The following is a 57,671-nucleotide window of genomic DNA, read 5'->3' on the forward strand; positions in this document are numbered from 1 at the left end:
AAAACGCCGGCGCGAGGCCGGCGTCTTTTCGAACCCTGTTACCTGTACGGCGCTGTCACCCTTCCCACTGCCCGAGCGCCGCCAGGCCGTTGTCGCGCGCACGCGCGGCCACGATCTGCTGGGCCTTGGCGAAGTTGCCGGTCATGTCCTTGGCCCACAGGCCGAGCGCGGCCTGCTGCATGGCCCGGCCGTAGGAGAAGCTCAGCGGCCACGGGTTCGGACCCAGGCGGTTCATCGCGTCCAGGTGCGCGGTGGCGTCCTCGTCGCTCTGCCCACCGGACAGGAACACGATGCCCGGCAGGATCGCCGGCACGGTGCTCTTCAGGCACATCAGGGTCGACTCGGCCACTTCCTGGACGTCGGCCTGCTCCGGGCAGTCCTTGCCGGACACGACCATCGAAGCCTTGAGGATCGTGCCTTCCAGCAGCACGTTCTGCTCGTAGAGCGCGCCGAACAGCGAACGCAGCACCGCCTCGGTGACTTCGTAGGCGGTCTCGATGTCGTGGTCGCCGTCCATCAGCACTTCCGGCTCGACCATCGGCACCAGGCCCTGCTCCTGGCACAACGCGGCGTAGCGCGAAAGCGCGTGCGCATTGACCTCGATGCAGGTGCCGGTCGGGATGTCCTCGCCGATGGTGATCACGGCGCGCCACTTGGCGAAACGCGCACCCAGCCGGTAGTACTCCTCCAGCCGTGCACGCAGGCCGTCCAGGCCCTCGGTCACCAGCTCGCCGGGAAAGCCGGCCAGCGCGGTGGTGCCCTTGTCGACCTTGATGCCCGGCAGGATGCCCTGCTGGGCCATGTACTTGGCGAACGGCACGCCGGCCCTGGTCGACTGGCGCAGGGTCTCGTCGTACAGGATTGCGCCGGAAAGGTGCTCGGAGAGCTTGGGCGCGGTCAGCAGCAGCTCGCGGTAGGCGCGCCGGTTCTCTTCGGTGTTCTCGATGCCCACGCCGGCGAAGCGCTTGCCGATCGTCGTCGTGGACTCGTCGATCGCGATGATGCCCTTGCCCGGGGCGACCATCGCCTGGGCGGTTTCGGCAAGCTGTTCGATGCTCATGGGGTTCCTGCACGGGGGCTACTGGAAGGCCGCGATTATAGCCGCGGCGCCTGCCGTCCACTCCCGTGAAGGAATACGCCCCAAACCAGCGCGGCGCCCGATGGGCGCCGCGTGGCTCAACGCTGGTGCTGTGTCAGAGCTCGCCCAGGCCGCTGGCGCTGCCGTCCGCACTGACCTCGAGCAGGCGCAGCGTGTTGGTCGCGCCATGGGTTTCCATGTGCTCGCCACTGGTGAACACGACGCGGTCGCCCGCCTTCAGCTGGTTGGCCTCGACCAGCAGGCGGATGCTGCCGCGCGCGGCTTCGCGCGGGGTCAGGCCGCGGCTGTCGAAGTTGATCGGGAACACGTCGCGCATCATCGCCATCTTGCGGCGCGCGCCGTCGTGGCGGGTGATCGCGTAGATCGGCGCCGAGGCGCGGAAGCGCGACAGGTAGCGCGCGGTGCCGCCGGATTCGGTCATCGCCACGATCGCGCGCACGCCGATGTGCTGCGACAGGAACATGGTGCCCATCGCGATGGCCTGGTCGGCGCGCTCGAGGTTGCGCTGGGCCTTGCCGAAGTCGGTCTCGGTCTGGAACTGGCGTTCGGCGCCCAGGCAGATGCGGGCCATCGCCTCGACCGCGCGCACCGGGTAGGCGCCGGCGGCGGTCTCGGCCGACAGCATCACCGCGTCGGTGCCGTCGATGACCGCGTTGGCCACGTCCAGCACCTCGGCGCGGGTCGGGATCGGGCTCTCGACCATCGACTGCAGCATCTGCGTGGCGGTGATCACCACTTTGTTCTGCGCCAGCGACTCGCGGATGATCTTCTTCTGCAGGCCCGGCAGCTCGGCGTCGCCGATCTCCACGCCCAGGTCGCCGCGGGCGACCATGACCACGTCGGAGGCCTCGACGATCTCGACCAGGTTCTCGATCGCCTCGGTGCGCTCGACCTTGGACACCAGCGCCGCGTCGCAGCCGTGCGAACGGGCGATCGCGCGGGCATCGTTCATGTCCTGCGCATTGCGGCAGAACGAGACGGCGATGAAGTCCACGCCGATCTTGGCGACGATGCCGATCAGCTCCTTGTCGCGTTCGGTCAGCGCGCCCAGCGAGAGGCCGCCGCCCTGCTTGTTCAGGCCCTTGCGGTCCGACAGCACGCCGTCGTTGAGCACGGTGTTGACGATGCGCTCGCCCTGCACGTCCACGACCTGCAATTGCATCAGGCCATCGTCGAGCAGCAGCACGTCGCCGGCCGCCACGTCGCCCGGCAGCCCCAGGTAGCTGACGCCGACCTGGGTGTTGTCGCCGGGAGGCGCGTCCACGGAGGCGACCAGGTCGAAGCGGTCGCCCGCCTTCAGCGTGATCTTGCCGGCGGCGAAGCGCTCGATGCGGATCTTCGGGCCGGGCAGGTCGGCGAGGATGCCGACTTCCACGCCGACCCGTGCCGCCGCGGCGCGCACGTCGGCGGCACGCTTGGCCTGGCCCGACGGATCGCCGTGCGAGAAATTGAGGCGGACGACATTCACGCCGGCGCGGAACAGCGCCTCCAGCACGCCCGGCGCGTCGGTGGCCGGTCCGAGGGTGGCGAGGATCTTGGTGCGGCGCTGTTGGTCGGTCATTTCTCTTGTGTGAGGTCCCTAAAAGGCAGGGAAAACTACCACAACGACCCACCGAGCGGCAGCGCTGTCATCGGCGACGCGCCGTTCGTCCTGCGCGGCATCGTCGCCGACTGGACGCATACGCATGCGGACGGAAAACAAGTTGCATCGACAACCATGCGCGCGCACCTCAGTCACGGCGACACGCGGTGTCGCGCGCAGGTACGATGGACAGTCCCATCTGTCCCCAAGCCATTCCGCATCCGATGACCGCATCCGCCTCCGTTTCAGCTCCCTCCCGCCTGCAGCAGCTGCGCGAACTGTCGGTGGTCGTCGCCGACACCGGCGACTACGACGCCATCGTCCGCCTGCGTCCCGTCGACTGCACCACCAACCCGACCCTGGTGAAGAAGGCCCTGGGCCTGCCGGTCTATGCCGAGCTCATCGATCGCGAACTGGCCTGGGCACGCACCCAGCCGGCGGTCGACAAGGCCGTGATCGACGAGGTCGCCGACCGGCTGACCGTCGGCGTCGGCGCGATGCTGACCGGCCTGGTCCCGGGCCGCGTGTCCACCGAGGTCGATGCGGACCTGGCCCATGACACCGCCGCGACCGTGGCCAAGGCGCGCAAGTTCGTCGCCATGTACGCCGAGCGCGGCATCGGCCGGGAAAAGATCCTGATCAAGGTCGCCGCCACCTGGGAAGGCGTGGAAGCGGCGCGCCAGCTGCAGGCCGAGGGCATCGACTGCAACCTCACGCTGATCTTCAACCCGACCCAGGCCATCGCCTGCGCCGAGGCCGGCGCGTTCCTGATCTCGCCCTTCGTCGGCCGCATCCTCGACTGGTACAAGGCCCGCGGCCAGGTGCCGGCGAGCATCGACAAGGATCCGGGCGTGGTGTTCGTGCGCGGGGTCTACGCCGAGTTCAAGCGGCGCGGCGCGGCGACCGTGGTCATGGGCGCCTCGTTCCGCTCCGTCGAGCAGGTGCTGGCCCTGGCCGGCTGCGACCGCCTGACGATTTCGCCCGACTTGCTCGAACAGCTGGACGCCTCCACCGGCACGGTCGAGCGCAGGCTGGTCGCGGCGGCGCGCGAGGAACGGGTGATCACGCCGGTCAACCAGGCCCGCTTCGCCGCCGACCTGGCTGCCGACGCGATGGCCGACGAGAAGCTGGCCGAGGGCATCGCCGCCTTCGCCAAGGACCTGGACGCCCTGCGCAGCGATATCGCCCAGCGCCTGGCGTGACCCTCAACCGCGTGCTGCTGGCCTGCCTGCTGCTCGGGCTGGCCGGCTGGTGGTTTTCCACGCCGCGCCGCGCCGGCGACCTGCCCGCCGCGGTGCATGCGGGCAGCAGCCGGTGTCCGTTGCCGCCGTCGATCCGCCAGAGCGGGGCCCCGCTGCAGAGCGATGTCCCCGGCGGCATGGCGTCGTTCCCGATGGCCGCGTCGAAGCTGGTGCCGCTGGCAGGCTTCAGCCTCGACGGACGCGTGCTCTCGCGCCGCGACTATTCCAGCGGGCGTGAAGCCGACTGGTCGCCCACCGACCTGGCCCTGGGCTGGGACGGCATGGCGCGCGATGACGTGATCGACGGCCTCGACATCAGCCAGTCCGGACGCTGGTACCGCTACCGCTGGCAGAACGACCCGCCGCTGCCGCCGCCCGAGATCGCACGCAGCAGCGCGAACATGCACATGATCCCCTCATCGACCGAGGTCGCGCGCACGCTGGCTGGCATCAAGGCCGGGCAGCGCGTGCGGATCGACGGCTGGCTGGTCGAGGTCCAGGCCGACGACGGCTGGCGCTGGCGCAGCTCCACCAGCCGCACCGACACCGGCGGCGGCGCCTGCGAGGTGGTCTACGTGTGCGGGATCTCGGCTTTGTAGGAGCGGGCATGACCGCGACACCGGGGGCATCGGAATCACGGGGGCACCGTCGGGCCGAGGGCGTCGGCTTCGCGGACTGAAGTCCGCTCCTACAAGAAACAGCGACCCCGCCGCTGCAGCGATCAGATCGCGCAGGACACGCCGGTTCCACCCAGCCCGCAGTACCCGTTCGGGTTCTTCGACAGGTACTGCTGGTGGTAATCCTCGGCGTAGAAGAACGCCGGCGCCGGATACGCGATCTCGGTGGTGATCGGCGGGTAGCCCGATGCTTGCAGCGACTCCTGGTAGGCATCGCGGCTGGCCAGGGCCGCGTCGTACTGCGCCTGGGTGTGGCAGTAGAGGGCCGAGCGGTACTGGGTACCGACGTCGTTGCCCTGGCGCATGCCCTGGGTCGGATCGTGGCTCTCCCAGAAGGCTTTCAGCAGCGCGGCGAAATCCAGCTGGGCCGGGTCGTAGACCACGCGCACCGCTTCGGTGTGCCCGGTCTGGCCGGAGCACACCTCTTCGTAGGTCGGATTCGGCGTGCCGCCGCCGGCATAACCCACCGCGGTGGTATGCACGCCCGGCAGGTTCCAGAACTTGCGCTCGGCACCCCAGAAGCAGCCCAGGCCCACTTCGACCACCTCCATGCCCGGGAATTCGCCACGCAGCGGGCGGCCGTGGACACGATGGACGTTGTGCAGCGGCAACGGTTGCCCGCGGCCCGGCAGCAGGTCCGCCTCGCGCGGCAGGCGCTGCTTCCAGGCGCCTACGCCAAGCATCGATCCAAGGGTCATCGGACGCTCCGTCACGCCGGCAGGAGGCCGGGGTCGTCCAGTGAAATGGGGTCGGAACCGGTGCCGGGCAAGTCGTCGCCCAGCCCGGCGGCCTGCAGCGCCGCGCTGGCTTCGGGCATCGACGAGTCGGGCACGCAGACCCGAAGGACCCCGAACAGCGGCAGTTCGCCGGCACCACCGAGCAGGTTCTCGCCGAAGACGAAGGCCGGGATGCCGACGTCTTCCAGCACGTGCCGGGCCAGGTGGGCGTCGATCAGGTTGTGGGCGCGGTAGGCGACCTGCATGGAGGAATCCTCACGGGCCGGCGGACACCGCGTCCGCCATCGACCCGAGCATACGCCCGCCCCGGCGGCATCGGCCAAGCATCCGCGAACGCGCCGTCAGCCGTTCAGGCGGAACGCGTCGACCGCGCGCAGCCGCCTGCACCGGGGCGGCTCGGCTAAACTTGCGGTTTGCCTTCGCAGCCCCCGCCCCATGTCCGACGCCCCCAAGCCCATCGACGCCTCGCCCGCCGACGCCCCGCCGGAAAAAAGGGACTTCATCCGCCAGATCGTCCGCGAGGACCTGGCCAGCGGCAAGCACGCCGCGATCCGCACCCGCTTCCCGCCCGAGCCCAACGGCTACCTGCACATCGGCCATGCCAAGGCGATCTGCCTGGACTTCGGCGTGGCCGCCGAGTTCGGCGGGCGCTGCAACCTGCGCTTCGACGACACCAACCCGGCCAAGGAAGACCCCGAGTTCGTCGCCGCGATCCAGGACGACGTGCGCTGGCTGGGCTTCGACTGGGCCAGCCTGCGCCATGCCTCGGACTACTTCGGCGTCTATTACCTGGCCGCGCAGAAGCTCATCCGCGACGGCAAGGCCTTCGTCTGCGACCTGTCGGCCGAGGAAGTGCGCGCCTACCGCGGCTCGTTGACCGAGCCCGGCCGCAACTCGCCGTACCGCGAGCGCAGCATGGAGGAGAACCTGGACCTGTTCGCGCGCATGCGCGCCGGCGAATTCGCCGACGGCGCCCGCACCCTGCGCGCCAGGATCGACATGGCCAGCGGCAACATCAACCTGCGCGACCCGGCGCTGTACCGGATCAAGCACGTCGAGCACCAGAACACCGGCGCCGAATGGCCGATCTACCCGATGTACGACTTCGCCCACGCGCTGGGCGACGCGGTCGAGGGGATCACCCATTCGCTGTGCACGCTGGAGTTCGAGGACCACCGCCCGCTGTACGACTGGTGCGTGGACAACGTCGACCTGGCCGGCAACCCCGACCTGCTCGCGCCGCTGGAGAAGCACGGCCTGCCCAAGGAAGCCGGCAAGCCGCGCCAGATCGAATTCTCGCGGCTCAACATCAACTACACGGTGATGAGCAAGCGCAAGCTGACCCAGCTGGTCGGCGAGGGTCTGGTCGACGGCTGGGACGATCCGCGCATGTACACCCTGCAGGGCCTGCGCCGCCGCGGCTACACGCCGGCGTCGCTGCGCCTGCTGGTCGACCGGGTAGGCATCAGCAAGCAGAATTCGGTGATCGACTTCTCGGTGCTGGAAGGCTGCCTGCGCGACGACCTCGACGCGACCGCGCCGCGGCGCATGGCCGTGGTCGAGCCGCTGAAGCTGGTCCTGGCCAACCTGGCGGAAGGCCACGAAGAGTCGCTGACGTTCCCGAACCATCCCAAGGATGAAGCGCAGGGCGAGCGCCGGGTGCCGTTCTCGCGCGAACTGTGGATCGAGCGCGAGGACTTCGCCGAAGTGCCGCCGAAGGGCTGGAAGCGGCTCGTGCCGGGCGGCGAAGCGCGCCTGCGCGGCGCGGGCATCGTGCGCATCGACGAGGTGGTCAAGGACGACGCCGGCACCGTGATTGAACTGCGCGGCTGGCTGGATCCGGAATCGCGCCCGGGCATGGAAGGCGCCAACCGCAAGGTCAAGGGCACGATCCACTGGGTCAGCGCGCAGCACGCGGTGGCCGCGGAAATCCGCCTGTACGACCGCCTGTTTTCGGTGGAGAAGCCCGACGACGAGTCCGAAGGCAAGACCTACCGCGACCATCTCAATCCGGAATCGAAAAAGACCGTGCAGGGCTGGATCGAACCAGCTGCCGCGCAGGCCGCGCCGGAGCAGTCGTTCCAGTTCGAGCGCACCGGCTATTTCGTCGCCGATCGCCGCGACCACACCCCGGAAAAGCCGGTATTCAACCGCAGCGTGACCCTGCGCGACACCTGGTCGGCGGGTTGAGTACGAACGCCATGCTGTACGCACAGGTCCACCTCACCCTGCCCGCCTGGGTCCATGACGCGTTCGACCAGGCCGCGACCTTCGCCTCCGACGAGGACAAGGTCGCGCTGGCGATCGAACTGTCGCGGCGCAATGTCGAAGCGCGCAGCGGCGGCCCGTTCGGCGCAGTGGTGTTCGGCCCGGACCACCGGGTGATCGCCGCCGGCGTGAACCGGGTGATGCCGCACACCACCTCGCTGGCGCACGCCGAGAACATGGCCTACATGCTCGCCCAGCAGCGCCTGCAGACCCCGCGCCTGAACGACGTGCTGTCGCCGGTGACGCTGGCCACGTCGTCACAGCCATGCTGCCAGTGCTACGGCGCCACGATCTGGGCCGGCATCGACCGCCTGCTGATCGGCGCGCGCTCGGAAGACGTGATGGAGCTGACCGAATTCGACGAAGGCCCGCTGCCGGCGGACTGGATCGGCGAGCTCGAGCGCCGCGGCATCGCCGTCACCCGCGACCTGCTGCGCGGCGACGCGCGTGCGGTGCTGCGCGCCTACGGCGAGGGCGGCGGCGAGCGCTACTGAGCGCCGCTGCCCCCACCATGCACGGACTGCTCGGCTACTGTCGCCAGGGCTTCGAGCCGGAACTCGCGGCCGAGTTCGGCGAACGCGCCGCCTTCGCCGGTATCGCCGGTTACGCACGCGCCAGTCGCGACGACGGGCATGTGCTGTTCGTCACCGGTGACGAAGCCGACGCACAGGCCCTGGCCCGCAACGTGCCCTTCAGCGACCTGGTGTTCGCCCGCCAGAAGCTGCGCCTGTTCGCCGAGCTGCGCGGGCTGGATCCGAAGGACCGGCTGACGCCGTTGCTGGCCGCGCTGCCCGCCGGCCTGCGCGCCGGCGACCTCTGGGTCGAGCATCCGGATTCGGATGCGGGCAAGCCACTGTCGGGCCTGGCCCGCAGCTTCGGCAACGCGCTACGCCCGGCGTTGCGCAAGGCGGGCGTGCTTTCGGCGAAGGAAGATCCACGCCTGCCGCGCCTGCACGTGTGCTTCCTCGCCGGCGACCACGCGCTGCTGGCGCTGGCCGACCCGCGCGACAGCGCGCCGTGGCCGCTGGGCATCCCGCGACTGAAGCTGCTGCCCGACGCGCCCTCGCGGTCGGCGCTGAAACTTGAAGAAGCCTTCCTCGCCCTGCTCGACGCGGGCGAGCGCGAGCGCCTGCTGCGCCCCGGCATGACCGCCGCCGACCTCGGTGCCGCCCCGGGCGGCTGGACCTGGGTGCTGACCCGCCAGCACCTGCGGGTCACCTCGGTCGACAACGGCCCGTTGCGCCAGCACGTGCTCGACACCGGCCTGGTCGAGCACCTGCGCGCCGACGGCTTCCACTGGCAGCCCGCGCGGCCGCTGGACTGGATGGTCTGCGACATGGTCGAACAGCCCAGCAAGGTCGCCGCGCGCATGGCGCAGTGGTTCCGCGAAGGCTGGTGCCGCCACGCGGTGTTCAACCTCAAACTGCCGATGAAGAAGCGCTGGCAGGAAACCCGGCTGTGCCTGGACCTGTTCGAAGAGCAGGCCGGAAAGCCGGTCACCGTGCGCGCCAGGCAGCTCTACCACGACCGCGAAGAGATCACGGTTTTCGCCACGACGGGCGGCTGAGAACGGGCGCGACTCTCAGCCCTGCGGACATCCGCAGCGGCTGCGCGCACTCAAGGCAGGAACGGGAAGACCAGTTTCAGCAGGCTCTTGAGGCCACCCTCGGCGCTGCTGGACACCGCCTTCGCGCCGAGGCTGTTCAGCGCGGCGCGCGCATCCTCCCAGCGCAGTTTCGTGACGTCCTTCTTCAACAGGTCGGCCAACTCCTCCGAGCCTGGCGCGAGCTTGCGCAACTCCTTCACCACCACCTCGGTATCCGGCTGCAGGAAGCCGCTGCGCTCGGCCAGTGCGACCAGGGTGTCGAAACGCACTGCCAGCACTTCGCGGTTGCGCTCGTACACGGGCAAGGCACCGGCGTCGAGGACGGCCTGCTCGAACTGCAGCCGGTCGTCCGGGTGCTCCACGCGCACGGCCAGGAACCCATCCTTGCGACTGCGTTCGCTGACGTGGCGGCTGCCGGCGCGCAGGTTGGCCTCGGTGAGCACGTTGCCGAGGATGCGACGCAACGCCGCGTCCGACGGTTCGGCGACGAGCTGACGCCAGCGCGCGTAACCGTCGCTGCGCAGCGCGCGCAGCTTGGCCGGGGTGATCCGCAGCAAGGCGGCCGCCGAATGGTTGCTGGCGTTGCGATCGATCGCGCCGTCGCGTTCGAGCAGCACGTAGACCAGAAGCTCAAGGTCGCGCTTGCTCAGCGCGCCGAAACCCTGCAACTGGGTCTGGCGGAGGAACTCGGTGGCGAACGTCGCCGGCTCTTTCAGTTCGAGTTGCTGCATCGGTCGTGCCTCCTCCGGTAGACCAGTATCGGCGATCGGTGTCGCAGGGGCTGGGACGCCCCCCCGGAAGGGTGGCCTTCAGCCCTTGTACCGGCACCACGGCGGCCTGGACGGAAAGGGTGCGCTACCGGCCGGACTCCCGTCCCGGCCGTTCGCTGCGGAATGTCTCGATGGCGCCGCGGTCCTGCAGGGTCACGTATACATCGCGACCGTCGGCGCCACCGAAGGCGACATTGGTCGGCTTGGCACCGCGCAGCTTCACTTCGCGCAGCACCTGCCCCGCCGGTGAAACGACCGCCACCACGCCGGCGCCGTAGCGGGCGATATACAGGTTGCCATCGGCATCGCTGCGCATGCCGTCCATGCCATGGTCGGGGAATGCGATCAGCAGGCGCTTGCCCGACAGGCCGCCGCTGGCATCGATGTCGTACACCCAGACATTGCGCTGCACGCTTTCGTTCACGTACAGATGCCGGCCGTCGGGGCTGACCTCGATGCCGTTGGTCGTGCCCATGCCGGTCTCCAGCCGCTGCGCGATGCCGTCGCGACCGACGCGCCACAACTGGCCGGCATTGTTCTTCCAGTCCGGATCGCTGGCGTAGAGCGTGCCATCCGGGGCCAAGGCGATATCGTTGGGCTGGTGCGCACCCTCCAGGTGCGCGAAAACGCGAACCCCGCGCGTATCCAGGTCGATGGCCAGCACGTTGTGGCCGGTGTAGTCGGCCACGTACATCGTTCCATCGGCGCCGAAGCGGATGCCGTTGCCGGTGCTTCCCTCGGGAAGCCGCACGAACAGCGCGGCCTCGCCCTGGCCATCGGCGCGCGTCACCACCCGGCCGATGGTGCCGTCGCGGCCGAAGCCCACCGCATACAGCGCGCCATCCGGGCCGACCGCTGGCCCTTCGATTCCGCTACCGAACACGCCATCGCCGACCAGGTCGCGCGTCTGTACGCGCGCGCTGTCCCCGGGCTGCGCCGTGGAAGCCGCCGCGAAGCCCGGCGCCAGCAGGAACAGGCACAGGGCGATGCGCGAGGGACGGCGGGACCTGCGGGGTTGGCGTGTGATGGCGGCGTCCTCCATGGCGATGCGCGCGCCAGTGTGCCAGAGCCGACAGGCGTATTCCGCGACGACATGGAGGGCATGCGAACCTTGGGGCTGGCGCCACGGGCCGTCGCCACCTATCGTCCGAGGCGCACCGTCCGATCCGGACCTCACGGCAGGCGACCCTGGAGGCAACATGCCGCAGCTTGGAATCACCCGACGCCACCTGCTGGCGGCGATGGCCGGTGCAGGACTGGCCGGCACGCTGCCGCTGCGGGCGCAATCGCAGGCTCGTTCGGCGGGCGACGCCATGAACCCGGCGCGGCGCAAGGACTCCATCGGCGTCGCGCTGGTGGGCCTGGGCGGCTATGCCACGCACCAGCTCGCACCCGGGCTCCAGCTGGCGCAGCACTGCCACCTGGCCGGAATCGTCACCGGCTCGCCGCAGAAGATCCCGGCCTGGCAGGCCAGGCACGGCATTCCGGACCGCAATGTCTACAGCTACGACGACTTCGACCGGATCGCCGACAACCCGGACATCCAGGCCGTCTACATCGCCACGCCCAACGACCTGCACATGCCGCTGACCCTGCGCGCAGCCAGTGCCGGCAAGCACGTCTGGTGCGAGAAGCCGATGGCGATGGACGCGGCCGAAGCACAGGCGATGGTCGATGCATGCCGGGCCAACAAGGTGCAGCTGACCATCGGCTACCGCCTGCAGCATGAGCCCAACACCCGGCGGCTCATGGCGATGGCGCGCGAGAAGCCTTACGGCAAGATCCTCAAGGTGCGCGCCGACGCCGGCTTCAATGCCTACGACGACGTCGACCCTGCGAACAAACCCTGGCGCCTGCTTCCGCAGCATGGCGGCGGCGCGATGTACGACATGGGCGTGTATTCGCTCAACGCCGCGCGCTATACCTCCGGCCAGGAGCCGGTCGCGGTGACCGCGCGGCAGGAGATCCGGCGCCCGGCCCTGTTCGAAGGCGTGGATGAAACGATGCACTTCACCCTGGAGTTCCCGGACGGCACCGTCGCCGAGTGCGCGACCAGTTTCGGCCAGGACATGAACATCCTTCGCGCCGACTGCGAACGCGGCTGGTACGAACTGTCGCCGTTCCAGACCTATGACGGGCTGAAGGGACGCACCAGCGACGGCAAGGTCTTCGCCGACGCAGTGCCGCACCAGCAGGCCAGACAGATGGACGACGACGCACTGGCGATCCTGCAGGGCACCGCACCGCTGGTCCCGGGCGAGGAAGGCGTGCGCGACATGCGCGTGGTCGACGCGGTGTACGCCTCGGCCCGGGACGGCGGCCGGCGCATCGTCCTGTAGGCAGGCACGCAGGGTGGGCGGCGCGACGGTTCAACGCCGCTTCACCCGGTGGTGTCTAGCGTTGCCGGCCGGCCTCCCTGCCTCGACCGACCGACCGATGAAACACTTCTCCGCCTTCGCCTTCCTGCTGGCCACGACCGCGCTCGCCGGCACTTCCGCGCTGGCCGCAACAAAAGGTCCCCCGGCCAGCACTTCGCCCCTGCTGCCGCCCGTGGCCACCCCGGTAGACCAGCCCCTGCAGCACCAGACCGGCATGGTCGTGATCGAGGGCGCGCATGGCGAGCGCACGATCATCCGTTCGCTCGAGCCACGCAGCCTGGTCGGTGGTGACCGGCTCGACTTCGGCGTGCTAGATGCCGACGGTGATGGCCGGGTCGATCGGCGCGAGGCCGGCATCGACCGCAGCCTGCGATCGGAGTTCGACAACGTCGACGTCGATCGCGATGGCACGCTGGATCGCGAAGAACTGGCCGGCTGGATCCTCTGACCGGGCCATCGGGACCGGCAGTGGGATTTCGGGGTCCGCAAGGATCGGGTGGAACCGGACGCTAGAGTCCGGCGGCGTGCCGCCAGAACGCGCGTTGCAGCGGCGGCAGCTTTCCGGCCAGTCCGAGCAGCGGGCCACGCGCCAGCGTCGCGGCCGGATGGGTGTTGGAGAACAGGCGGTTGATCCCCTCGAAGGCGTAGGCCGACACGGTGTTGTCGCTGCGGCGGGTACGCGCCCAGCGCTGAAGGCGGTGCGCCGCGGTCCAGTCACTGCGGTGCAGGCGCGCGGCTTCGACCTCGTCGCGCAATGCGGCCACGTCGCGCAGGCCCAGGTTCACGCCCTGCCCGGCCAGCGGATGGACCACGTGCGCGGCATCGCCCAGCACCAGCACGCGCCCGGCGACCTGTTGCCGCACCAGTTGCCGCCGCAGCGGAAACGCCGCGCGGGCCGAAACAGGCCGCGCCTGTCCCAGGCGTGCGGCCGAGGCGTCAGTCAGTTCCCGCGCGAACGCGTCCTCGTCCAGCGCCAGCACGCGCGCGGCCTCGGCATCGGGCAGGGTCCACACAATCGAGCTGCGCCCCTGCGCGAACGGCAGCAAGGCCAATGGACCGCCGGGCAGGAAGCGCTGCCAGGCGGTGTCCTCGTGCGGTCGTTCCGTCTCGATGAAGGCGACCACGCCGCGCTGCCGGTAATCGTGCGCGTCGACTTCCAGCCCGGCCAGGCGACGCAGGTCCGAGGCCGCGCCGTCGGCCGCCACCGCGACGCGCGCATCCAGCCGCGTTCCGTCGTCCAGCTTCAGTCGCACCCCGCCGGCATCCTGCTCCAGCGCCTGCACCCGCGCCGGGCAATGCAGGCGCACGCCCGCGGCGGCCAGTGCCGCCCACAGACGATCGACCAGCAGGTCGTTCTCGACAATCCAGCCCAGCTCGCTGCGCGCGGCGATCCCGGCAGCGTCGAAATCCAGTTCACCGCCGCCGGCGGCGTCCCAGACCCGCATCCTTCGGTACGGCTGCGCGCGCGCGGCCAGCACCTGCGGCCACACGCCCAGTGCCTGCAGCAGGCCGGCGTTGTCCGGTGCCAGCGCGTACACGCGCAGGTCCGGTTCATCGGCCCGCCAGCGCGGTGCGGGCCGGGGCTCGACCAGCGCCACTTCGAGTCCGGCGCTGGCCATGGCCAGCGCGCAGGCCGCGCCGACCACGCCACCGCCGGCCACCGCGACGTCCAGGCGCGCGCGGCTTTTCATGTGGCCCGTCACCGGCACAGCTCCGGCACGTCGCCACGGAAACCCATCGCGCCGCCGACCAGCCACGACTGCAGCCAGCCGCTGCGATCGGCAGCCAGCAATCCCAGGCTGCGCAAAGGCCGGAGCAGGGGCGATGGATTGGCGGTCATCCGGGCAAGACCATCGGAGAACGCCAGCGTGCGCTCGCGGTCCTCCTGCCGGCGCTGCGCATAGCGCGCCAGCAACGTGGCATCGCCCGGATCGCCGGCATGGGCGCGCAGCCCTTCGGCCAGGGTCAGCGCATCGCGCAGGCCGAGATTGAAGCCCTGTGCGCCGACCGGGTGGATCGTCTGCGCGGCGTTGCCCAGCAGCACCGCGCGCGGCGCGACCAGGGCTTCGGCCACCATCGAGGCGATCGGGTACGCGCTGCGCTCGCCGACGCCGGTGAAGCGGCCGGCACGCCATCCGAAAACCTGTTGCAACCGCGCCAGCCAGCCGGCGTCGTCCAGCGCGGACACGGCCGCCGCCTGGACGGCCGGCACGCCATGGACCACGCCCCACGCCCGATCGCCCCGTGGAAGCAACGCGGTCGGCCCGCTGTCGGTGAAACGCTCCCAGGCGGTGCCATCGGGCACGCGTTCGCCGCGCATCCGCGCCACGAACAGGGTCTGGCCGTAGTCGTGGCTGCGCGAGGCGATGGCCAGCGCGTCACGCAGCGCGCTGCGCGTCCCGTCGGCGGCCACCAGCAGGCGGGCTTGCAGCTGGATGTCGCCGTCGGCAGTGGCCAGGCGCACTCCGCGCGTCCCACCGTCGTCGCCTTCGAGGCCTACGAAGCGTGCAGGACGATAACGGGTCAGCCGCGGCAGCTGCGCCAGCCGCGCCTCGAGCGCTTCGCCGAAATCGCGCGCCACCACCACCTGGCCGAACGCATCGCGACCGTAGTCGCCGGCCTCCAGGCGGACGCTGCCGAAGTCGCCGGCGCGGCTGACGTGGATGCGGCGGATCGGCCCGGTCGGCGCACGCAGTTCGCGCATCACGCCCAGCGCGGCGAGCGCATTGACCGAAGCCGCCGCCAGGCTGAGGTTGCGCTGGTCGAATACCGCCGGGAGCTCGCCGGACGGAGACGCCTCGACCAGGGCCACGTCCAGCGGCAGGCTCTCCAGGGCGATCGCCAGGCTGGCGCCGACCAGGCCGCCGCCAACGATGAGCACATCGTGGGTTCGTCGCATCATGCGGACATGATACGCGGCCGTGCAGGCGGTCCTTTGCCGCTTCGCGGCGGGCACCGTCGTGCTTCGGCTAGAATGCGGCTTGAACCCAGCCACCCGTGCGCCATGAACGCCAATACGCCCCGCCTGTTCATCCTGTTCGTCCTGGCCCTGCTCATGGGCGCCTCGCGCGCGCATGTGTTCGACCACTTCTCGCCGCCGGACGCGAGCTGGGCGGTGTTCTTCATCGCCGGCTTCCACCTGCGCGGCTGGGGTCGCTGGGCATTTCCTTCGCTGATCGCGCTGGCGGTGGGTGTGGACTGGTGGGTGATCAACGGCCAGGGCATCGACTTCTGGAACCACTACTGCGTGTCGGCCGGCTACTGGTTCCTGGTGCCAGCCTATGGCGCGATGTGGGCCGGTGGCGCCTGGCTGCGCCGCCGCTACAGCGGCGCCAGCTGGGATGCGCTGGGCCGCTTGGCCGCCGCACTGGTGCTGTCGGTGCTGGCCTGCCACCTGCTGGCCCAGGGCAGCTTCTACTGGCTGAGCGATTCGGTCACCGATCCGACCTTCGCAGGCTGGTGGAAGAACTACACCGACTGGCTGGCCCCTTACCTGGTGACCGCCGGCGTGTACGTCGCCATCGCCGCCGGGCTGCAGGTCGCCGGCGAACGCATCGCGCCGCTGCTGGGCGCGCGCGACCGCACCGCGCACTGAACTGCCAGGTCCGGGATGGGCAACCGCCTCTCGAAGATCTATACCCGCACCGGTGACGATGGCAGCACCGGGCTGGGCGATGGCAGCCGCACCGGCAAGGATTCGCTGCGGGTCACCGCCTACGGCACCGTCGACGAAGCCAATTCGGCCATCGGCGTGGTCCTGGCCGCCCCGCACGTCGCCGACGACATCCGCGACCTGCTGACCGCCGTCCAGCATCAGCTGTTCGACCTCGGCGGCGAGCTGTGCATCCCCGGCCATGCCGCCATCAGCGGCAACGACGTCGATGCGCTGGAGCGCCACCTCGACCGCTACAACGCCGACCTGCCCGCGCTGAAGGACTTCATCCTGCCGGCCGGCGGCGAAGCGGCCGCGCGCTGCCACCTGGCACGCACCATCGTGCGCCGCGCCGAACGCGAGACCGTGGCCCTGGGCCGGGTCGAGCCGGTTCGCGGTGAAGCCGTGCGCTACCTCAACCGCCTGTCGGACCTGCTGTTCGTGCTGTGCCGGGTGCTGGCCCGCGCGGACGGCCAGGGCGAGGTCATCTGGCGTCACGAACGCCGCACCGCGCCCTAGGCGACCCCGACGGGTCCGTGCCCCGGTGGCACGGTGGCAGGACGGCAGCCAACGGCGCGGCGGCCTGCGCAATCCGGCTCCATCGGCCTTTCCCACCAAATGCGGATGGCAGCCTTCGCGCCACCGCGCTACGGTGCCCCGCATGCTCGCTTACCCCCATCCCGCCTGCCTCGAGCACGACACCGGCCCGGAACATCCGGAACGGGCTGCCCGGCTGCGGGCGGTGCTCGATGCGCTGCGCCGCGCCTATCCGGACCTGGCCTGGCTCGAAGCCCCCGCGGCGCGGCGCGGCGACCTGCTGCGCGTGCACGCCGCCGCCCTCGTGGATGAGGTGCTGGTACCGGTTCCCGCGGGCCTGCGCAGGCTGGACCCGGATACCGTGGTGGGTCCTGGCTCCGGACGCGCGGCGCTGCACGCAGCCGGCGCCGGCATCGCGGCGGTCGATGCGGTCATGTCCGGGGATGACGAGACCGCGTTCTGCGCAGTCCGTCCGCCCGGCCACCACGCCACCGGCGATGCGGTGATGGGCTTCTGCCTGTTTAACAACGTCGCCGTGGCCGCCGCCCATGCGCGCGACCGGCACGGGCTGGAGCGGATCGCGATCGTCGATTTCGACGTGCACCACGGCAACGGCACCCAGGCGATCTTCCAGCGCGACCCGGCCGTGGCCTATTTCAGCAGCCACCAGTCCGGGTTGTTCCCGCATACCGGCAGCGTGCACGAGCGCGGGATGGGCAACGTCCACAACGTGCTGCTGCCGCCTGGCAGCGGCGGCTTCCGCTTCCGCAACACCTGGCTGGACACCCTGCTGCCCGGGCTGGACGCGTTCCGCCCGCAGCTGGTGCTGGTCTCGGCCGGCTTCGATGCGCACCTGGCCGACCCGCTGGCCGACCTGATGCTGGACGCGGACGACTTCGCCTGGATCACCGCCGAGCTGCGCACGATCGCCCGGCGCCACGGCGCAGGGCGGGTCGTCTCCCTGCTCGAGGGCGGTTACAACCTGGACGCCCTCGCCGAGTGCACGGTCGCCCACGTCGGCGCGCTGCGCGACTGACCCCACCCACCGCGACGGGGGGATGAACCCCGCCTGCGGCCCGGGCCGGGCTTTCATTGCCCGCATGCACCTCCATCCGGCAAGCTACCAGCGATTTTCGGCCTGGAAGCCCCCTGCCTGTGCGAGCCCCCCTGCGCCTGCTCCCGCTGTCGCTGAGCATTGCCGTCTGCCTTCCCGGCACGGCGATCGCCGACGACAAGCCGCTGAACTGGGCGCTATGCCCAGCCGGTGATGTCATCCCGCCGTTCAACGAAGCTCCCCCGTCCGCGCAACCGGGCGATCCCGCGCGTGACCAGCAACCCACCGTCATCGAGGGCGACCAGCAGAGCGGCACGCGGACCACGCCCCAGATCCAGGGCAACGTGGCGCTGACCCGGGGCGACCAGTTCCTGGGCACCGACGAAATCCGGATGGACACCGAAACCGGCGACTACATGGCGCGGGGCAACGTCCGCTACCAGGATTCGGGCATCCGCATCGTCGCCGACCGCGCCGAGGGCAACCAGAACACCGACATCCACACCATCAGCGACATCCAGTACCAGCTGGTGGACCGGCGCGGCAACGGTGGCGCCGACTCGATCCGGCTGACCGGCCCACTGGGCCGGATGCAGCGCTCGACCTACAGCACATGCGATCCCTCGCAGCAGCTGTGGGAGCTGCGCGCCCAGCAGATCGACGTGGACAGCGACGAGGGCTTCGGCGTGGCCCGCAACGCAGTGCTGCGGCTGGGCAATATCCCGTTCCTGTACGTACCGTGGTTCAAGTTCCCGATCGACGACCGCCGCCAGACCGGCCTGCTCTACCCCGCGGTGAGCATGTCCAGCCGCAACGGCTTCGACTACCGGCAGCCGATCTACCTCAACCTGGCGCCGAACTACGACATGACCCTGATGCCGCGCTGGATGAGCAAGCGCGGCCTGATGCTGGACAGCGAATTCCGCTATCTCTACGAAGGCGGCCGCGGCGTGGTCAACGCCGCCTACATGCCCAACGACGACCTGCGTGACCGTGATCGCGGCCGCTTCCTGTTCAGCGGCTACCACAACATCGACGAACATTGGCAGGCGCGCGCGAACCTGGGCTGGGTGTCGGACACGCGCTACGTCGAGGATTTCGCCAACCGCCTGGCCGGCATTTCCGCGTCGTACCTGCAGAGCACGGCTGGCATCTACGGGGTCGGCGCGTACTGGACCGCCGGCGCGATGGCCGAGCATTTCCAGCTCACCGATTACACCCTCACCGACGACAACCTGCCCTACAGCCGCCTGCCACGCGTCTACGTGAACTGGGAACGGCCGCTGGGCCAGTGGCTCGACGCCGGCGTCTGGGCCGAGGCGGTGCACTTCCAGCACAGCGAGCGCCCGGGCGGCAGCCGCTTCGACGTCAAGCCGTACATTGCCGCACGCATCGGTGGCCCGGCCTGGTACGTCAATCCGACCCTGGCCTGGCGCTACACCAGTTACCAGCTCGATGATGACCTCGCGCAGACCTTGGGTGGGGATACCTCGCCGGCCCGCAGCATGCCGATCACCACCCTCGATGCCGGCATGTATTTCGACCGCGACACCACCGTCGGCGACACCGACTACCTGCACACGCTCGAGCCGCGGCTGTTCTACCTCAACGCACCGTACCGCGAGCAGGACGGGCTGCCGCTGTTCGACACCCGCCCCTTCACCTTCAGCTGGGGCCAGCTCTTCCGCGACAACCGCTATTCCGGGGCCGACCGCCAGACCGACGCCAACCAGCTGACCGTGGCCCTGAGCACGCGCCTGATCCGCCAGGCCGACGGCCGCGAGAAGCTGTCGGCCAGCATCGGCCAGATCCGCTATTTCGAGGATTCCCGCGTGGTGGCACCGGGCGAGCTGCCGGTGGAGGAAGGCAAGTCGGCGTGGGTGGCCGACGGCAACTATGCGATCAACGACCGCTGGAACCTGGGTGCCTCTTACCAGTGGGACCCCAAGTTCCGCCGTGAGGACCTGGCCAGCGTCCGCGCCCGCTACCTGTGGCCGGGCGATGGCGTGGTCAATGTCGGCTACCGCTACCGCCGGGACCTGCTGGAACAGGCCGATTTCAATTTCCTGTACCCGATCAACCCCGTCTGGAGCGTGGTCGGGCGCTACTATTACTCGATCGACGACGACAAGCTGCTCGAAGCCGTCGCCGGCGTGCAGTGGGACAGCTGCTGCCTGGCGGTGCGGGCGCTGGCCCGCCGCTACGTGCGCAACCGCGAGGGCGAGCTGGACAATTCCATTCAGTTCGAATTCGTGCTCAAGGGCCTAGGGTCAGCGGGCCAGGACACGGAGCGGACTTTGCGCCGTGCTATTCTCGGCTATTACCGCGACGACCTCTATCTGGTCCCGCCCAGCAACACCACGCCGGATCCCGACGCCTACGATCCGAACATCATTCCGTGAGTCCATGAGCCGACGTCTTTCCGCAATCCTCCTGGCGGTCGCCGCCCTCTGCCCCCTCACGTTCGTCGCCCAGGCGCAGCAGACGCAGCCGATCGAGCGCATTGCCGCGATCGTCGACGAGAACGTCGTCCTGCAAAGCGAGCTTGAACTCGCGATGCGGAACATCGTCGCCCAGTACGCCGGCCGCGAGGACCAGCTGCCGCCGCGCGCGGTGCTGGAACGCCAGGTGCTCGAGCGCCTGGTGCTGACCCGCCTGCAGGTCGAGCGCGCCAAGGGCAACGGCATCCGCATCAGCGACCAGGAACTCAACCAGGCGGTGGCGGCCATCGCCCAGCAGAACAACGTGACCGTCGACGGCCTGCGTCAGCGGATCGCGGAGGACGGCCTGTCCTTCGACGAATTCCGCCGCTCGCTGGCCGACGAGATCATGGTCCAGCGGTTGCGCCAGAGCTTCGCCCAGAGCCGCATCAACGTCAGCGAGAGCGAGGTCGACGCGGCCATCGCCCAGCAGGCCACCGGCGGGCGCCAGTACCACCTCGCGCACATCCTGGTCGGCCTGCCCGAAGGCGCGACGGCCGAGCAGATCGCCACCGGCCAGCGCAAGGTAGAGGGCGTCAAGAGCGTGATCGACCGCGGCGAACTGACCTTCAACGCGGCCGCGGTCCGCTATTCCGACAGCCCCAACGCGCTGGAAGGCGGCGACCTGGGCTGGCGCAGCCTCGATGAAATCCCGAGCGCGTTCTCCCGGACCATCAGCGAGATGTCGCCGGGCCAGGTCCTCGGCCCGGTGCGTGGACCGAGCGGCTTCCAGCTCCTGCAGCTGGTCGATGTCCGCGACGCCGCCGCCGGCGGTGCCACCCAGACGGTCAGCGAGTACCACGTGCGCCACATCCTGGTCCGGGTCAACGACCGCCAGGACGACGCCACCGCCAAGGCCCGGATCGACACGCTGCGCGCGCGCATCGGCGGCGGGGCCGACTTCCAGGAAGTCGCGCGCGAATCGTCGGAAGACACCAACACCCGCGGCCAGGGCGGCGACCTGGGCTGGTTCCCGGCCGACGCGTTCGGCCCGGATTTCGGCAGCCAGGTGACCGCGCTCTCGGACGGCGGCATTTCCCAGCCGTTCCGTACCGATGCCGGCTGGCACGTGATCCAGCGGGTGGCCGGGCGGCAGACCGACGTGACCGACACCAACCGTCGCGCCCAAGTCCGCGAGACCATCGGCCGTCGCAAGCTGGAAGAAGAATTCAACCGCTACCTGCAGGAACTGCGCGGCGAAGCCTACGTGGTGTTGCGCACCGGCGAACAGGCCGCGCCGGCCGCGCCCGCCGCCCCTGCTGCTGCGCCGGCAACGCCGCCCACCGGCGGCTGACGTGACGCTACCCCGGCTCGCGCTGGTTCCGGGCGAACCGGCCGGGGTAGGACCGGAACTGTGCGTGCGCCTGGCCCAGCGGCCGCGCACCGACTGCACGCTGGTCACCCTGGCCGATCCGGCCACGCTGCAGGCCGCCGCCACCGCGCTGGCCCTGCCCTTGAACCTGCTGCACGAGGACGAGCCGGCACGCCGGCCGGGCGACCTGCCGCTGCGCATGTTCCCCAATGCCAGCACGGTGGCGTTCGGCGCTCCTGATCCGCGCAACGCCGGGGTCGTGGTCGGCGCGCTGCTCGATGCCGCCGCCGGCTGTTTGCGCGGCGACTTCGCCGGCATGGTCACCGGCCCGGTGCAGAAGTCCACGATCAACGAGGGCGGCATCGCCTACACCGGCACCACCGAACTGCTCGCCGGCCACGCCGGGCGCCAGGTGGTGATGATGCTGGCCAACGACATCGTCCGTGTCGCCCTGGCCACGACCCACCTGCCCTTGCGGGAAGTCGCCGACGCGATCGACGCCGGCCTGCTGCGCCACGTGCTGACCACTACGCACGAAGCGCTGCGCTCGGACTTCGGCATCGCCGCCCCGGTGATCGCGGTGCTGGGCCTGAATCCGCACGCGGGCGAAAACGGCCACCTCGGCCACGAAGAGATCGATACGATCATCCCGCTGCTGGACGCGCTGCGGGGCGAAGGGTTGGCGCTGGTCGGGCCGCTGCCGGCCGATACCGCCTTCCTGCCGAACAAGCTCACCGGCTTCGACGCGGTGGTGGCCATGTACCACGACCAGGGCCTGCCGGTGCTGAAGTACAGCGGCTTCGAGCGCGCGGTGAACCTGACGCTGGGCCTGCCCTACCCGCGCGTGGCCGTGGACCACGGCACCGCGCTGGACCTCGCCGGCCGCGGCCTGGCCGATCCGTCCAGCCTGGAAGCGGCCGTGGCAACCTGCGCCCGCATCGCCAGCCAACGCCGGTCGCGCGCGCTGTAACGGCGGCGCCTGCGGCGCGGCCGCGCCAGGTTCAGAACAGCTCGCCTGCCTCGCGTGCCGGTGCCTTGAGGCCGAGATGGCGATAGGCCTTGGACGTGGCCATGCGCCCGCGCGCGGTGCGCACCAGGAAGCCCTGCTGGATCAGGTACGGCTCGATCACGTCTTCCAGCGTACCGCGCTCTTCCGACAACGACGCGGCCAGCGACTCCACGCCCACCGGCCCGCCATCGAAATGCTCGACGATCGTGCGCAGCAGGCGCCGGTCGAGTTCGTCGAAGCCTTCCGGGTCGACCTTGAGCATCGCCATGGCGGCCTTCGCCACGGCTTCGTCGACATGTCCGGCCGCCTTGACCTGCGCGTAGTCGCGCACACGCCGCAGCAGCCTGTTGGCGATGCGCGGCGTGCCGCGCGCGCGGCGCGCGATCTCACCGGCGCCCTCGGCCTCGCAGTCGATGCCCAGGATCCGCGCCGAGCGGCGCACGATCCGGGTCAGCTCCTCGGGCGAATAGAACTCCAGGCGCTGCACGATGCCGAAGCGATCGCGCAGCGGTGCGGTCAGCAGTCCGGCGCGCGTGGTGGCGCCGATCAGGGTGAACGGCGGCAGGTCCAGCTTGATCGAGCGCGCCGCAGGACCCTCGCCGATCATGATGTCGATCTGGAAATCCTCCATCGCCGGATAGAGGACCTCCTCCACCACGGGCGACAGGCGATGGATCTCGTCGATGAAGAGCACGTCGTGCGGCTGCAGGTTGGTCAGCAGCGCGGCCAGGTCCCCGGCCTTCTCGATCACCGGTCCCGAGGTCACCCGCAGGTTCACGCCCAGCTCGTTGGCGATGACATGGCTCAGCGTGGTCTTGCCCAGCCCGGGCGGACCGAAGATCAGCACGTGGTCCAGCGCTTCGCCGCGCCCGCGCGCGGCCTCGATGTAGATGCCCAGCTGCTCGCGGACCGGCTGCTGGCCGAGGTATTCGTCCAGCCGCTTGGGCCGGATCGAGGCCTCCAGGGCCTCGTCCTCGCGGGTGGCGCCGGCGGTGAGGATGCGCGGATCGTTCATGCGTGCATGTTCGCATGCCACGCGGCCACGGCGCAGGGGCCGCGGCGTGGTGGGGTCAGATCTCCACCTGCGAGCCCAGCTCGACCAGGCGGTTGCCGGGAATGCGGAAGAAGCCGGTGGCCGGCGCGGCGTTGCGGTGCATGACCGCGAACACCTTGTCGCGCCAGATCGGCATGCCGCGGTGGCGGCCGGCCACGATCGTCTCGCGGCTGGCGAAGTAGGTGGTGTCCATCGGGTCGAAGGACATGCCGCCCACGTCGCAGGCGCGCATAAGCGCCAGCGGCACGTCCGGCGTCTCCATGAAGCCGAAGCGCACGATCAACCGGTAGAAGTCGTCGCCGATCTGGTCCATTTTCAGGCGCTTTTCGGCCGGGGCGTGCGGCACGTTCAGCGTCTCCACGGTCAGGAACACGTTGCGCTCGTGCAGCACCTTGTTGTGCTTGAGGTTGTGCAGTAGTGCGTGCGGGATGACCGTGGTGTCGGTGGTCAGGAACACCGCCGTACCCGGCACCCGTGCCGGCGGCGCCAGCATCAGCCCCGGCAGGAAAGTGTCGACCCGGATGCCGTCCTTGCGCAGCTCCTCGCGCATCAGCTCGCGGCCGCGCCGCCAGGTGCGCATCAGGGTGAACAGGCCGATGCCCAGCACCACCGGGAACCAGGCGCCCTGCAGCAGCTTGGCGCCATTGGCGATCACGAAGCCGACCTCGATCACGAAGAACACCACGCACAGCGGCAGCACCCAGTTGCGCCAGCGCGGCCACAGCGCGCGCGCCACCAGGGCCAGCAGCAGGGTGTCGATCAGCATCGTCGCCGAGACCGAGATGCCGTAGGCCACGGCCAGGTTGGTCGAGCTGCGGAACGCCAGCACCAGGCCGATGACCATCACCATCAGCAGCCAGTTGATCCCGGGGATGTAGATCTGGCCGATGGTGTCGTGCGAGGTGTGCTTGATCCGCATGCGCGGGATGTAGCCCAGCTGCATGGCCTGGCGCGAGACCGAGAATGCGCCGGTGATCACCGCCTGCGAGGCGATCACCGCCGCCAGCGTCGCCAGCACGATCATCGGGTACAGCGCCCACCCGGGTACGGCCTCGTAGAACGGGTTGCGCACAAGTTCGGGATGCTCGAGCACCAGGGCGCCCTGCCCCAGGTAGTTGAGCACCAGGCAGGGCAGGACGAAGAAGTACCAGGCATGGCGGATCGGCGGCGCGCCGAAATGGCCCATGTCCGCGTACAGCGCCTCGCCACCGGTCACCGCCAGCACGACCGCGCCGAGGATGAATATCCCGTGCCAGCCGTGGTCGATGAAGAAGCGCGCGCCCCAATACGGATTGAAGGCCTTGAGCACCTCCGGCGCCTCGACGATGTTCCAGATGCCGATCGCCGCCAGCGAAATGAACCACAGGCAGGTGATCGGGCCGAACACCTTGCCGACCTTCTCGGTGCCGAAGCGCTGGGCCATGAATACCAGCATCAGCACCACGACTGTCAGCGGCACGATGAAGTGGTGCAGCCCCGGCGCGGCGATCTCCAGTCCCTCGACCGCGCCGAGCACCGAGATCGCGGGGGTGATCACCCCGTCGCCGAAGAACAGCGATGCGCCGAAGATGCCGAGGATGCCGACGACATAGGCCGAGCGCGAGCCGTTCTTGAGCGTTCGCTGGGCCAGCGCCATCAGCGCCATGATCCCACCCTCGCCCTCGTTGTCGGCGCGCATGATGATGGTCACGTACTTCAGCGTGACCACCACCATCAGCGACCAGAACGCCAGCGACAGCACGCCGAGCACCGTGTCGTGGTCGCTGTTGAGTCCGTAGTGCGGCGAGAACGCCTCTTTCAGGGTGTACAGCGGGCTGGTGCCGATGTCGCCGAAGACGACGCCGATGGCGCCGACGACCAGCGCGAGGTGGCTGGCACCGACGCCATGCGGGGCGCCGTGCTGGCCCGAAGCAGGCGTGGGGGTATGCGCTGCGGTCATGGCGGCCCTAGGTTAGCGCGGTTGGCATCGGGTTGGTGGCGCGGGTCAGCGCAACGCCGACTGCAGGGCCTTGCGGATGATCGCCGCTGCCTCGTCGCCCGGTGCGGCGGCCTCGCGGGCCATGCGCGCGGCCTCGACCGGCTTGTAGCCGAGCTGTTGCAGTGCGGTGACCGCATCGGCCAGCGGGTCGACGCCCGCCGCCTGCAGGCCGGCCGACGCGCCGCCACCGAAGTCGGCCGCACGGTCGCGCAGTTCGACCACCATGCGCTCGGCGGTCTTCTTGCCGATGCCCGGGATCCGGGTCAGCGCGGTGACGTCCCCGCCCTGCACCAGCCGCGCGAACTCGTCCACGCTCACGCCCGACAGCACCGCCAGCGCGATCTTCGCACCGATGCCGCTGACCTTCTGCACGTCCCGGAACAGGCGCCGCTCGCCCTCGCGCAGGAAGCCGTACAGCGACACGCTGTCTTCCTTCTGCGCGTAGTGGGTGAACAGCGCAACCTCGCGACCCACGTCGGGCAGGTCGTAGAAGGTGCTCATCGGCGCTTCCAGCTCGTAACCGACGCCATTGACGTCGACCACCAGCCACGGCGGTTGCTTCATCGCGAGGATGCCGCGCAGGCGTCCGATCATGCCGCCGCTCCGTGGATCGTGGGAAATGTCATCGGCGGCTCCAGGCCAGGCGTGCGTCGACGCCCAGGCGCTGCGTGGTGGCGCGCACGTGGGCATGGGTCAGGGCGATGGCCAGGGCATCGGCGGCATCGGCCTGCAGCTTGCCGGACAGGCCCAGCATCGCCGCGACCATGTGCTGCACCTGCGCCTTGTCCGCCGCGCCGGTGCCGACCGTGGCCAGTTTCACTTCACGCGCGCCGTATTCGCTGACCGGCAGGTCGCGCAGCACCACCGCGCAGATCGCCGCGCCACGGGCCTGGCCGAGCTTGAGCGCCGAATCGGCGCTGCGGCCGACGAACACGCGCTCGATGGCAACTTCCTGTGGCCGGTATTCGTCGATCAGACGCGACAGGCCGTCCAGCAGGCGGCGCAGGCGCAGGGCGAAATCGCCCTCGCCGAGCAGCACCAGCGGCTGGTGGTGGACGTGGCGGATCTTGCCGGCCGCTTCGACGTCGATGATGCCCACGCCGGTGCGTTGCGAGCCCGGATCGATGCCCAGGATGCGGACCGTGGCCTGCACCGCGGGAGGCTGCATCGCGTTCACGCGTCCGCCTCCGGGAGGTGCTTCCGGGCCGCCGCCACCACCGCTTCGCCCCCGTGCGGGTGCATGTTCAGCCGGCGTCGCCCAGGTCGGCGTTGGAGTAGACGTTCTGCACGTCGTCCAGGTCCTCGAGCATGCCCAGCAGCTTGGTCACCTGCTGGGCAGTCTCGCCGGATACGGCGATGTCGTTGTCGCCGCGGAAGGTGACTTCGGCGTAGCCAGGCGCCAGGCCCGCCGCTTCCATCGCCAGCTTCACCGCGTCGAACTGCTCGGCCGAGGTGAGTACGTCGATCGCGCCGTCCTCCGGGTACACCACCACGTCGTCGGCTCCGGCTTCGATCGCCGCTTCGGTGACCTTGTCCTCGTCGATCCCACCGGCATAGCTGAGCACGCCCAGTCGCTTGAACATGAAGGCGACCGAACCCTCGGTGCCCATGTTGCCGCCACACTTGGAGAAGGCGTGGCGCACGTCGGCCACGGTGCGCACGCGGTTGTCGGTCAGGCAGTCCACGATCACCGCGACACCGCCGGGCGCGTAGCCCTCGTAGCGGATCTCCTCGTACTCGACGCCTTCCAGCTCGCCGGTGGCCTTCTTGATCGCACGCTCGATCACGTCCTTGGACATGTTCGCGGCCAGGGCCTTGTCCATCGCCGCGCGCAGGCGCGGATTGTTGGCCGGCTCGCCGCCGCCGGCGCGGGCCGCAACGCCGATTTCGCGGATGAGCTTGGTGAACATCTTGCCGCGCTTGGCGTCGGTGGCGTTCTTGCGGGCTTCGATCGACGGGCCTCTGCCCATGGTGCGTTCCGGTGCGTGCGGTTGCGAGGCGGCGATTTTACACCGGGCGCCGCGCCTGCATGCGTGCCGCCACGGCGGCGTCCGGCCCGAAGCGACCCTGCCGGAGAAAATGAACCGCCTGGCTGGCCGCGGCCTCCGAGAACAGCAGGCCGCTGTGGCTGGCGTCGACCAGGCAATGGTCGGCCAGGCCGGCAAGCCGCGTCTCGGCCACCGCCACGGTGCCGTCACTGGGGCCGTCGAAACGGGCGAACCATCGACCGAACCCGATCGCGCGCGTGCCGGCCACGACGCCCACCTCGGCAGGCCCTTCCCAAGGCATGCAGCCCCGTCGCAACAGCGCCGCGGCACGGCCCAGCGCCCAGCCCGTGGCCAGGTGCGTGCGCAGGCCGCGCGCCGCGCCACTGCCGCACAGCGGCGAACCGAGGCAGACCACGCGGGCGACATCGGGAAAGCCGTCCCGGCGCAGCGCTTCCAGGGTCATCAGCCCGCCCAGGCTGTGGGCCACCACGGCATCGGCCTGACGCAGGCGCGCAGACAGCGCCGGCAGCACGATGCGTGGCCCGGCCATCGCCCCGGGATATGCGAACACCGAGGTGGCGAAGCCCTCGCGACGCAGCCGGCGCGCCATCCAGCCCATCGACAGGCCCGGCATCCACAATCCGTGGAGCAGCAGCACGCGGAGCGGAGCGCCATCCATGGATCAGACGGCGTCCGGCGGGGCGTCCGCTGGCCGGCGCAGGATGAATTCCAGGTCGCGCACCTGGCCCACCGGGAATTCGTAGGTGCCGACCTGCGAGAACCCGTGCCGCGCGTAGAAGCGCTGCGCGCCGAAGTTCTCCGACCACACGCCCACCCACAGCGTGCGTGGACCGTCGCGCAGCAGCCAGCGCTCGGCGGTGTCGAACAGCTGCCCGCCCCAGCCGCCGTTCTGGTGCGAGGCCAGCACGTAGAGCCGCTTCAGCTCGCCATCGCCGGGGCTCGCGTCGGCATGCGGCAGACCACACGGACCGGCCGCGGCATGGCCGACGGCGAGCCCGTCGTCTTCCAGCAGCCAGACCGCGTAATCGGTGTGCGAGAGGATCACCGCCTGCTTGTCCGCCGCGTAGGCATCGCGCAGGAAGGACTCCAGGTCCTGCGCCGGATACAGGTGTCCGAACGTCTCGGTGAACGTGCGCGCCGCCAGGTCGGACAGCAGCGCCGCGTCGCCCACCGTCGCTCGCCGGATCGTCATCGCCATGCAGCAGTCCCTTCGTCGTCGATCGGAGGTGAGCTCCCCTTGAGTCAAGGGGAGCGCGGCGGCAGCCGCAGGGGATGTGGAAACATGCAGGCGGGGCCCAAGATTCCGCCCCGGGCGGAATCTTGGGAGCTTCAACGCTCCTGCGGTGAAGCGGCCCGCACCATCACGTGCACCTCGGCCAGCTGCGCGTCCGGGATCGGCGACGGCGCGCCGGTCATGAGGCACTGCGCGCCGGTGGTCTTCGGGAACGGGATCACGTCGCGGATCGACTCGGTGCCGGCCATCAACGCGGCGATGCGGTCGATGCCGAAGGCGATGCCACCGTGCGGCGGGGCGCCGTAGTTGAGTGCGTCGAGCAGGAAGCCGAACTTGGCCGCGGCCTCCTCGGCGCCGATGCCGAGCAGCTCGAACACCGCGCTCTGCATCTCCGGCCGGTGGATGCGGATCGAACCGCCGCCGATCTCGTTGCCATTGAGGACCATGTCGTAGCCGCGCGAGACCGCCGTCTTCGCATGCGCGCGAAGTTCCGCGATGTCGTCCACCGCCGGTGCGGTGAACGGATGGTGCAGGGCCACGTAGCGCTGCGCCTCCTCGTCCCACTCGAACATCGGGAAATCGGTGACCCACAGCGGCGCCCAGCCGTCGGCGACCAGGCCGAAGTCCTTGCCGGCCTTCAGGCGCACCGCGCCCATGAAGTCGGACACCTTGTTGTAGGCACCGGCACCGAAGAACACGATGTCGCCGTTGCCGGCGCCAACGTGCCGGACAAGGGCGGCGAACGCGGCCTCGCCGAAGAACTTCTGGATCGGCGAGCTGACCGCGCCGGCCTCGTCGATCTTGATGTAGGCCAGGCCCTTGCTGCCGTACTTGGCGGCGTGCGCGGCGTACTCGTCGATCTGCTTGCGCGACAGCGAGGCGCCGCCGGGGATGCGCAGCGCGGCGACGCGGCCGTCCGGATCGTTGGCCGGACCGGTGAACACCGCGAACTGGCTGTCCTTCACCAGTTCGGCCACGTCGACCAGTTCCAGCGCGATGCGCAGGTCGGGCTTGTCAGAACCGTAGCGACGCATCGCCTCGGCCCAGGTCATGCGCGGGAACTGCGCGGCCAGGTCGACGTCGACGACTTCCTTGAAGATCGCGCGGATCATGCCTTCGACGTAGTCCTGCACGTCGCGCTCGCGGACGAAGGCGAACTCCATGTCCAGCTGGGTGAATTCCAGCTGGCGGTCGGCGCGCAGGGCCTCGTCGCGGAAGCAGCGCGCGATCTGGTAGTAGCGGTCGAAGCCGGCCACCATCAGGATCTGCTTGAACAGCTGCGGGCTCTGCGGCAGGGCGTAGAACTCGCCCGGGTGCATGCGCGCCGGCACCAGGAAGTCGCGCGCGCCTTCCGGCGTGGCCTTGGTCAGGATCGGGGTCTCGATGTCCTGGAAACCGTCCGCATCCAGGTGCCGGCGCAGCGCCTGCACCAGCTTGATGCGGGTGCGCTGCATGCGCTGCATTTCCGGGCGGCGCAAGTCGAGGTAGCGGTACCGGAGGCGGGTTTCCTCGCCCGGGTTCTCGTGCGCGTGGAACGGCAGCGGCGCGGCCTTGTTGAGGATGGTGATCCGGGTGGCGATCACCTCGACCTTGCCGGTGCGGATCTTGTCGTTGACCGCATGCCGCGCGCGGACCACGCCCTCCACCTGCAGCACGTCCTCGTAGCCCAGCGACGCGGCCACCGCGAACACCTCCGCGTTGTCCGGTTCCACCGTGACCTGGACGATGCCCTCATGGTCGCGCAGGTCGATGAAGCAGACGCCGCCGAGGTTGCGGGCCACGTCGGTCCAGCCGGCGAGGGTGAGGGTCTGGCCGATCAGGGTCTCGTCGACCAGGCCGCAGAAATGGGTACGCATGGGAACTCCACAGGGGGGCCGGACGCCATCGGCGCCGGGGAACGCGACATTTTGAGGCCCACGCCCGGCCCGGGCAAACCTGTCCGGCAGGGACCGTCCCTGCACTCCCGTCGCTCCGGCTCCGGTGGGCCGGCATTAAGCCGGAGCGGGGTAAATCCGGAGTCGAACCCGCCGCGGTCTCAAGGCGACTTCCAAGGAGGAGAAAGTCATGATCCGTTCCCTGTCCGCCGCATCCCTGGTACTGGCCGTGGCCTTTGCCGCCGCCGTGGCGCCCGCCCCCGCCGTCGCCCAGGCCGCGGCCCGCGCCTACGCGCCGGAGAACCTGCGCCAGTTGTCTTTCTCCGACCGGGTCCGGGTGATCGAGCGCGAATACGCCGACCAGTCCCGCGGCCGCCAGATCCCCGACGACCAGCTGGAGTTCTACCTGGACCAGGTCGATTCCGGCTGGGGCTTCAGCCGGATCCAGCAGGACATCGCCACTTCCCTGCGCGGCGGCAGCAGCAGCTCCGGCCTTCGACCGGGCTGGAACGGCTCGAACTGGAGCGGACAGACCCTGATCTGCTCCAGCACCGACCGCCGCCGGCGCGAGTGCCGCACGCCGTTCAACGGCCGCCCGGTGCTGGTCGAGAACATTTCCGGCACGCGCTGCGTGGAGGGCGTCAACTTCGGCGGCGGCAACGGCGTGATGTGGGTCGAGCAGGGCTGCCGCGGCCGTTTCGCCGAGAGACGCGGTGGCGGCCATGGCGGCACCGGCCAGACCATCCGGTGCGAGAGCCAGAACAACCGCGAGCGGACCTGCCCGACCAACTTCCGCGGCAATGCGGTGCTGGTCAGGCAACTGTCGGGCGCCGCCTGCGTCGAGGGCCGGACCTGGGGCCAGCGCGGTAATTCGATCTGGGTCAGCAACGGCTGCCGCGGCGAGTTCGCCCAGGGCCGCGGCGGTGGCGGCGCCAACCCCGGCTACTCGGTCACCTGCAACAGCGAGAACAACCGGCGCCGCACCTGCTCATGGGACCGGCGCCAGGGCCGGCCGGTGGTGATCCAGCAGATTTCCAGCACGCGCTGCCAGGAAGGCCGCAACTGGGGCTGGGACGGCGGCAATACGATCTGGGTCGACGGCGGCTGCCGCGCGCGCTTCGGCGCGCGCTGACCGCCATCGTTTCAGCTGTCCGCGCCCCAGGGCGCGGGCGGCAGCGCGACCGGCGCCGACAGGTCGAATTCCACCTGGAACAGGCGCCCGTCGGGCCGCGCCAGTTCGTAGAGGAAGCGCCGGCCCGGCTCGATTTCCATCGCCCAGGTATTGACCACCGAAGCCTTCAGGCCCTCGCGCTCGAACATCGCCACCGAACCGGCATCCACCGGGAAGGCCTGGCGCGTGGCGCTGCCCGCGTCGGCGGTGTCGCCGCCGTACATCGTGACCGGATCGGGGCTGCCATCGGCATGGCGATGGTCGTGCTTCAGGCGCAGGCCGTCGCCGGTGCGGGTCAGCACCCAGGTACGGGAGTGGTCGTCGCCGACGTGGAAGGGAATGCGCAGCCCGCGGGCGGGTTCATCGCAGCCGCGCACGTGCATCACCAGCGCCTTGCCCTCGAAAGGATCGGGCGTGGCCGAGGCCGGTGCGTTGGCGACGATGCGCCCGGCGTATGCCTGGCCGCAGTGGCGGGCAATGGCGGCAAGGAAGGCATCGGCCGGCGCCTGCGCGACGTCCGTGGCCGTGCTTGCGGCAGGCGCGGAATCGGCTGCCGGGCCACCGTGCGAACACGCGGCCAACAGGAGGAGCAGTGGAAGGAACGTATGGTTTTTCATCGCCCCACCCTATCCGCCATGCTCGGACGCAGGCAAGCCGGCCGTCATCGGTGCGGTTCGTCGGGCGCCGTGCAGGCCCACGAAACCGGGCATGACCGCGGGGAAAATCGTCCCTGCGGGCGGGCGCAGGAACGGGCCCGCGTGGTCAGCTGCCGCTGGAAGGCGTGGCCGGCTTGGCCGCGGGCGTCGCAGCGGGCTTGCTGTCGGCTTTCGGCGCTTCGGCGACGGCCGGCTTGGATTCGGCCTTGGTCGCACCTTCGCCACCATCGACCAGGTTGCGCTTCCGGTCGCCGTCCTTCTTGAAGTCCGTCTCGTACCAGCCGCCGCCGGCCAGGCGGAACGACGGCGCGGTCAGCTGGCGGCGGATGGCGCCCGCGGCGCCGCAGGACGGGCAGGTATCCGGGTCGGCGTCGGAAAGCTTCTGCAGTCGATCGAAGCTGTGGCCGCAGGCGTCGCACTGGAAGGCATAGATCGGCATGGCGTAGGGGTCTTGGGAGGCAAAGGGCCCGGCAGGCCGGGCATCGGGAATTTTAGGGCATCGACCCGGCTTTCAAGGCCAACAGGCAGCTGTGCTGCCAGGTTCCGGTAGAGCGGGCTTGCCCCGGCGGCTTCCCGCCGCACAGGCAGGCTGTGGCGAAAGCAGCGAGGCGAGGCCCGCCGCGCGCTTACGTCAAGGCGCGCGCCTCAGGCGCTTTCCAGCAGTTCCAGCCAGGCCTGCTCGGCGGCAGCCAGCTGCCCGGCCATGTTTTCGCGTTCGCGGCCGAGCAGGGCCAGGCGCTCGGCATCGGCCAGGTGCGCCGGATCGCCCAGCTGCCGGTCCAGTTCGGCGACTTCGGCTTCCAGTTCGCCCACGCGCTTCTCGGCCGCCGCCAGCTTGACCGGGTTGACCGGCTTCTTCGCCGCGGCCGGCTTCGCAGGAACGACCGGGACCTGCACCGGCGTGGGCGCCGCGTCGGCCATGCGCTGCTTGGTGCCCTGTGCGTTGGGGCGGCTGCGCAGCCAGGCCGCGTACTCGTCCAGGTCGCCGTCGAACGGTTCGACCACGCCGTCGGCCACCCGCCAGAAGGTGTCGCAGACCAGGCCGATCAGGTGGCGGTCGTGGCTCACCATCACGATCGCGCCGTCGAAGTCGCTCAGCGCCTCGGCCAGCGCCTCGCGCATTTCCAGGTCAAGGTGGTTGGTCGGTTCGTCCAGCAGCAGCACGTTGGGCTGCTGCCACGCGATCAGCGCCAGCGCCAGGCGCGCGCGTTCGCCGCCGGAGAAGCCGTCGACCACCTCGAAGGCGCGGTCGCCCGGGAAATTCCATTTGCCGAGGAAGTCGCGGAACAGCTGGGTCGACGCATCCGGCGACAGCTCGCGGAAGTGGTCGATCGGCGACTGTCCTTCGTGCAGCGACTCGACCGTGTGCTGGGCGAAGTAGCCGATGCGCAGGTCCGGGTGCGCGCTTCGTTCGCCCGCCACGACCGCCAGGTCGCCGACCAGGCTGCGCACCAGGGTGGTCTTGCCGGCGCCGTTGGGGCCGAGCAGGCCGATGCGGTCGCCCGCCTCCAGGCCGAAACCGACCTCGTGCAGGATCACCGAATCGGGGCCGTAGCCGGCTTCGACGTGGTTGAGCCGGATCAGCGAATGCGGCAGCCGCTGCGGGGGCGCGAACTCGATCCGGAACTCGCGCTCGGCGCGCACCGCCTCGGTGCCGGTGAGCTTGGCCAGCCGCTTCATCCGCGACTGCGCCTGGCGGGCCTTGGAGGCCTGCGCCTTGAAGCGGTCGATGAAGCTCTGCAGGTGCGCGCGCTCGGCCTGTTCCTTGTCGTGCGCGATCTGCTGCTGGCGCAACTGCTCGGCGCGCTGCCGCTCGAAGTCGGTATAGCCGCCGACGTAGAGCTTCGCGCCGCCGCCGTGCAGGTGCAGCGTGTGGGTGGCGACGTTGTCGAGGAACTCGCGGTCGTGCGAGATCAGCAGCAGCGTGCCGGGATACTTGAGCAGCCACTGCTCCAGCCAGAACACCGCGTCCAGGTCGAGGTGGTTGGTCGGTTCGTCGAGCAGCAGCAGGTCCGACGGCATCATCAGCGCGCGGGCCAGGTTCAGGCGCACGCGCCAACCGCCGGAGAACGAGGACACCGGCCGATGGTGCGTGTCGGCCGGGAAGCCCAGGCCGTGCAGCAGGCGGCCGGCGCGCGCTTCGGCGTCGTAGCCGTTCAGTTCGGCCAGCTTCTGGTGCGCGGCGGCGACCGCCTCCCAGTCTTCGCGTGCGTTGGCATCGGCCTCGTCGCGCAGCACCTTGGCGATCACTTCGTCGCCGCCGAGCACGAAATCGAGCGCCGGGTCGGGCAGCGACGGGGTTTCCTGCGCCACCGAGGCGATCCGCACCTTGCCGGGCAGGTCGACATCACCCTTGTCGGCTTCGAGTTCGCCTCGGATGGCCGCGAACAGGCTGGACTTGCCGGTGCCGTTGCGGCCGACCACGCCCACCCGGTAACCGGCGTGCAGGGCCAGGTCGACGTTGGACAACAGCAGCCGCTCGCCGCGGCGCAGGGCGAAATTACGCAGGGAAATCATGGGGGACGCCACAGAAGGAACGGGAATCAGCAGATGCCGACGCATGCTGCGCGCCCATTCTACTGTTAACGAATACTTGACATCGCACCGCGCAGGATCCGTAACGGAAATTTGACAACTGCCGGTCCGCTGGTTTATTCCGGAATTGCTGCGCCGCAACACCGCCCTTCGGCCTGAGGCCGCACCCGCCCCTCCAGGAGTCGATACATGATCGCCAAGCACCGCCTGCTCGCCGTCGCCGTCTCAGCTGCGCTGGCCGCCCCGGCCGCCTGGGCCCAGACCGCCCCGCCCACGCCCACCGCCAAGGTCCTCGACACGGTCATCGTCACCGGCACCCGGGTGACCGACCGGACGGTCGCCGAATCCTCGTCGCCGATCGACATCATCAGCAGCGAGGCGCTGCAGGCCACCGGCTCGACCGAGTTGGCGACCGCCCTGGCACGCGCCATTCCTTCGCTCAATTTCCCGCGCGCGGCAATCAACGACGGCACCGACGCGATGCGCCCCGCGCAGCTGCGCGGCCTGGCCCCCGACCACACCCTGGTCCTGGTCAACGGCAAGCGCTACCACCCCGGCGCACTGGTCAACGTCAACGGCAGCCAGGGACGCAGTTCCTCGCCGGTGGACCTGAACTCCATCCCGGTGGCCGCGATCGAACGGGTCGAGGTGCTGCGCGACGGCGCCTCGGCCCAGTACGGATCCGACGCCATCGCCGGCGTGGTCAACATCGTGCTCAAGGGATCGGACAGCGGCGGCAGCCTGAGCGCCGGCTACGGCCAGTTCAGCGCCGGCGACGGCGGCCAGTACCAGGTGATGGGCGATGCCGGCCTGAGCCTGGGCGGAGCCGGCAAATTGCACCTGTCAGCGCAGACCGGCCACCAGGACCAGACTGATCGCGCGCGGCCCTACACCGGCGTCCCCAGCGCGACCAGTCCGCCACTGGGCGAGGTCGTACAGCGCCTGGGTGATCCGGAAATCGACAACCACTCGGTTGCCTACAACGGCGAGATCCCGGTCGAGGACTACCTGAGCTTCTATTCCTTCGGCCTCTATACCAAGCGCGAAACACTCTCGAACGGTTTCTTCCGTCCGGCCGGCGACACCCGCAACATCCCGTCGATCTACCCCGATGGTTTCCTGCCGCAGATCTTCAACACTTCCGACGACATCAGCTTCACCGGCGGCCTGCGCGCCACCACCGCCGGCGAGACCGACGTCGACTTCAGCTACACGTACGGTTCCAACTCGCTGGACTTCGACATCCGCAACACGCTCAACCGCAGCCTGGGCCCGACCTCGCCGACGCAGTTCTACGCCGGTTCGCTGGAGCTCAAGCAGCACGTGCTGAACCTGGATTTCAACAAGCTGCTCGACTGGGGCGGTGCCTACCCGGTCACGTTGTCCTACGGCGCGGAATGGCGCGGCGAGGAGTTCACCATTGGCTCGGGCGAAGTGAACTCGTACGTCAACGGCGGCGTGCTGCTGCCCAATGGCACGCCCGCTCCATCGGGCGCCCAGGTGTTCCCCGGTTTCCGTCCGTCGGACAGTGGCAGCTTCGATCGCCACTCGCTTTCATATTTCGTAGGGCTGGAAGGCGACCTCACCGAAAAACTGAGCCTGGGCATCGCCGCGCGCTACGAGGACTACAGCGACTTCGGCAGCGAGACGACCGGCAAGCTCAGCGGCCGCTACGCCTTCAGTGACGCAGTCGCGCTGCGCGCCACCGCTTCGACCGGCTTCCATGCGCCCTCGCTGCAGCAGCAGTACTACCAGACCACGTCGACCAATTTCATCGGGGGACTGCCGTTCGACCTGGTCACCTTCCGGGTGACCAATCCCGCCGGCATCGCGCTGGGCGCCGAACCGCTCAAGGCCGAGACCTCCGAGAACTTCACCCTGGGCCTGGTCCTGACCCCGGTCGAAGACCTGTACGTGACCGTCGATGCGTACCACATCAAGGTCAAGGACCGGATCACCCTGTCGGAGAACCTGACCAGCACCGCGGTGCGTACCTGGCTCAATACCAATGGTTTCCCGGACGTGGCGGGCGGGCGCTACTTCACCAACGCGCTCGACACGACCACCCAGGGCGTGGACGTGGTGGGCACCTACACCTGGCAACTGGCCGCGAGCAAGCTCGACTTCACCATGGGCTACAACTACACCAAGACCGAAATCGACCGGGTCGCGCCCAACCCTCCGGCGTTGACCGCGATCGACCCGACCGCGCTGCGCTTCGGACGCGTCGAGCTGGGCCGCTTCGAAGTCGGTTACCCGCGCGACAAGTTCCTGCTCAGCGGCGCGTGGGAGAACGACAGCTGGCGCCTGAGCGCGACCACCTCGCGCTATGGCGAGTTCACCGTCCGCAACGCCAACGCGGCGCTGGACCAGACCTTCGATCCGAAGTGGCTGCTGGACCTGGCGGCGACCTTCAAGGTGGACCGCTGGGAGTTCTCGCTGGGCGGCGACAACGTGCTCAACGAGTACCCGGACGAGAACATCTACGCGACCTCGACGTCCGGCCAGCTGCCCTACCCGACGCAGAACCCGTTCGGCTTCAACGGCGCCTACGTCTACCTGCGCGCGAACTATCGCTGGTGATGCCGTTCCGCGCCCGGCATGCACCGGACCTGCCCCGGGCATGCCGGCGCGGCGTTTGCCCCGGGGCGCCTGCGTCGGTGACACTGGCAGGCCCCCTCCCGCCACCCGTGACCGATGCCCCATGACACCAGCCTGATCGACATCGTGGCGGTCGGCCTCGGCCTGGCGTTCGTGCTGGGTGCGATCGCCAACAAGCTGCGGCTGTCGCCACTGGTGGGCTACCTGCTCGCAGGCGTGGCGGTGGGTCCGTTCACGCCCGGCTTCGTCGCCGACCAGGAAATCGCCAACCAGCTATCCGAAATCGGCGTGATGCTGCTGATGTTCGGCGTCGGCCTGCATTTCTCGCTCGACGACCTGCTGGAAGTGAAGTGGATCGCCGTGCCCGGCGCCATGGCGCAGATCGCGTTTGCCACGCTGCTGGGCATGGGCCTGGCCTGGGCGATGGGCTGGCCGCTGATCCAGGGCCTCGTGTTCGGCCTGGCCCTGTCGGTGGCCAGCACGGTGGTGCTGTTGCGGGCGATGGAAGAACGGCGCCTGCTGGACACCAAGCGCGGCCGCATCGCGGTGGGCTGGCTGATCGTCGAGGACCTGGTGATGGTCCTGGCGCTGGTCCTGCTGCCCGCCCTGGGCGGGATGCTGGGCGAAGGCGGCACGCGCCCGGAGGAGGCCAGCCTCGGCGTGATCCTCGCCGCGCTGGGCTGGACCCTGCTCAAGGTCAGCCTGTTCGTGGCGGTGATGCTGGTCGTGGGGCGCCGGGTGATTCCCTGGACGCTGGAAAAAGTGGCCGGCACCGGCTCGCGCGAGCTGTTCACCCTGGCGGTGCTGGCGATCGCGCTGGGCGTGGCGTTCGGCTCGGCGGCCCTGTTCGGGGTGTCGTTCGCGCTGGGCGCGTTCTTCGCCGGCATGCTGCTCAACGAATCGGAACTGAGCCACAAGGCGGCCAACGACTCGCTGCCGTTGCGCGACGCGTTCGCGGTGCTGTTCTTCGTCTCGGTCGGCATGCTGTTCGATCCGCGGATCCTGGTCGAGCATCCCTGGCAGGTGCTGGCGACGCTGGCGATCATCGTCCTGGGCAAGTCGGTGGCCGCGTACTGGATCGTGCGCGCTTTCCGCCACCCGCCCTCCACGGCGATGACCATTTCGGTGAGCCTGGCGCAGATCGGCGAGTTCTCCTTCATCCTGGCCGGGCTCGGCGTATCGCTGCGGATCCTGCCCCCGGAAGGACGCGACCTGGTGCTGGCCGGCGCGCTGCTGTCGATCATCGCCAACCCGTTGCTGTTCGCCTGGCTCGACCGCCGCCAGGCGCGCCAGGAAGCGATGCAGGCGCCCGCCGAACCCGAGCCCCCCCCCGGACCGGCGCTGGTGCCCGGCAACCACGCCATCGTCGTCGGCTACGGGCGGGTCGGCAGCGAACTGGCCGGGGTGCTGCGCGATCGCGGCGTCAACGTGCTGGTGATCGATACCGACAAGGACCATATCGAGCGGGCGCACGCGGCCGGCTTCCCGGGCATCCGCGGCAATGCTGCGTCCGACCGGGTGCTGGCCGAGGCCCACCCGCAGACCGCGAGCATCGCGATCCTGGCGATTCCGCAGCCTCTGGAGGCGGGCGAAGCGATCGCCAAGCTGCGCGCGCTCAGCCCGGCGCTGCCGGTGCTTGCCCGCGCGCACAGCGATGCCGAGGTGCGCCACCTGCTCTCGCACGGCGCCGACGGCGCGGTGATGGCCGAGCGCGAGCTGGCCTATTCGCTGGCCGAAATGGTGATGTCGACGCCGACCTTCCGCTACGCCAATCGCGAGGCGGCAGTACCGCCGGTCTGAGCCGCCTTCACGGCGCGCTGCGCCGCGACCGGCTTGACTGCCAGGATGGACCTGAAAAGCGGTTATCCCTTCTGGGCGATACGCGGCGGACTGTCCGCGCCCCTGCCGGCGCTGGCCGCCGACCTCGACTGCGACGTCGCCGTGGTCGGTGGCGGCATCACCGGCGCGCTCATCGCCGACGAACTGGCCGCGCACGGCCACGCGGTCGCCGTGCTCGAAAAGCGCGACGTCGGCTGGGGCAGCACCTCGGCCAGCACCGCGCTGCTGCAGTACGAAATCGACACCCACCTGGTCGACCTGGCGAAGCGCTACGGCGAAGCCGACGCCGCGCTGGCCTACCGGGCCTGCGTCACGGCGATCGACTGGCTGCGCGAACGCGCCGCCGATCTCGACGGCGTCGCCTTCAACCATTGCCGCAGCCTCTACTACGCCAGCCGCCGCCGCCACGTGCGCGACCTGCGCGAAGAATTCGCCGCGCGCGAGCGCCATGGCATCGAGGTCGAATGGTGGGAGGCCGATGACGTGGAGGCCGGCTACGGGTTCCGCGCGCCGGCGGCCATCCTCAGCCGGCAGGCCGCCCAGGTCGATCCCTACCAGATGGCGCAGCGGCTGCTGCGCCGCCTGCATCGCGGCGGCGGCGCGGTGCACGACCACGAGGAAATCGTCGGCCTGCAGGCCACCTCGCGGCGCGTGGTGCTGCGTACCGCGTCCGGCTTCCAGGTGCGCGCCGGCCACGTCGTCCTGGCCTGCGGCTACGAAAACCAGCGCTGGCTGCGCAAGCGCGTGGCGCGCAACCGCAGCAGCTACGCCTTCGTCAGCGACCCTTTGCCGGTGGCGCTGCTCGGCGGCCTGGTCGACAGCCTGGTCTGGGAGAGCGCGCGTCCCTACCTGTATGTGCGCACCACGCCGGACCGGCGGTTGCTCGTCGGCGGCGAGGACGATGCCGTCGACATCCCCGCCAGGCGGGATGCGCGGGTGCAGGCCAAGGCCGGCACGTTGCTGGAAAAAGCCCGGGCACTGTTCCCGCAGCTGCCGCTGCGCCCGGCGTTCGCATGGGGCGGGACCTTCGCCGAGACCCGGGATGGCCTGCCCTGGTTCGGCCGGCACGAACAGTGGGGACCGCGGGTGCTGTTCGCCATGGCCTACGGCGGCAACGGCATCACCTACTCGGCGCTGGGTGCGCAACTGCTGCGAGCTACCGTCGAACGGCGCCGGCATCCGCTCGGAAAGCTGTTCTCGTTCGAACGCAAGGGCTGACCCTCGGCGGTCGCACGCCTGCGGGAGCTGTGTCTTCTCGAATCCACCCCGGCGTTACAGGATCGCCTTGCCAGCGCGCGATCCATGTGCCGGTGAGCTGACGGCAGCACTCCTACACCGGATCAAGGCGAAATCGCAGCCCGCACGCGCCGCCGGTTCAGCGCGGTGGCCGGAAGTGGCCGGTATCCTGTACGCATGCAGGAACTCATCGACCACTCTGTGCGCAGCCCATCTGCGGCCACGGCTCCCGGAGCGCTGGCGACGCTGCGCCGCGTGTTCGGCTACGACGCCTTCCGCGGCCAGCAGCAGGCCATCGTCGAGCACGTGACCGGCGGCGGCGACGCGCTGGTGCTGATGCCCACCGGCGGCGGCAAGTCGTTGTGCTACCAGATTCCGGCGCTGCTGCGCGAGGGCACCGGCCTGGTGGTCTCGCCGTTGATAGCGCTGATGCAGGACCAGGTGGAAGCGCTGCGCCAGGTCGGCGTGCGCGCGGCCTACCTCAATTCCACGCTTGATGCCGAAACCGCCCGCCAGGTCGAACGCGACCTGCTCGACGGCACGCTCGACCTGCTCTACGTCGCGCCCGAGCGCCTGCTCACACCGCGCTTCCTCTCGCTGCTCGATCGCAGCCCGATCGCGCTGTTCGCGATCGACGAAGCCCACTGCGTGTCGCAGTGGGGCCACGATTTCCGCCCCGAGTACCGCGAACTGGCCGTGCTGCACGAGCGCTGGCCGGAAGTGCCGCGCATCGCGCTGACCGCCACCGCCGACCCGCCGACGCGGCGCGAGATCGCCGAGCGCCTGGCGCTGGAAGACGCGCAGTGTTTCCTCAGCTCGTTCGACCGGCCGAACATCCGCTACTCGGTCGCGCACAAGGACAATCCTCGCCGGCAGCTGGTCGACTTCCTCGCATCGCACCCCGGCGAGTCGGGCATCGTCTACTGCCTGTCGCGGCGCAAGGTCGAGGAAACCGCCGAATTCCTCGCCGGGCGCGGCATCGCCGCCCTGCCCTACCACGCCGGGCTGCCGGCCGAGGTGCGCGCGCAGAACCAGCGTCGCTTCCTGCGCGAGGACGGGATCGTGATGTGCGCCACCATCGCCTTCGGCATGGGCATCGACAAGCCGGACGTGCGCTTCGTCGCCCACATGGACCTGCCCAAGTCGATCGAGGGCTATTACCAGGAGACCGGCCGCGCCGGCCGCGACGGCGAGCCTGCCGAGGCCTGGATGGGCTACGGACTCGGCGACGTGGTCCTGCTGCGGCAGATGATCGAGCAGGGCGAAGCCAGCGAGGAGCGCAAACGGCTGGAGCGGCACAAGCTCGACCAGCTGCTTGGCTACTGCGAGTCGGCGCAATGCCGGCGCCAGGCCTTGCTGGCCGCGTTCGGCGAACGTTACGAGGCCGGAGCATCCGCGAACGGCACCTGCGGCAACTGCGACAACTGCCTGCAGCCGGTGCGCACCTGGGACGCCACCGAGCCGGCGCGCAAGGCCCTGAGCTGCGTCTATCGCACCGGCCAGCGTTTCGGCGCCGGCCACCTGATCGACGTGCTGCGCGGCGCCGATACCGAGAAGGTGCGCCAGTTCCGCCACAACGAACTGTCCACCTACGGCATCGGCGCGGACCTGGATGCGAACGCCTGGCGCAGCGTGTTCCGCCAGCTGGTGGTGGCCGGCCTGCTCGAGGTGGATGCCGAGGGCCACGGCAGCCTGCGACTGGGCAATGCCGCGCGTCCGGTGCTGCGCGGCGAACGCGAGGTCCACCTGCGCGAGGAACCGGCGCGCAAGCCCGGTCGCGGCGTGTCGGGCGAGCGGCGCAGCGAAAGCACCCTGCACGTGGATGCCGGCGACCGCGTGCTGTTCGACGCCCTGCGCGCCTGGCGCGGGCAGCTGGCGCGCGAGCAGAACGTGCCGGCCTACGTGATCTTCCACGACCGCACGCTGCGCGACATCGCCCAGCTGCGGCCCGCTTCGGTCAGCGAACTGGCCCGGGTCGGCGGCATCGGTGGCAGCAAGCTCGGCCGTTACGGCGAAGCGGTGCTGGACGTGGTGCGCGAGCAGGGCTGAGTCGCGCCGGACCCCGTCGGGATCCGGCGCCCTGCGCACTCATCAGTGGCTGGTCGGCTCCGCGCCCTGCGTCGCGGCCTTGAGCCCGGCGACGTGCCGCTCGAACAGCGTGTTGGCATTGCCCAGCGACATCAGGTGCGCATAGACCCAGCCCAGGTAGCCGGCCTTGTTCAACGCCAGCACCTTCTTGTCGGGCAGCTTCAGGAACTTCTCTTCGTCGACCGCGACGAAATCGCTGAGCACGAAGCTCTCGCCGTTGCTGTGGTTCAGGCGCAACGAACGCGGCGCAAGCAGCTCGAACTCGGCCAGCTTGGCCACGAACTGGCGGGTGCGCTCCATCTCGGCGGTGAAGTTGTGCAGGAAGCGGATCATCTCGTCCAGGTACGCGCTGTTCTTGCCTTCGGCGTCGAACAGGGCCTGGCCTTCCTGCTCGTTCCAGCCGGGGAACTCGCGGTCGAAGCAGACGGTGAAGTTCTCCTGGTCGGCCTGGGCCAGGACGAACGGGTAGCGGCGGACGAAGGCCGGGACGTAGGCGCTGCCCTGCCACTGCCCGGCTTCGTCGACGAAACCGTTCTGCCCGGACTTCAGGCCCAGCAGCGCGATCGGCGAGGCATTGGCGCCATCACCCACGAACAGGATCGGGTAGTGCCGCGCCGCCTGGAAGAATTCCACGCCGGCCAGCGGCACCAGGTGCGTCGAGGCGGCGAAGCGCGCGTCCTCGGCCTGGCGCAGCCGCAGCTGGCGGTGCGAGTCGCGGTTGAGTGCGGTGATCTGCTTGTACAACAACAGCTGGTTGCTCATGGTGTTACTTCTCCGTATTCCATTCTTCTGCGGTTGCTCAGCGCACGATGATCTGCAGCAGGACCTGGGTGCTGTCCTGGTCGGGCACCACATCGTTCAGGGCGCTGGCCGCGACCAGGTTAGCGCTGAAGTGGCGGTTCCAGTCCACGTTCAAGCCGAGACCGGCGCTTTGCAGGTCGACGTCGCGCGTGCCCAGTTCAGTGGCCAGGCCGTAATCGTAGAACGCGAACAGCTGCCAGCGCTCGGCGAAGCGCCGCGAGAACTCGAGGTTCGTGCTCACGCCGCGCGGCGCGGAAATCACGCCCGGATCGTAGCCGCGCACGCTGGTGATGCCGCCCAGCTGGAAGTACAGGGACGACGGCAGCTTGGCCGGGTCGCTGGCGTACTGCCACGCCAGTCGCCCGTTGAACGCGTAGCTCGCGCCGATGACGCGGTTGAGCAGGGCACTGCCGTTGAGCAGCGTGTAGCTGCCGCTCTCGCCACTGATGTCGTTGTCGGCCGAGGCCTGGCGCACGCGCTGGTCGTAGCGCACGTACCAGGGTGCGTTGCGGTATTCGGCCGTGCCGGAGAGGAAGAACTCGCCGATGTTGGTGTCGCTCAGCGGCAGGCCCTCGACCGTGGTTTCCGATGCCTGCCACATGTAGCCGGCGCCGGCGCGCAGCAACCATTTCGGGCCCAGCCACCAGGGGTGGTCGTAGCCGGCCGAATAGACCTGCGAGTCGCCCTCGATGTCCAGGTCGGCATACGGGCCTTGGGTGATCTTCATCGTGTTGGCGCCCGCCTCGACGTAGGCGACGCCGTTGTAGCGGTTCACCGGCCGTGCGTAGCGCAGGCTGCCGTAGGTCGAATCGGACGTCCCCACCACCAGCGCGGTGAAGGTGTCCGAAGCGCCGCTGGGCGAGAACCAGGTCAGGCTGCCGCCGAACTGTTCGCGGCCACTGCCCTGGTTGCCGTAGTTGTTGGCGAAGCCCAGCCACTGCAGGCGTTCGGGTTCATGCGCCTGCAAGGTCACCTTCGAGGTGCCGAAGGTCCGCCCGGGCGACAGGCCCGCGCTGACCTGCGGACCGGGCGTGGTGGCGTTGAAGCGCTGGATGTCCGACATCAGCTTCGGACTGTCCAGCACCTGGCCCTGCTCCAGCTGGATGCGGCGCTCGTAGAAGGCGGGGTCGACCCAGCGCTGCCCCTGCCATTCCACTTCATCGAGCTTGGCTTCCACCAGCACGACCCGCAGCTCGCCCTTCTCGACACTCTGCGGCGGGATGACCGCGCGCGCGGTCAGCTGGCCCGCGCGCTCGTACAGCGCGTTGACCTGCGCCAGCAGGGTGTTGAGGTCGGCGAAGCGCAGTTCGCGGCCGGCGTAGGGGCGCGCCAGCGCCTCCAGGTCGGGTTCCTGCAGGAACACCGACGGGGTGAAGCGGATGCTCTGCAGCACGAACGCCACGTCCTGGTCGGGCAGCGCCTGCGCCTCGAGGGCCTCGCCTTTCAGCGCGGGCACCTGCAGCTGGCGGGCGCGCTCTTCCATCTCGCGCTGGCGCTGCTGCTGTTCGAGCTGTTCGCGTTGCAGCACCGGGCTGACCTGCCCCGGCAGCGTCGGTGCGACCTGCGCGAGCGCCAATCCGTTGATACCCCACAGCGTGGCCAGCATGGCCAGGCGCAATCCGTACCGCCCCTTCGAAATCACCACAGCATCGCTCCCAGGTTGCGTTCTTCTTCCTTCGTGTCGCCTTCGCTGCCATCCCCCGACAGCTGCATGCGCAGGCTGGCGGGCAGGTTGCTCCAGGTCAGTTCCCAGCCTTCCGGGGCATCGCCGTCGGAGTACAGCTGCGAGGGCAGGTCGCCCAGGCGCTGGTCGGTGAAGCCCGCCGACAGGTGCTGTTCGCCATAGCGGGCTCCGCTGTTGCGCTGGAACTCGAGCAGCGTGTCCACGTGCGGCGAATGGAAGTTCGGGACCAGCACCTGGTGGGTAAAGCGGCGATGCACGACGTAGGAGTTGGTGCTCGTGACAAGGCCCGCCTGGGCCAGGCGGAACTGCCTGTCCAGTTCGTACAGCTGGACGTCCGCACCGGCCTGGTACAGAGGCGTGGTGTTGTCCATCAGCACGTTGGCGTTGGCGGTGTGCAGGCGCAGGTAGTCGACGTGGCTGGCGTCCTCGATCACCACCAGGTCGGCCGTGGTGCGCAGCGTCCCATCGACCGCGTACAGCCGCGGCACGAGGATCGCGCCGGCGTCGATCACCGCGTCGAAACGCTGCGCCGCCACCGCGCCGCTGCCCTCGACCCACAGGTTCAGGCTGCCGGTGCCGGTATGCCGTCCGTACAGTTCGATGTCGCGACCGTGCAGGTCGACCGCCTGGCCGATGTTGGCGTCGCCGACGTGGATCCGGTTGCCCGAATGCACGCTCAGGGTCGGCATGAACGCCTGGTCGATCCAGACCGTGGCTTCGCTGGCCACGCCGCTGCGCCAGCCGGCATTGACCACCGCGCCGGCGCCGGCCGAAAGCAGCCTGCCGCGCGTGTCGAGCAGGCTGTCCAGGTAGGCCTGGGTGCCGGCCAGCAGCTGGTCGAACGCGATGTCCTCGTCCGCACGCCAGTCCTGGCGGCCGCCGCTGCGGCTGCTGCCGACGTGGATGAAGCCACGCCCCAGCAGGTCGATGTCGCCACTGGCCAGCAGTGAACCGATGCTCAGGCTGCGGCCGTCGACATCGATGTTGCCGGCATCGGCCTGGAACCCGGCCACGTCGACATCACCGGCGGCGGTGACACGGATCTCGCCGCTGGTCGGCTGGCCATCATGCTGGCCGCTCGAATGGATCAGGCCACCGCTGCTGACGCTGCCGCGGCGTGCGAGCAGGTCGATGTCGCCGCCGGCCTCGATGCCTTCGTCCAGGTGGATCGATCCCCCCGCATTGACCAGCACGTTGCGCCCGGCCTTGATCGCGGCCAGGTCCACGTCGCCACCGACGTTGAAGGTCAGGTTACGCCCGGCCTCGGCGACGCCGCGTACGTTGAGGTCGCCGCCGATGCCGACGGTCAGGTCCTTGCCCGCCTTCAGCGAGTAGGTGCCGCCGAAGCGCACGTCGGGCATGTCCAGGTTGCCGCCGGCAACGATGCCGACGTCGCCCTGCGCCTCTACCAGCAGGCCCCAGATGTCCTGTTCGGCCTGCAGGAACACATCACCCTGCAGGCTCTGCACCCGGCCCAGCCGCATGTTGCGGCCGATCAGGGTGACCAGGCCTTCGGCCTCGGCGTTGCCGCCGTACAGGTCGCCGTCGGTGCGCACGAGGATGTCGGCACCCGACTTCAGGTGCGCGGTCGACAGTCCGTCGACCGCATCCGGATCGGCCGGGGTGCCGAAGTGGATCTCGGCCAGCGAGCCGGTGGCCGCGGTCAGGGTCAGGTTGCCGCCGCTGTGGCCGTGCAGGATGCGCAGGGGGCCACCGGTGACGTGCATGTCCAGCGTGGCCGCGGCGTCGGCGGTGCCGACGTCGATGCTGCCGGCGACCAGGTCGATCAGGCCCTGCGGCGTGGCGAGTGCGCCAGCGGCGAACTGCCGCTGTGCCTGCAGCAACAGGTCGCCACGCAGGCTTTCCAGCCGTTGCAGGTTGGCGCTGCCGACGTCGAAGAGCACGTCGGCACCGGCCGTCGCCGTGCCTCCGGTCCAGTCGCCTGCACCGGTCACTTCCAGCGTGTTGCCGATATCCAGCTCGCCGTAGACGAGCGTGCCATCCGCGCCGGTGTGGCGCAGGACCGCATCGTTGCTCACCCGGGCCTGGCCCAGCGACAGGTTGTTGGCGACCTGCAACAGCAGGTCCCCATCGATGCCAAGCCGGCCGATCCGCGATGCGTTGCCTGCGGTGATCCGGGTCGAGCTCGCATCCAGCGAACCCAGCGAGAGATCGCCCGCCAGCGTGACATCGACATCGCCGGCCACCGTGGCCTGCTCGATCACCGCGTCGCCACCGTCCAGCTGCCAGTTGCCACCCACGGCCAGCGTGTCCATGCCGAGGCGGCCGGCCTGCTGCGTCGCATGGCCCTGGATCGTCGCCGCGACGATGTCGGCCTCGTTGGCCTCCAGCGTCCAGTCGCCGCCCACCGACAGTTGCTGCTGGGTCAGCGTGCCGACCACCTGGTCCGCATCGCCGACCACGTCGGCCGTACCGATGTCGGCCGTGGCCGCATCCAGCGTCCAGTTGCCACCCACCGTCAGGTCGCCCAGCGTCAGTGCATCCACGTCCTGGTTGACCGAACCACCGACCTGCGCGCTCGCGACCACTGCGTCGCCACCGTCCAGCTGCCAGTTGCCACCCACGGCCAGCGTGTCCATGCCCAGGCGACCGGCCTGCTGCGTGGCATGGCCCTGGATCGTCGCAGCGACGACGTCGGCCTCGTCGGCCACCAGCGTCCAGTCGCCGCCCACCGACAGTTGCTGCTGGGTCAGCGTGCCGACCACCTGGTCCGCATCGCCGACCACGTCGGCCGTACCGATGTCGGCCGTGGCCGCATCCAGCGTCCAGTTGCCACCCACCGTCAGGTCGCCCAGCGTCAGTGCATCCACGTCCTGGTTGACCGAACCACCGACCTGCGCGCTCGCGACCACTGCGTCGCCACCGTCCAGCTGCCAGTTGCCACCCACGGCCAGCGTATCCATGCCGAGGCGGCCGGCCTGCTGCGTCGCATGGCCCTGGATCGTCGCAGCGACGACGTCGGCCTCGTCGGCCACCAGCGTCCAGTCGCCGCCCACCATCAGCTGCTGCTGGGTCAGCGTACCGACCACCTGGTCCGCATCGCCAACCACGTCGGCCGTACCGATGTCGGCCGTGGCCGCATCCAGCGTCCAGTTGCCGCCGACCGTCAGGTCGCCCGCTTCCAGGCTGCCGGTCACGACGATGTCCGTGTCGCCGGTGCGGCTCTCGGCCGTGCCCAGGACCAGATCCTGGCCCTGCAGGTCGAGCGCACCCTGCGCGAACAGGTCCGCGATCGACACCACGCCGGTGCCGCTGAGGTAGATGTCGCCGCCCCCGCTGCGGACCTGGTCCAGCGAGACGTTGCCCAGCGTCGTCAGCCACTGGCTGCCGGCACTGGCGATGCTGCCAGCGCCGATCCCACCCAGCAGGTTCGCGTACACGCTGCCGGGGATGCTCGCCACGTCCAGGCGCTGCGCACCGAGGGTCACGTAACGCGTGACCTGGCCGATGTCGCCACCGGCAGCGCGCAGGCGCAGCCGGTCGTCGGCCAGCCACTGCGCGCCATCGTGCGAGGCGGACAGGCGGTAGGCCTCGATGTCGATCGACGCACCTGCGTCGCCGGCTTCGATGTCGCCCAGCTCGGCGTCGCCGTCGACGCGGGCATAGATGCCGCTGCCAGCGAACAGCGAGGTTCCGGCCTGCATCCGCCACAGGTTGCCCAGGTCCAGCGACAGGCCGCCGACGTTCCAGTCGCCGTACTGCCACAGGTCGGTGGTCTGGCCGATGTCGAGCAGGCCGCCCACCTCGACGTTGCCGAAGCGCAGTACGCCCGGCAGGCCCAGCGCGCCCTGCAGGCCGCCGATCCACGCGTTGCCACCGATGTCCAGGTTGATCCGGTCGGCCAGGCCGCCGGTACCGAGCTGGATCCGCGACAGGGCGTCGCCGGCATTGCCGGTGACCCACAGGTCGATGCTGCCACCCAGCAGGTTCTCGCCCAGCTGGGTCGTCGCCGACAGGTTGCCCAGCACGCGCAGGCGCAGGGCATCGGTGCCGGTGATGCGCTGGATGCTGAGGTCGCCATGGTTGACCAGGTCCACGACCTTGGCACGTGCCGTCAGCTCGCCATCGATGGCGGTGTGCAGGCTGCCGTCGCCGCCGACCGGATCGCCTCCGATGGTGCCACCGGCGGCCTCCAGCACCACGTCATGGCCGCGCACGACGACATTGGTGCCATTGGCACTGCTGATGCTGCCGTCGGTCTTGATGTGGACGGTGTGGCCGTTGACGTCGTAGATGTTGAAGTCGCGATCGCCGCCCAGGTACACGTCGCCGAGCGCCGTGGCGCGGATATCGCCAGTGGCCCGGATGTTCACGTCGTCGCGCTGGACGATGCGGATCAGGGTCGGGTTGGTGTCGTCGTCGAAGTAGATGTCGTCGTACTCGGCCGAAGCCAGCGCGGCACGCTGCGCCGGGGTCAGCGAGACCGGACCCTGGCTCAGGTCGATCACCACGTCCTCGTCGAGCAGGCGGCCGATCTTGTTGGCCTCCAGCGTGACGTTGCGGCCTTCGACATTCATTCCCTCGATCCGGCCGGAGCCGCCACTGCCGCGGTTGAGCAGGCTGGCGGACACCGAATAGCGCAGTTCGTCCTCGGTCCAGTGCGAAGTGGACTCCAGCGCGGTCAGCTCGGTGGCCGAAAGTTCGTACTCGTAGGCGGACGCATAGGTCGCACCGCCGAACTCGGCGTTCCACTTCGCGTACTCGGTCTGCTGCTGTGCCTGCGCCTCGGCGATGCGCGCATCGCTCCAGCCCAGTGCGCGCATCTGCGCGACCTGGTCGGCACTGAAGTCGGCCTGGGCCGGATTGTAGGAATCCGCGACCCAGCTGCCGTTGTCCAGGCGGGCGTTGCGCATCTGCCAGTAGCGGGCGTAACGCTGGTTGCCGGCGCGGACCAGCGACTCCTTCTGCAGGAGCAGCGCTTCGTCGGCCTTGGCGCCGGTCAGGCCCATGCCCTCCCACAACTCGCGCAGCTGGTCGAGCGAACGCTCCTCGTAGGTCACGTTGGCGTTGCCATCCAGCAGGTCGCCGTTGCGCACCTTCACATGCACGTCGCCGCCAGCGCGGATCGTGTCGATCCACAGGTCGCCGTTGGTCTCCTCGACGAACACGCCGCCGACCGCCTCGGCGCTGAACAGCGCGCGCTCGTTGCTGCCGGTGTTGATGTTCAGCAGTTCGCTGGCGCTGCCGATGCTGCCGTGGGTCGAAACCAGGCCGATCGATGCGCCAGTGACGGCCGCACCGTTGCTGCTGGTGATGTCGCCCTGGGCGAGCACGTTGACGTCACCGCGCGCGGCCTCCAGCCGGGTGAAGTCGAGCCCGCCGTTGACCGCCTGCAGGTTGATGTCGCCCTGGCTGCTGTAGGCCGACAGGGTGTCGCCGACCTGCACGCGCAGCCCCTGCTCGACGCTGCCGATGCCGTCGCGCGCTTCCAGCTCCAGGCGGTTGGCGGCCGACACGACCGAATCGTTGCCCTGGGTCAGGGCGCCGTCGGTGACCTTGACCGAGGTCCTGCCGCTCTCATTGAACAGCGAGCCCAGCAGGGTCACGTTGCCCTTGGACGTCAGGTCGATCAGGCCGGTCTCGTAGCCGATGAAGTCGATCGCGATCGGCGAGTCGGCCAGCACGGTGAAGCGGTCGATCTCGCGCAGGCCGGTCTGGAACACCGTGGTGCGGGTGGTGCGATAGACGTGGCACCAGATGAAATGCTTGCGGCAGTAGCCGCCGTTGGTGCGGCTGATGACCTCTTCGCCATCGGTGACGTACACCTGGTCGAGCTGGCTGATGACCTTGCCCTCTTCGGTCAGCCAAGTCAGGTACGGCTGGATTTCCGCCGCGCCGGGATCGCCCTTGATGGCCCGCTGATAGGCATTCGCCAGTGCATCGGCTTCGGCATTCCTGCCGGCCAGGCGCAGGGCCAGCACCTGCAGGTCGATCGTGAACTTGTCGACCTTGTAGGCATGGTTGGCGTTACCCATGTACTCGGCGCCGTCGATCGGCTTGCTGTCACCCTTGACGGTGACGTTGCTGAGCTCGGTGCCGTCGCCGGTGGGGATGAAGCCCCAGAACTCGTCCCAATACTCGACCTTGGTCCGCGTATCGGTACGGTCGCGCCCCTGCAGCCAGACGTAGGTCCGGCCGTCGGTGACGTCGTACTGGGCAGTGCGTCCCGCCGAGCTGCCGACCTTGAACGGGTCTGCGACCCGGATCTCGCTGCTCCAGCCCTCGTAGCGCTGCACCTGGCCGTTGTCGTAGGTGTAGATCGTCGACCAGGCGCGGTCGTCGCCGGCCTTGCGGGCCAGGTCGTTGATCCGCAGCTGGCCCTGCACGCCGTTGCCCAGGTCGATGCCGGAGATGGTCAGGTCGCGGATGGTGTTGTTGACCACCTTGACCTGGCTGTAGCCGTCGAGCACGCGCAGCTGGCCGTTGCCGGTGCTGAGGATGTGGCCGGTCAGCTCCATGTAGCCACCACCGATGTCGACCTGGTCCAGGACGATGCTCTCGGACTTGAAGTCGTAGCTGTAGCCGATCCGGCCCAGGCGCGCGTCGGTGGTCGCCAGCTGCACCACCGACGCACCGCCCGCCTTCCATGCCGCGCGCAGGTTGGCCAGGTTGTTGAAGGCGCTTTCGTCGATGACGACCGACCAGTCGGCCACGCCGCTCTGGACCAGGCCGTTGATGTTCAGGTACAGCGCGGTGATCACCACGTTGTTGCCGGCCACGGTCGCCGAGTTGGCCGGATTGAGCGTGCCGCCGGTGTTGTTGTAGGCCGGGTCGCCGCCGATGTGGGTGAACCCGTCCATGTTGTTGAGGACGAAGTCCTTGCCCGCGCTGATGTTCAGGCTCTGGCCGCGGATGTCCGCGTTGGCGTAGATGCTGCCGTACGAGGCGGTCAGGTCGATGCTGCCGCGACGGTTGCTGATCCTGCCGTTGACGTAGATGTCCGGCGCCGGCGCCTTCAGGCCGGATCCGTCGACCTGGCCGGTGGCCGGGTTGTAGCTGTTGATGATCGAGATCACCGGCGGCGGCGAATTGTCCGAGGTCTCGATCGAACCGAAGTTCGCGAGCAGGCCAGGACGGTTGGCCGCATTGATCTCGGCGTTGTTCCGCATCTTGGCGCCGTTGAACAGCACCTGCCCGCCCTCGCGGTCGGGGATCTCCAGGCCCTTGATGTCCAGGAACAGCGAGCTGGCATTGGCGATCTCGATCTTGGCATCGCCCGGCGCGCTCAGGCTGCCTTGGCCGACCAGCGCATCGCCCTTGACGTGGATGTTGCCCGGGCGCGCCAGGATCGGGTCGACCTGCAGCAGCCAGACCTTGAGCTGGGACGGCAGGCTGACGCCACTGCCCGGGGTGCCGCCCATGTCGGCGTAGAGCTTGTCCAGGGTGCGGGTCAACAGGTTGAGCTCGGCCTGGAAGCCGGACTTCTCGATCGGCGACAGGCCATAGTCGGACAGGCGGCGCTGGAGTTCCTCGATGCGGTCGCTGATCAGCTGCGAGTAGTTGCCTTCGCGGACCGACCAGGTGACGTCCTCGCTGGCATCGATGATCGGCCGCACCGTCAGGGTGCCGGTCGTATTGGCGTCGATGCTGCCCAGGTCGGTGACTTCCACTCCGTCGATGAAGTACTTCAGCCCGCTGACCCGCAGGTGGCGCTGGCTGTAGACGCCCGCATCCAGGCTGCCGTTGGCGGTGACGACCGCCAGGCCGCCGTTGATCGTGTCGCCGCCGGTGATGTCCAGCGACAGGCCCAGCGCCTTGCCGATGCCTTCGCGGTACAGGTCCTTGCCCACGCCTTCGCCGGTGAGCACCGAGTAGCCGGTGCCGGCATAGGCGTAGACGTCGCCGACCGCGCGGCCGGCACTGGTCGAAGCCAGGTTCACGCTGGAGTCGCGCTGGTACCAGGCCACGGCTTCGGGATCGTTCACCACCGGGAAGGCGGTGTTGTTCCACAGGTCGGTGCGCGCGACCAGGGTCGCCTTGTTCATCGCCCCGGCTGCATCGAAACCGGCCAGGAACTTCAGGTCGCCGTAGGCGAACAGGTCGACGTCGCCGACGTCGACGATGTAGTTCGCGTCGACCTTGGCCAGGCTGTCGCCCATCGCCGCGCCGGCCAGGCCCCAGGTCTTGGCATTGGTCGAGGTTTCGATGTCGTAACGGCCGCTGGCCGACAGCACCAGGTCGCCGATGCTGTACAGGTCGCTGCCGTTGCCGACCGACACCTTGGCGTCGGCCTGCTTCACGTCGACCCTGGACTCGGCGTCGGCGATGGCGATCGCGCCACCGCTGTCGAGCTTGACCCGATCGCGCGCGTAGACGTCGTTGTAAGCCTGCACGACGAGCTTCTGCGGGTTGCGCCAGTCGCCCGACAGCGCCAGGTCCACGTTGTCGCCGATGGTGCTCTGCGCATCCAGGTACAGCTCCGAGACGCTGCTGGCCGCGGCCGCGTCGAAGATGCCGCCGGAACCGGACTGGACGTTGTAGCTGGCGCTGGCGTTCTTGATCGCCTTGTTCCGCGCATCCTGGTTGTAGCTCTTGGCGATCACGTCCGACCCGCCCAGCAGGCGGGCATGGGTATCCAGGTCGATCGTGTTCTTCGCCCACGAGCCGCTCATGCCCAGCACCGCGGCGCTGGTGCTGTCGACGAAGGCGTTGAAGGTGGACTGGTGCAACGCCGTCAGGGTCAGGTCGCCCAGGCGGGCGGCATCGCTGCCCTGGCCACGTGCGTAGAGCTCGGCGCGGGTGATGCTGTCGTCGCGGGTGCTGGCGCTGGAGGCCGCGCCGCTGACCAGGCCGCCCTGGCCGGCGGAAGCTTCGGCCAGGTTGTCCACCGCCGCGCTCGCGCTCACGTTCATGCCGGCATAGCTGCCGGTGAACAGGCCATTGACCAGCGCCTCGGTGGTCGCGTTGGCTGTGGCATCCGATACATGCGCGCCGAGCGTGACCAGGCCGCCGGCGCGGCCGGTGGTCCAGGCGCGCTGGCGGGTGTCGGTGGAGGCCACCAGGTCCCACTTGCCGCCCTTGCCCTCGAACACCACGTCGCTGGCGCTGGTCAGGCTGCTGCTGCTTTCGTTCTTCGCGGTGGCGACGACGGCATTCACCGCCACGCCCGCGCCGCCGCTGACGCCGTAGGCCTCCACCCCGGCGCTGTTGCGCCCGGCATTGAGGCCGATGCGGCTGGCCAGGGTGGCATCGCGCGCGGCCAGGTGCGCACCGCTGCGCAGGTCCAGCGTGGCATTGGCGGTGTTGTCGGCGACGGCGACGGTGCCGCCGGCGGACAGCAGGCCACCGATGGCCACGCCTGCGCTGAAGATGTCCACGTGCGGCCGCGCTTCGGCGGACAGCAGCAGCGTGCCGCCGGCCAGGACCTCGGCGTTCTCGCCTACCGTGAGTCGGGAATCGCTGTCGTCGCTGGCCACCATGATCGTCGCGTTGACGCCGGCGAGGATGCCGCCCGAGCCACCACGACCGACCAGGCTGACCGCCGATTCGGAGATGCTCGCCAGGTCGATGCGGGCGCCTTCGAGCGATACGCCCGGGGCCACGTCCAGCGACACCTCGCTGTCGTGCTTGGCCACGCCGATCACCAGGCCGGCGCCGGCGGCGCCGCCCACGTTGGCACCCAGGGCCTCGACCCGGATGTCCTGCGCATCGCGCGCACGCCCGGTCAGCGTGCCCGAGGCATCGATGTTGCCGCCCAGGGTGGTCGAGACGCGGTTGTCCACGACCGCCACGGCCACCGCGGCACCTGCGCCGACGAAACCACCGGCCGCGCCGCTCTCGGCCTTGACCGTCACCGCCGGGGCAGCGCCCAGGTCGAGCGACTGCGCCGAAACGCTGACGTCGTTCGCGTCCAGGCTCCCGCCCAGGACTTCGGCCTTGACCTGCGCGTTGGAGAACGTCAGGCCCATGCCGATGCCGACGCCGGCCAGGCCGCCCACGGCCACGTTGCCGGCCAGGTTGCTCGACTCCAGGCGATCGGTCGCATTGACGCCGGCATCGCCGGAGGTCACCACCGTGCTGCCGTTGATGCGGGCGACGGTCTCGTGCTTGTAGCTGGCCGGCGCGGACGCCTGCAGGCGGTCGCTGCCGGTCGCCTTGCTGCTGCTGTTGAGCTTGGTCTTCGCCGTTGCGTCGGTGCGCTCGACGCGCTCGTATTCCTTCGTCGCCGTGTTGTAGACGTAGTCTTCGTAGGTGATGTCGCCAACCCGATCGTCGTCACCGATGCCATCGAGCTTGGACAGCGTGCCGTTGCCACCCTTGTTCAGCTCGCCCATCGGGTCGAACGACTCTCCCTCCTCGCTGACCTGGGTCGATGCGCCCGAACCCAGCACCAGCAGGCCGATGCTGCCGCCCAGGGCGACGCCCGTGCCGCCGGAACCGGTGACGGTGTTCATGGTGACGTCGGTGGTGCGGTTCGCGTCAACCCCGACATCGCCGCTGGCGTACACGCTGCTGTTGTCCAGCACCGCGCGGGTGGCGCTGTTGGCCACCAGCACGTTCGCGCTGGCGCCGACGGACAGTGCGCCGGCGGCGGCCGAACCGACCGTGGTGTTGGCCTTGAGGCGATCACTGGCGTCGATGTCCAGGTGATCGATGCGGTTGCCCGACGAACCGAAGTCGGCCTGGCTCGCGCCGGCCTCGGTCTCGGTCTCGATGATCGCGATCGTGGCGGTGCCGGCGATCGCCGCGCCGCCGCCGGCGACACCCACGCCGAGCATCTGCAGGCGCGTGGTGTTATCGGCCGAAATATCCACGCCACCCGCATCGATGCGGGTGTTGATCGCCGAACCGTCGGTGCCGATCGGCTCGCCGACCCAGGCACGGGTCGTGCTCTGGTTGTAGACCATGCCAAAGCCCGCGCCCAGCGCACCGACGCCGGCGGCAAGCGTCGCCACGTTCGGAGCGATGACCTGCAATGCGGACGCGTCGACATCCAGCGAACCCACGTCGAGCTGGCTGCCACCGCCGACGAGCGCTTCGGTGGTGCCCTTGAGGATGCTGATCTGCGCCGCCGCCGCGGCACCGACCACGCCGCCACCGGCGGCGGCGACCACGCTGCTGGCGTACTGGGTGGATTCGGCCTGTACGGTGGTGTCGCCGACGCTGTCCAGCGTCGCTCCGCTCACGCTGGCGCGGGTCGTGCGCTGGTTGACCAGCACGTCGACGCCGGCGCCCACGCCGGCCCAGCCGGCCGACACGCCCAGGCTGGCCTCGTAGCTGGCGCTGAAGCCATGGCTGGCCGCACCGACATGCACGTCCTGCGCGCTGCCGGCACCGGCGGCCTGGTTGATCTTCGCCGAGTCGATATACGCCTCGGTCGCACCGCCGAGAACGCTGGTGTTGAACAGGCCCGCCACCGAGGCGCCGCCCAGCGGCACCACCGAGATCGCTGCGGCCAGCGACAGCTGGCCGACCTGCTGCAGGCTGCTGGCCTGCACGGCCAGGCCGGTGAACGTGCGCTGGCCGATGCCCAGGTTGGGCGCCGGATTGAACAGGTCGCCCCCGACCCATTCCTCGTCGTCGCCATGGTCGCCCTCGACCGTGGACTTGTCGAACCACTCGCGGTCGTCCAGCGGCGCGTTGAGCAGTTCGCCGCTGTCGATGGTCATCGTGTCGCTGCTGCTCAGCCCCAGCGCGCTGACTTCGGTCGTCGCGCCCGAGATATAAGCCTCGGTCCGGGTCTCGATCAGGTTGACCGTCACCGACGCGCCCACCGCCACCGAGCCGGCGCCGGCGATGCCCGCGCCGATGCCCAGGATCGCGTCGTGGTTGCTCGCGCTGATGCCGATGTTGTGCTGCGCGACCACCTTGGCCCCGTCGCTGACGTGGGCCTTGCTGCTGGTGGTGATCAGGTTGGTGGCGACCGCCGCGCCGACACCGGCGCCGCTGCCGCCGCCACCGCCGACCGCCACCGACAGGATGTCGCTGGAGGAATCGGCGTCGACGGCCAGGTTGGTGACCTTCCAGCCGGCGCCACGCGTGCCGGTCAGGGCCGCTTCGATCTTGCTTTCGATGCGGTTGATCGCAGTGCCTGCGCCCGCGCCTGCACCACCGGCCACGGCGACGCCGCCGGAGATGGCGTTGATCTCCGAGTCGTCGGTGGCGCGTACGGTGACATTGCCCGCGGTACCGCCGCTGTTCTGCACGACCGCGCCGGTACGCGCGGCGATGTTGTTGCTGGCGTTGGAGAAGGCCCCCGCGCCCGCGCCCGCGCCCGCGCCGGCCACGGCCAGCGTGTCGATCCGGCCACTGGTCGAGGCCAGCACGTCGATCGCGCCGCTGCCGATTTCCAGGGTGCTACCGGTGATCTTCGCGTCGCGCTTCTGGCCGATGGTGCTGATCGCCACCGCGCCGCCAACCGCCGCACTGCCGCCGCCCTGCACGTTGCCTGCCAGGGTCTTGATGTCCGCGTCGCCACGGGTGGCGGTGACGCTGACCGAATCGGCCGAATGCACGGTGCTGCCGGTGAGCGCCGCCGATTCCTCGCC

40 protein-coding genes (1 of these 40 only partly in view) are annotated in these 57,671 nt (G+C 69.6%); 18 read left to right on the forward strand and 22 right to left on the reverse strand.

The window, feature by feature from the left end; all coding sequences use genetic code 11:
• Positions 1-55: 55 nt before the first annotated feature.
• Complete coding sequence (locus CSC65_RS01915; protein ID WP_162408295.1) at positions 56-1,060, reverse strand: class I fructose-bisphosphate aldolase; 1,005 nt, start codon at positions 1,058-1,060, stop codon at positions 56-58.
• A gap of 133 nt (positions 1,061-1,193) precedes the next feature.
• Positions 1,194-2,660: a pyruvate kinase gene (gene pyk / locus CSC65_RS01920; protein ID WP_162408296.1), complete on the reverse strand. Its 1,467-nt coding sequence runs from the start codon at positions 2,658-2,660 to the stop codon at positions 1,194-1,196.
• A 245-nt stretch (positions 2,661-2,905) separates the two neighbouring features.
• Between pyk and CSC65_RS01925 the strand changes: the two genes are divergently transcribed.
• Positions 2,906-3,883 (forward strand): transaldolase, encoded by a 978-nt coding sequence (locus CSC65_RS01925; RefSeq protein WP_162408297.1) that lies wholly within the window; start codon positions 2,906-2,908, stop codon positions 3,881-3,883.
• The gene (locus tag CSC65_RS01930; RefSeq protein WP_162408298.1) at positions 3,880-4,521 is read left to right on the forward strand and encodes a hypothetical protein; all 642 of its coding nucleotides are present in this window, start codon (positions 3,880-3,882) and stop codon (positions 4,519-4,521) included. Before CSC65_RS01925 ends, CSC65_RS01930 begins: the two co-directional genes overlap by 4 nt.
• 122 nt (positions 4,522-4,643) lie before the next feature.
• Here the strand turns inward: CSC65_RS01930 and msrA are convergent, their stop codons facing one another.
• On the reverse strand, positions 4,644-5,282 hold the full coding sequence (gene msrA, locus CSC65_RS01935; protein WP_162408526.1) for a peptide-methionine (S)-S-oxide reductase MsrA: 639 nt from the start codon (positions 5,280-5,282) through the stop codon (positions 4,644-4,646).
• A 26-nt stretch (positions 5,283-5,308) separates the two neighbouring features.
• Complete coding sequence (locus CSC65_RS01940; protein WP_162408299.1) at positions 5,309-5,581, reverse strand: putative signal transducing protein; 273 nt, start codon at positions 5,579-5,581, stop codon at positions 5,309-5,311.
• Positions 5,582-5,771: 190 nt separating this feature from the next.
• Between CSC65_RS01940 and CSC65_RS01945 the strand changes: the two genes are divergently transcribed.
• The 3 genes from CSC65_RS01945 to rlmM are packed head-to-tail and all read left to right on the forward strand — an operon-like array spanning position 5,772 to position 9,171.
• Positions 5,772-7,526 carry a glutamine--tRNA ligase/YqeY domain fusion protein gene (locus tag CSC65_RS01945; protein WP_162408300.1) on the forward strand — a complete coding sequence of 585 codons (1,755 nt, stop codon included), beginning with the start codon at positions 5,772-5,774 and terminating at the stop codon, positions 7,524-7,526.
• An 11-nt stretch (positions 7,527-7,537) separates the two neighbouring features.
• Positions 7,538-8,098, forward strand: coding sequence for a nucleoside deaminase (locus tag CSC65_RS01950; protein WP_162408527.1), 561 nt, complete (start codon positions 7,538-7,540; stop codon positions 8,096-8,098).
• A gap of 17 nt (positions 8,099-8,115) precedes the next feature.
• Positions 8,116-9,171: a 23S rRNA (cytidine(2498)-2'-O)-methyltransferase RlmM gene (rlmM, locus tag CSC65_RS01955; RefSeq protein WP_162408301.1), complete on the forward strand. Its 1,056-nt coding sequence runs from the start codon at positions 8,116-8,118 to the stop codon at positions 9,169-9,171.
• Positions 9,172-9,221: 50 nt separating this feature from the next.
• Here rlmM and CSC65_RS01960 read toward each other — a convergent pair whose 3' ends face one another.
• Both CSC65_RS01960 and CSC65_RS01965 read right to left on the reverse strand, forming a co-directional pair.
• Complete coding sequence (locus tag CSC65_RS01960; RefSeq protein WP_162408302.1) at positions 9,222-9,941, reverse strand: hypothetical protein; 720 nt, start codon at positions 9,939-9,941, stop codon at positions 9,222-9,224.
• A gap of 124 nt (positions 9,942-10,065) precedes the next feature.
• Positions 10,066-11,022, reverse strand: a complete 957-nt coding sequence (locus tag CSC65_RS01965) for an SMP-30/gluconolactonase/LRE family protein (RefSeq protein WP_162408303.1) — start codon at positions 11,020-11,022, stop codon at positions 10,066-10,068.
• Between the two features lie 157 nt (positions 11,023-11,179).
• Between CSC65_RS01965 and CSC65_RS01970 the strand changes: the two genes are divergently transcribed.
• Together CSC65_RS01970 and CSC65_RS01975 are read left to right on the forward strand one after the other, a co-directional pair.
• Positions 11,180-12,319, forward strand: a complete 1,140-nt coding sequence (locus tag CSC65_RS01970) for a Gfo/Idh/MocA family protein (RefSeq protein ID WP_162408304.1) — start codon at positions 11,180-11,182, stop codon at positions 12,317-12,319.
• Between the two features lie 97 nt (positions 12,320-12,416).
• Positions 12,417-12,806 (forward strand): EF-hand domain-containing protein, encoded by a 390-nt coding sequence (locus CSC65_RS01975; RefSeq protein WP_162408528.1) that lies wholly within the window; start codon positions 12,417-12,419, stop codon positions 12,804-12,806.
• A gap of 61 nt (positions 12,807-12,867) precedes the next feature.
• On the opposite strand, the gene CSC65_RS01980 is transcribed toward CSC65_RS01975, so the two are convergent.
• Together CSC65_RS01980 and ubiH are read right to left on the reverse strand one after the other, a co-directional pair.
• Complete coding sequence (locus tag CSC65_RS01980) at positions 12,868-14,049, reverse strand: UbiH/UbiF family hydroxylase (protein WP_162408305.1); 1,182 nt, start codon at positions 14,047-14,049, stop codon at positions 12,868-12,870.
• 8 nt (positions 14,050-14,057) lie between these two features.
• On the reverse strand, positions 14,058-15,257 hold the full coding sequence (gene ubiH, locus CSC65_RS01985) for a 2-octaprenyl-6-methoxyphenyl hydroxylase (RefSeq protein ID WP_162408529.1): 1,200 nt from the start codon (positions 15,255-15,257) through the stop codon (positions 14,058-14,060).
• A 105-nt stretch (positions 15,258-15,362) separates the two neighbouring features.
• Between ubiH and CSC65_RS01990 the strand changes: the two genes are divergently transcribed.
• From CSC65_RS01990 to pdxA, 6 genes are all read left to right on the forward strand, one after another.
• Entirely contained in the window at positions 15,363-15,953 is a 591-nt protein-coding gene (locus CSC65_RS01990; protein ID WP_162408306.1) for a hypothetical protein, read from the forward strand.
• A gap of 15 nt (positions 15,954-15,968) precedes the next feature.
• A complete protein-coding gene (locus tag CSC65_RS01995) occupies positions 15,969-16,529 on the forward strand; it encodes a cob(I)yrinic acid a,c-diamide adenosyltransferase (RefSeq protein ID WP_162408307.1) in 561 nt (186 codons plus the stop codon).
• Positions 16,530-16,671: 142 nt separating this feature from the next.
• Positions 16,672-17,583 carry a histone deacetylase family protein gene (locus CSC65_RS02000; protein WP_162408308.1) on the forward strand — a complete coding sequence of 304 codons (912 nt, stop codon included), beginning with the start codon at positions 16,672-16,674 and terminating at the stop codon, positions 17,581-17,583.
• A gap of 119 nt (positions 17,584-17,702) precedes the next feature.
• On the forward strand, positions 17,703-20,003 hold the full coding sequence (lptD, locus tag CSC65_RS02005) for an LPS assembly protein LptD (protein WP_202922814.1): 2,301 nt from the start codon (positions 17,703-17,705) through the stop codon (positions 20,001-20,003).
• 4 nt (positions 20,004-20,007) lie between these two features.
• Positions 20,008-21,375 (forward strand): peptidylprolyl isomerase, encoded by a 1,368-nt coding sequence (locus CSC65_RS02010; protein WP_162408309.1) that lies wholly within the window; start codon positions 20,008-20,010, stop codon positions 21,373-21,375.
• A 1-nt stretch (position 21,376) separates the two neighbouring features.
• Positions 21,377-22,363, forward strand: coding sequence for a 4-hydroxythreonine-4-phosphate dehydrogenase PdxA (gene pdxA / locus CSC65_RS02015; RefSeq protein ID WP_162408310.1), 987 nt, complete (start codon positions 21,377-21,379; stop codon positions 22,361-22,363).
• 31 nt (positions 22,364-22,394) lie between these two features.
• Here the strand turns inward: pdxA and ruvB are convergent, their stop codons facing one another.
• The 8 genes from ruvB to aspS form a co-directional block, all read right to left on the reverse strand.
• Positions 22,395-23,417: a Holliday junction branch migration DNA helicase RuvB gene (gene ruvB, locus CSC65_RS02020; protein WP_162408311.1), complete on the reverse strand. Its 1,023-nt coding sequence runs from the start codon at positions 23,415-23,417 to the stop codon at positions 22,395-22,397.
• Positions 23,418-23,472: 55 nt separating this feature from the next.
• Positions 23,473-25,395, reverse strand: a complete 1,923-nt coding sequence (locus tag CSC65_RS02025; RefSeq protein WP_162408312.1) for a potassium transporter Kup — start codon at positions 25,393-25,395, stop codon at positions 23,473-23,475.
• Positions 25,396-25,440: 45 nt separating this feature from the next.
• Positions 25,441-26,028, reverse strand: coding sequence for a Holliday junction branch migration protein RuvA (ruvA, locus tag CSC65_RS02030; RefSeq protein WP_162408313.1), 588 nt, complete (start codon positions 26,026-26,028; stop codon positions 25,441-25,443).
• A 28-nt stretch (positions 26,029-26,056) separates the two neighbouring features.
• A complete protein-coding gene (gene ruvC, locus CSC65_RS02035; RefSeq protein ID WP_162408531.1) occupies positions 26,057-26,602 on the reverse strand; it encodes a crossover junction endodeoxyribonuclease RuvC in 546 nt (181 codons plus the stop codon).
• Positions 26,603-26,678: 76 nt separating this feature from the next.
• The gene (locus CSC65_RS02040) at positions 26,679-27,404 is read right to left on the reverse strand and encodes a YebC/PmpR family DNA-binding transcriptional regulator (protein ID WP_162408314.1); all 726 of its coding nucleotides are present in this window, start codon (positions 27,402-27,404) and stop codon (positions 26,679-26,681) included.
• A 37-nt stretch (positions 27,405-27,441) separates the two neighbouring features.
• Complete coding sequence (locus CSC65_RS02045) at positions 27,442-28,101, reverse strand: esterase/lipase family protein (RefSeq protein ID WP_238390242.1); 660 nt, start codon at positions 28,099-28,101, stop codon at positions 27,442-27,444.
• Positions 28,102-28,104: 3 nt separating this feature from the next.
• A complete protein-coding gene (locus CSC65_RS02050; RefSeq protein ID WP_162408315.1) occupies positions 28,105-28,641 on the reverse strand; it encodes a GNAT family N-acetyltransferase in 537 nt (178 codons plus the stop codon).
• Between the two features lie 131 nt (positions 28,642-28,772).
• The gene (gene aspS, locus CSC65_RS02055; protein WP_162408316.1) at positions 28,773-30,533 is read right to left on the reverse strand and encodes an aspartate--tRNA ligase; all 1,761 of its coding nucleotides are present in this window, start codon (positions 30,531-30,533) and stop codon (positions 28,773-28,775) included.
• Positions 30,534-31,017: 484 nt separating this feature from the next.
• On the opposite strand from aspS, the gene CSC65_RS02060 reads away from it, so the two are divergent.
• Positions 31,018-31,683 carry a DUF3011 domain-containing protein gene (locus CSC65_RS02060; RefSeq protein WP_338015088.1) on the forward strand — a complete coding sequence of 222 codons (666 nt, stop codon included), beginning with the start codon at positions 31,018-31,020 and terminating at the stop codon, positions 31,681-31,683.
• An 11-nt stretch (positions 31,684-31,694) separates the two neighbouring features.
• Here the strand turns inward: CSC65_RS02060 and CSC65_RS02065 are convergent, their stop codons facing one another.
• The 3 genes from CSC65_RS02065 to CSC65_RS02075 all read right to left on the reverse strand — a co-directional run bounded on the left by CSC65_RS02065 (position 31,695) and on the right by CSC65_RS02075 (position 34,895).
• Entirely contained in the window at positions 31,695-32,339 is a 645-nt protein-coding gene (locus tag CSC65_RS02065) for a hypothetical protein (RefSeq protein ID WP_162408318.1), read from the reverse strand.
• A 145-nt stretch (positions 32,340-32,484) separates the two neighbouring features.
• A complete protein-coding gene (locus CSC65_RS02070; RefSeq protein ID WP_162408319.1) occupies positions 32,485-32,817 on the reverse strand; it encodes an FmdB family zinc ribbon protein in 333 nt (110 codons plus the stop codon).
• Between the two features lie 206 nt (positions 32,818-33,023).
• A complete protein-coding gene (locus CSC65_RS02075; RefSeq protein ID WP_162408320.1) occupies positions 33,024-34,895 on the reverse strand; it encodes an ABC-F family ATP-binding cassette domain-containing protein in 1,872 nt (623 codons plus the stop codon).
• Positions 34,896-35,102: 207 nt separating this feature from the next.
• Here CSC65_RS02075 and CSC65_RS02080 point away from each other — a divergent pair, with 207 nt between their 5' ends.
• From CSC65_RS02080 to recQ, 4 genes are all read left to right on the forward strand, one after another.
• On the forward strand, positions 35,103-37,496 hold the full coding sequence (locus tag CSC65_RS02080) for a TonB-dependent receptor plug domain-containing protein (protein ID WP_162408321.1): 2,394 nt from the start codon (positions 35,103-35,105) through the stop codon (positions 37,494-37,496).
• Between the two features lie 114 nt (positions 37,497-37,610).
• On the forward strand, positions 37,611-39,314 hold the full coding sequence (ybaL, locus tag CSC65_RS02085; protein WP_162408322.1) for a YbaL family putative K(+) efflux transporter: 1,704 nt from the start codon (positions 37,611-37,613) through the stop codon (positions 39,312-39,314).
• A 45-nt stretch (positions 39,315-39,359) separates the two neighbouring features.
• A complete protein-coding gene (locus CSC65_RS02090) occupies positions 39,360-40,571 on the forward strand; it encodes an NAD(P)/FAD-dependent oxidoreductase (protein ID WP_162408323.1) in 1,212 nt (403 codons plus the stop codon).
• Positions 40,572-40,766: 195 nt separating this feature from the next.
• On the forward strand, positions 40,767-42,638 hold the full coding sequence (recQ, locus tag CSC65_RS02095; protein WP_162408324.1) for a DNA helicase RecQ: 1,872 nt from the start codon (positions 40,767-40,769) through the stop codon (positions 42,636-42,638).
• A 42-nt stretch (positions 42,639-42,680) separates the two neighbouring features.
• Here recQ and CSC65_RS02100 read toward each other — a convergent pair whose 3' ends face one another.
• The 3 genes in view from CSC65_RS02100 to CSC65_RS02110 are tightly spaced (at most 37 nt apart) and all read right to left on the reverse strand, a layout consistent with a single transcriptional unit that may run on beyond the window.
• On the reverse strand, positions 42,681-43,439 hold the full coding sequence (locus CSC65_RS02100; protein ID WP_162408325.1) for a SapC family protein: 759 nt from the start codon (positions 43,437-43,439) through the stop codon (positions 42,681-42,683).
• A gap of 37 nt (positions 43,440-43,476) precedes the next feature.
• Positions 43,477-45,084: a ShlB/FhaC/HecB family hemolysin secretion/activation protein gene (locus CSC65_RS02105; RefSeq protein ID WP_162408326.1), complete on the reverse strand. Its 1,608-nt coding sequence runs from the start codon at positions 45,082-45,084 to the stop codon at positions 43,477-43,479.
• 32 nt (positions 45,085-45,116) lie between these two features.
• Positions 45,117-57,671 carry the 3' portion of a leukotoxin LktA family filamentous adhesin gene (locus CSC65_RS02110; protein WP_162408327.1) on the reverse strand. The gene runs 6,534 nt beyond the window's last position, so 12,555 of the gene's 19,089 nt are visible here — the last part of the coding sequence; its start codon lies beyond the right edge, outside the window — the gene reads right to left on this strand; its stop codon occupies positions 45,117-45,119.

It is taken from the genome of Pseudoxanthomonas daejeonensis, from assembly GCF_010093205.1.
Lineage (GTDB): Bacteria > Pseudomonadota > Gammaproteobacteria > Xanthomonadales > Xanthomonadaceae > Pseudoxanthomonas > Pseudoxanthomonas daejeonensis.

What these genes read in the sequence shown, in the direction of transcription:
- CSC65_RS01940 (WP_162408299.1), bottom strand. Translation starts at nt 5,581, where the DNA reads ATGCAGGTCGCCTACCGCGCCCACAACCTGATCGACGCCCACCTGGCC.
- CSC65_RS01995 (WP_162408307.1), top strand. Translation starts at nt 15,969, where the DNA reads ATGGGCAACCGCCTCTCGAAGATCTATACCCGCACCGGTGACGATGGC.
- CSC65_RS02025 (WP_162408312.1), bottom strand. Translation starts at nt 25,395, where the DNA reads ATGACCGCAGCGCATACCCCCACGCCTGCTTCGGGCCAGCACGGCGCC.
- CSC65_RS01950 (WP_162408527.1), top strand. Translation starts at nt 7,538, where the DNA reads ATGCTGTACGCACAGGTCCACCTCACCCTGCCCGCCTGGGTCCATGAC.
- CSC65_RS01975 (WP_162408528.1), top strand. Translation starts at nt 12,417, where the DNA reads ATGAAACACTTCTCCGCCTTCGCCTTCCTGCTGGCCACGACCGCGCTC.
- ybaL (WP_162408322.1), top strand. Translation starts at nt 37,611, where the DNA reads ATGCCCCATGACACCAGCCTGATCGACATCGTGGCGGTCGGCCTCGGC.
- CSC65_RS01960 (WP_162408302.1), bottom strand. Translation starts at nt 9,941, where the DNA reads ATGCAGCAACTCGAACTGAAAGAGCCGGCGACGTTCGCCACCGAGTTC.
- ruvB (WP_162408311.1), bottom strand. Translation starts at nt 23,417, where the DNA reads ATGAACGATCCGCGCATCCTCACCGCCGGCGCCACCCGCGAGGACGAG.
- CSC65_RS02050 (WP_162408315.1), bottom strand. Translation starts at nt 28,641, where the DNA reads ATGGCGATGACGATCCGGCGAGCGACGGTGGGCGACGCGGCGCTGCTG.
- CSC65_RS02100 (WP_162408325.1), bottom strand. Translation starts at nt 43,439, where the DNA reads ATGAGCAACCAGCTGTTGTTGTACAAGCAGATCACCGCACTCAACCGC.
- CSC65_RS02105 (WP_162408326.1), bottom strand. Translation starts at nt 45,084, where the DNA reads ATGCTGGCCACGCTGTGGGGTATCAACGGATTGGCGCTCGCGCAGGTC.
- CSC65_RS02040 (WP_162408314.1), bottom strand. Translation starts at nt 27,404, where the DNA reads ATGGGCAGAGGCCCGTCGATCGAAGCCCGCAAGAACGCCACCGACGCC.
- CSC65_RS01945 (WP_162408300.1), top strand. Translation starts at nt 5,772, where the DNA reads ATGTCCGACGCCCCCAAGCCCATCGACGCCTCGCCCGCCGACGCCCCG.
- CSC65_RS01970 (WP_162408304.1), top strand. Translation starts at nt 11,180, where the DNA reads ATGCCGCAGCTTGGAATCACCCGACGCCACCTGCTGGCGGCGATGGCC.
- CSC65_RS02010 (WP_162408309.1), top strand. Translation starts at nt 20,008, where the DNA reads ATGAGCCGACGTCTTTCCGCAATCCTCCTGGCGGTCGCCGCCCTCTGC.
- recQ (WP_162408324.1), top strand. Translation starts at nt 40,767, where the DNA reads ATGCAGGAACTCATCGACCACTCTGTGCGCAGCCCATCTGCGGCCACG.
- rlmM (WP_162408301.1), top strand. Translation starts at nt 8,116, where the DNA reads ATGCACGGACTGCTCGGCTACTGTCGCCAGGGCTTCGAGCCGGAACTC.
- CSC65_RS02090 (WP_162408323.1), top strand. Translation starts at nt 39,360, where the DNA reads ATGGACCTGAAAAGCGGTTATCCCTTCTGGGCGATACGCGGCGGACTG.
- CSC65_RS01915 (WP_162408295.1), bottom strand. Translation starts at nt 1,060, where the DNA reads ATGAGCATCGAACAGCTTGCCGAAACCGCCCAGGCGATGGTCGCCCCG.
- CSC65_RS01980 (WP_162408305.1), bottom strand. Translation starts at nt 14,049, where the DNA reads ATGAAAAGCCGCGCGCGCCTGGACGTCGCGGTGGCCGGCGGTGGCGTG.
- CSC65_RS02070 (WP_162408319.1), bottom strand. Translation starts at nt 32,817, where the DNA reads ATGCCGATCTATGCCTTCCAGTGCGACGCCTGCGGCCACAGCTTCGAT.
- CSC65_RS01925 (WP_162408297.1), top strand. Translation starts at nt 2,906, where the DNA reads ATGACCGCATCCGCCTCCGTTTCAGCTCCCTCCCGCCTGCAGCAGCTG.
- pyk (WP_162408296.1), bottom strand. Translation starts at nt 2,660, where the DNA reads ATGACCGACCAACAGCGCCGCACCAAGATCCTCGCCACCCTCGGACCG.
- aspS (WP_162408316.1), bottom strand. Translation starts at nt 30,533, where the DNA reads ATGCGTACCCATTTCTGCGGCCTGGTCGACGAGACCCTGATCGGCCAG.
- CSC65_RS01990 (WP_162408306.1), top strand. Translation starts at nt 15,363, where the DNA reads ATGAACGCCAATACGCCCCGCCTGTTCATCCTGTTCGTCCTGGCCCTG.
- msrA (WP_162408526.1), bottom strand. Translation starts at nt 5,282, where the DNA reads ATGCTTGGCGTAGGCGCCTGGAAGCAGCGCCTGCCGCGCGAGGCGGAC.
- ruvC (WP_162408531.1), bottom strand. Translation starts at nt 26,602, where the DNA reads ATGCAGCCTCCCGCGGTGCAGGCCACGGTCCGCATCCTGGGCATCGAT.
- ubiH (WP_162408529.1), bottom strand. Translation starts at nt 15,257, where the DNA reads ATGCGACGAACCCACGATGTGCTCATCGTTGGCGGCGGCCTGGTCGGC.
- CSC65_RS02075 (WP_162408320.1), bottom strand. Translation starts at nt 34,895, where the DNA reads ATGATTTCCCTGCGTAATTTCGCCCTGCGCCGCGGCGAGCGGCTGCTG.
- CSC65_RS01965 (WP_162408303.1), bottom strand. Translation starts at nt 11,022, where the DNA reads ATGGAGGACGCCGCCATCACACGCCAACCCCGCAGGTCCCGCCGTCCC.
- CSC65_RS02045 (WP_238390242.1), bottom strand. Translation starts at nt 28,101, where the DNA reads ATGGATGGCGCTCCGCTCCGCGTGCTGCTGCTCCACGGATTGTGGATG.
- CSC65_RS02000 (WP_162408308.1), top strand. Translation starts at nt 16,672, where the DNA reads ATGCTCGCTTACCCCCATCCCGCCTGCCTCGAGCACGACACCGGCCCG.
- CSC65_RS02065 (WP_162408318.1), bottom strand. Translation starts at nt 32,339, where the DNA reads ATGAAAAACCATACGTTCCTTCCACTGCTCCTCCTGTTGGCCGCGTGT.
- ruvA (WP_162408313.1), bottom strand. Translation starts at nt 26,028, where the DNA reads ATGATCGGACGCCTGCGCGGCATCCTCGCGATGAAGCAACCGCCGTGG.
- CSC65_RS02080 (WP_162408321.1), top strand. Translation starts at nt 35,103, where the DNA reads ATGATCGCCAAGCACCGCCTGCTCGCCGTCGCCGTCTCAGCTGCGCTG.